The organism is Rhodoferax sp. GW822-FHT04A08, from assembly GCF_058801025.1.
In genome coordinates, this window is sequence record NZ_JBXAMW010000002.1 from 115,343 (window position 1) to 173,013 (window position 57,671).

Consider the following 57,671-nt stretch of genomic DNA (forward strand, 5'->3'; position numbering starts at 1 on the left):
ACTGCTGGACCAGCCCGAGCCGCGGCGCATCGGACTGCCGGTGGTGAACAAAGAAACCCACACCATGACCTTCCATGCCTGGTATCCGGGCTGCCCCATGGAAGAAGACGCCTACGGCATTCCCAAGCCCAAGGACACCGAGGTGATCGTCCCCACGCTGGTCTTTGCCCCGTGCGTGGGCTACGGGCCTGGCGGCTTCCGCCTGGGCTATGGCGGTGGTTTCTACGACCGCATGCTGTCCAGTCTGAACCCCAAGCCGTTTTCGGTGGGACTGGGCTTTGGCATGGGCTTCCTGCCTGATTTCGAGCCCGAACCCCACGACATGCCGCTGGACGCCATATTGAACGATTACGGCGCTATCTGGCCGGTGTGATGCCTCTGTGCGGGCACGGATAATACCGGGGCATCGCGCACCGGAGGCGCGAATAGTCTCGCATCAGGAAGGAAATCCATGAGTTCACAATCCCCGCTTTCCAGCATGGGCACGCCCATTGACGTGGTCATCATGGCGGCTGGCAAAGGTACCCGCATGAAGAGCTCGCTGCCCAAAGTGCTGCACACCCTGGGCGGGCGGTCGCTACTGCAGCACGTGCTGGATACCGCCGCCAGCCTGCAGGCACGCAAGGCCGTGGTGATCACCGGACACGGCGCCCCTGAGGTGGAAGCTGCGTGCAAAGCAAACACGGGCGTGGGTTTCACCCTGGAGTTTGCCCGTCAGGAGCCGCAACTGGGCACAGGCCACGCGGTGCAACAGGCGGTGCCGCATCTGGAAGATGACGGTATGGTGCTGGTGCTATCGGGCGATGTGCCGCTGACGCAGGCAGACACGCTGTTTCACCTGATTGCTGCGGGTGCTGGCCGCAATCTGGCGCTACTGACGCTGGAGATGCCTGATCCTACGGGCTATGGCCGCATTGTGCGCGACACGACGGGCTCGGTGAAAGCGATTGTGGAGCACAAGGACGCCAGCCCAGAGCAGCGTGCCGTCCACGAGGTGTACAGCGGCATCATGGCGGTGCCCGCAACATCGCTCAAGCGCTGGCTGGCCCGCCTGGACAACAAGAACGCGCAGTCCGAGTACTACCTGACCGACATCGTGCGCTTTGCCGTGGAAGACGGTGCGCAAGTGGTGGCCTACAAGATCAACGATGCGGTGCAGGTTGCTGGCGTAAACAGCCCGGTGCAACTGGCCGCACTGGAGCGCGCTTACCAGCATGGCATTGCCCACCGGCTGATGGAGGACGGCGTGCGACTGGCCGACCCCGCCCGCATCGATGTGCGGGGCGACCTGCGCTGTGCACATGACGTGAGCATCGATGTGAATTGCGTCTTTACCGGGCAGGTCAGCCTGGGCCGGGGCGTCAGCATTGGTGCCCATTGCGTGATCTCCAATGCCGTGATTGAAGAAGGCGCCGTGATTCACCCTTTCACCCACATCGACGGCGAGAAGCTGGGCGTTACGGTGGGTGCCGGATCATTGATCGGACCGTTCGCCCGTCTGCGTCCCGGCGCCCGGCTGGGCAAGGAAGTGCACATTGGCAACTTTGTGGAAGTAAAGAACTCCACCCTGGCGGATGGCGCCAAGGCCAATCACCTGGCCTATCTGGGTGATGCCACCGTGGGCGAGCGTGTGAACTATGGCGCCGGCAGCATTACGGCCAATTACGACGGCGCCAACAAGCATCGCACCGTGATCGAGGCCGACGTGCACGTGGGCAGCAACTGTGTGCTGATTGCCCCTGTGACGCTGGGTGCGGGCGGCACCATAGGCGGTGGCTCCACCATCACCAAGGACACACCCGCTGGCGCCTTAAGCGTGGCGCGTGTTCGGCAGGTCTCTATTGCCAACTGGTCGCGCCCCAAGAAAGCCCCCAAGGCATAGGGCACACCATGTCGGACGCGCAACAGCAACGCATTGCGGCACTGGAGGCCGAGTTGGCAGGCCTGCGCGCGGAAATGCAGGACTACACCTACACCGTGTCCCATGACCTGCGCGCACCGCTGCGCCACATCCTGAGCTACGCGCAACTGGCACAGGAGGAGGCCGGGCCGTTGCTGCCGGAAGAATCCAGGGGCTTTCTGCAAACGATTTCAGAGTCGGCGCAGCATATGGGCAGCTTGCTGGACGGGCTCACCGAGTTGTCGCGTCTGGGCACGTCCCCGGTGCAATGCGCGCCGGTACCCCTGCATGCGCTGTTGCAGGACGTGATGGCAGAGGTGGTGCAGCCCTACCCCGGGCGCGCTGTCCAATGGGCAGTGCCACCGCACGCCCCTGAGGTGATGGCAGACGCCTCCCTGTTGCGGCGCGCCTTGCACTGCGTCCTCGACAACGCCCTGAAGTTCACCGCGCAACGCAATGTGGCCCATATCTCCATTTCGGTGGAGCTTCAGGTCGCCGCCGATAGCCACCGCAACGCGCTGGTCACGCTGTCCATTCAGGACAACGGTGCGGGGTTCAACCCGGCGATGCGGGAGCGGCTGTTCAAGCCGTTTCAACGCTTGCACACCACGCGTCAGTTTCCCGGCGTTGGCATGGGTCTGGCACTCACCCACAAGATTGCACAGCGTCTGAATGGGGCGGTCACCATCGAAGGCGCTCCGGATGCAGGCTGCCGCGTGCAGCTGAGTCTGCCAGCGGCCATGGCTGTCACCTCAGACCTCTTGCAGGGATAGTTCGGCGCCAAACTTGCTGCGTTTGACACTGAAAAAAGCCTTGACGTTGCGCACATTGGCATCACTGGTGAACAGGCGCTGCACCAGCGCCTGGTAAGCCGGCATGTGTGCGGTATGCACCACCAGCACAAAGTCCGGCCCGGGCGATACGCGATAACACTGCTGCACGGCTGCGTCTTGCAGCACACGGGTTTCAAAACGCTCCAGTTCTTCGGCGCCCTGACGATCCAGGGTGATTTCTACAATGGCGCTCAGACCATGGCCTATGGTTTGTGCCATTGCTTCCGGATTGAGCACCGCAATCTGCCGCTCAATCAGGCCTGCTTCACGCATGCGCTTGATGCGCCGCAGACAGGTCGGCGCCGAAGTGTGCACCGCCCGGGCCAGGTCCTGATTGCTCAGCGACGCGTCGCGCTGCAACTGCGCCAGGATTTGAATATCCATCGCATCCAAAGATATTTGTTTCATTTTTTAATGATGTTCAATTTTTAATTTCACTTCTTTGACTTAATGCAATATTAGTTCACTTTATAAACTTATTTAGACACTTATTTCTTAATCGACGATCTAATATCGCTCCATCACCAACTGCTGGAGCGCGTTTTATGTGTGGCATCGTCGGCGCGGTTTCGACCCGCAACATTGTTCCCATCCTGGTTCAAGGCCTGGAACGTCTGGAATATCGTGGGTATGACTCCTGTGGTGTGGCGGTCTACGCGCAGGATCAGCACCCGGGCTTGCGCCGCGCCCGCAGCACCTCACGCGTTTCCGAACTGGTCGAGCAGATTTCCAGCACCCACCTACAGGGCCTTCTGGGCATTGCCCACACCCGCTGGGCCACCCACGGTGCGCCAGCCGTGCACAACGCCCACCCTCATTTCAGCCACGGCGTGGGTTCGGATGCGGCCACCAAGCCAGGACACATCGCCCTGGTCCACAACGGCATCATCGAAAACCACGATGAACTGCGTGCCAGCCTGAAGGCGCGTGGCTATGTGTTTGACAGCCAGACCGATACCGAGGTCATCGCCCACCTAATTGACAGCCTGTATGACGGCGACTTGTTTGAAGCCGTCAAAGCCGCTGTGCTGCAGTTGCATGGCGCCTATGCGATTGCCGTGTTCTGCAAGGACGAGCCGCACCGCCTGATCGGTGCGCGTGCGGGCTCCCCCTTGATTCTGGGCGTGGGCAAGGACGGCCAGGAGCACTTTCTGGCCAGCGACGCCATGGCACTGGCCGGCGTGACCGACCAGATCGTGTACTTGGAAGAAGGCGACCTGGTCGACGTACAGCTGGGCAAGTACTGGTTGTTCGACAAGGAGCACAAGGCCGTCGCCCCCGCCCTGCGCCCGGTGAGAACGGTGCATGCACACAGCGGCGCGGCCGAACTCGGCCCCTACCGCCACTACATGCAAAAGGAAATCTTCGAGCAGCCGCGCGCCATCGCCGACACGCTCGAAGGCGTGGAAGGCATCACGCCCGAGCTGTTTGACCAGCAGATGAACCACCAGCCCGGCGCCAATGCCGCCCGCGTGTTCAAACAGATCGACTCGGTACTGATACTGGCCTGCGGCACCAGCTACTACAGCGGCTGCGCGGCCAAGTACTGGATAGAGAGCATTGCCAAGGTACCTTGCAATGTGGAAGTGGCCAGCGAGTACCGCTACCGCGACTCGGTACCCAACCCCAATACCCTGGTGGTCACCATCACCCAAAGTGGCGAGACCGCCGACACCCTGGCAGCCCTGCGCCACGCCCAGTCACTGGGCATGAAGCACACACTCACCATCTGCAATGTGGCCACCAGCGCCATGGTGCGCGAGTGCAGCCTGGCCTACGTGACGCGTGCCGGCGTGGAAATCGGCGTGGCATCCACCAAGGCCTTCACCACCCAACTGGCAGGCCTGTTTCTGTTGACCCTGTGCCTGGCCCAGGCCAAAGGCCGCTTGAGTGATACGGAAGAAGCCCGCCACCTCAAGGCCATGCGCCACCTGCCCGCCGCTTTGCAAGCCGTGCTGGCGCTGGAGCCGCAGCTGATTGCATGGGCCGAGGACTTCGCCAAGTGCGAGAACGCCCTCTTCCTGGGCCGCGGCCTGCATTACCCCATTGCACTGGAAGGCGCGCTCAAGCTCAAGGAGATCAGCTACATCCATGCCGAGGCGTATCCCGCCGGTGAGCTCAAGCACGGTCCACTGGCCCTGGTCACCAGTGCCATGCCGGTCGTTACCGTGGCACCCAACGATGCGCTGCTGGAAAAACTCAAGAGCAATATGCACGAGGTGCGGGCCCGCGGTGGTGTGCTCTACGTTCTGGCCGACAGTGACACGCACATCGAAAGCGGCGAAGGCTTGCACGTGATCCGCATGCCGGAACACTATGGCGAACTGTCACCGCTGCTGCACGTAGTGCCCTTGCAGTTGCTGGCCTATCACACCGCTTGCGCGCGCGGAACCGATGTCGACAAGCCAAGGAATCTGGCCAAGAGTGTGACGGTGGAGTAACGGAATAACGAAGAGCAGGGAACTTATTTCGCGCAATTAAAGTCGAAAACAACCTATTTTTCTGGCTGTTCGATACGCAAGAGTTCTAGGGAGCAACTGGATCACGATCAGTCGTTTTTCTGACCGAGATGGGCCGGATGCAGTCGCTGCACTTAAGAATGGCCGGTTACTGGAAGCCCATCGGGTTATTGGTTTGTAGGTGGCCGTTGATTTCATGTATGCCACCGAACTCGTGGGTGGAAGTGACACCAGCGGTTGAATTGATTTCTCCGAACCAGTCACTCACCCTACTGAGGAGCTGCAGGTTGCGCAACCTGCACGGGTTGCGGCAAACCCTGAATCACCACTTCCGCAAAAGGTTGCAAGCTTTTTGCGATAGCGTCAGGAAAATTCTCCACGGGTGTCAGGTTGTAGGAGCTTGAACTGCCCCCGGCACCCATGAGCGCACCAATGACCAAGGCGGCTGTATCGGTGGCACTCGTAGCCTTCTTCTCGGCGCCTGCAAAAACTTCGCCGGGCAGCATGGCCTTTTCCAAAAAAGAAAATTGTGCTGTCTTACCGTCGAAGTGAAACCGCACATAACCACTTTTTACATGCAAGGCGGGCTTATGTTCAATCTGCTTCCATTGAAACCAGTTTCCACTGTCACTGGCCTTTTTGATGGCCACCATGTCCATATCAAAATCCAGCTCCATAACAATCGAGTCCTTCTTCGCTTTGGACAAGGCGTAGTAGTCCATACCCCCATTGCCCATGCCTGAAAATTGTGCGGTCTGTTTAGCGAATGCGGCAACGGACTTCTCTTTTTTCACCAAAGCTTCTGACTCCAGCGGACTCTTGGTTTGCGCAACGGCGTCGGCAAACTTTGGGTCAGATAGCAAGTAGTCTTGTGGCTGAACCTCATAACCCTTGCTGGTAAGCAGTTTGACCAAGTCGGCGTAAAAATTGTCTGCTATTTTTTGCACATCTTCTTTGGGCACATTGAGCAAGTTGTAGTCCACGTACTGGCTGCTTGTTTTGCCACCGGGCCGGCCTTCGGTAGAGGCCGCTGAAGATTGAGTGGCGAAATTAATACGGATTTTTGCAATAGCGACTTTGGCGGGGTTGGGCACACCCGCTTTAGCGACTTTTTCCAGAGCGAAATCGTCACGCACAAGCTGTTTGAACTCGTCTGCCCGGTTACCCTGCACGTCCAGAATAACCGGCTTGGGGGTCTTGTCAAACAGACCGGCTTGAGCAGTCCCAGCAAGCGCGGACATGAGTACGGCAGCAATCCATGCCGCGCAATTAAGATGTTTCATAGGCTTCCCTGTAAGTTGCGATTTATGTTGACTAGCAATCCAACTATGCAGAATTCCGCAACAACCTTACACCCCATGACGGAGGGGTTGACGAATAAGAGGAGTTGTGGCTGGTCCCTGCACGGCCAACAATGACGCCGCTACTGAATCACCCCGGTTTTTGAAGCTCTGGTAGGGTTTGCACTGGAATGGGGGGGCTGTGTTGGACTGGAATACACAGCCGATACGCCACGGAGAACACCCCCACAGGTCAGTACTTATGGACGATCGGAATTGGAGGCTCTATGGCAACGCGCTTTAGGGCACTTTTGCATCACCGTTGAAACTGAGTTTGACGATCAAGTCCATCCGGCTTGACACCCCATGAAACGCCAGTACCGAAGAAACGTATTCCTTGACGGTGTGAGCCGACAAGCCCAGCTCGCGTGCAATCACCTTGTTAGCGGCCCCGCGTGACAGCATGTCCTGAACCTGGCGTAATCTGGGTGAAAGCGCCCGCTGGTTTTGCTCTTCTCGGGCTGACATGCGCAGTTGATGGGCTACGTTGTCTGGCACATAAAACGCACCCGCCAGCACCGCGTTAAACCCCTGTAAGACCTTGTCGGGTTGGGCCGTTTTGGGGATAAAGCCGCGCGCGCCAGCGGCCAGTGCTGTGCGTACCAGATTGTGATCCAGCTCCGCCGATATCAGCACCGTACGATCAATCCACGGTGTGCTGCACAGCCAATGGAAAAGCCGGTGCTGCGGGTCATCCGGCAGGTTAATGTCCAGAAAGATCCAGTCAGGTGCAGGCAGGCGCGCTAGTTCGCTGTGGGCCTGCGCCACTGTGTAGGCGCTGGATACGCTGGTCTGCGCTTGCGTGGCACCCAGCAATGCTGCCAGACCCTGGCAGGTAAGCGGGTGATCATCAACAATCAGGATTTTCACGCGGTTCTCGTTTCGGATGTACGGTCCAGCACGGCACACAAGGTGTGGGCCAGCACGTCCGGCGAAACCGGTTTGAAAGCGACAAGGTAGCCTGACTCCTCGGCCTGGGCCTGAACATTTTGTGCAAGCTCGCCCGTTTGCAACAGCCCCACGACATTGGGAAAATGTTCCAGCAACGCATCCAACAACGCAACGCCGTTTAATTCTCCCGGCAACCGGTAGTCGCTGATAATGCATTCGGGCACCCAGTGCGGCCCACACTGGTCCAACACCAATCGGAGCGTTCCCACGCTTGCACAGCGCAGGTCGATTTTCCAGCTCCCTAGCAATGCCTGCATCGCCTGCAGAACCATGACGTCGTCATCGATCAGCAAAATGCGCCGTCCAGCCAGTACACCTTTGGACAACTGCTCGCCCTGCGCCACATCAGTGCTCACCTGGGGCAGTTCCATTTGCATAAACAGTTCGCCTGGAATATGCAAGCGAAAGCAACTGCCGCGTCCCGGACGTGAGTGCAGGGTCACGCGCAGGCCCAGCAGGGCCGTTGACTGGCGCACGATGGCCAGTCCCAAACCCAAACCCTTGCTGCGGTCGCGTTCCCGATTGCCGATTTGGACATAGTGATCAAAGATACGCTCATGGTCCTGCGGGGCAATGCCAACGCCCGTGTCCCACACCTCCAGCCACAAACCGTGCCCCCCATGGGCCGGACGCAGAGCCAACAGAACACCGCCTTTGGCGCTGTAACGCACAGCATTGCTCAGTAGGTTTCCCAATATGCGTTCAAGCAATAGTTTGTCAGTACGCATCACAACGTGTTCAAGGGTGGAGGCAATGCGCAATCGCATGGCTAGTCCCTTGTAGATGGCCTTGGGACGCGCCGGCTCTAATGTGTCGCGCAAAAGGGCGGGCAGATCCAAGCCTTCCAGGGTGACGCGCTCTGTGCCAGAGTCCAGCCGTGAAAGCTCCATCAAGGCGTTAAACAACGAACTCACCGACGTACCTGCCGCGGCAATCTTCTGTATCAGAGGGTGGTTGGCCGCCTGCGGTTCACTTTGTCGATAGGCCTCTATCAGCAGCAGCAAGGCATGCACCGGCTGACGCAGGTCATGGCTGGCTGCGGCTAAAAATTCAGATTTGTCGCGATTGGCCTTTTCGGCACGTGCGGCGTGGGCGGCATTGGTCAAAGCCAATTGTTCATTGTCCAGGCGCAACTGGATCGAATCAATCAGGGTCCTGTGTGTACTGCGGGCAATCAAGACCAACACCATGAGATACAGCACGCACATGCCAACGACAAATGGCGCCTGCTCACCGAATATTTCAGGTAGCTGCGAAGTCAGTGCCACGGTTCCCAGCAGCACGCTGGCGTAAAAGGCCCGCATGTCGTAAACATTGCTTACCGCGGAATAAGCCAAAGCACCTGCGAACGAAGTCATCACCACCAGGTTGCTGACCTGCGCATTGACCACAAACAGCAAACCCAAGCTGCCCCACGCCAATCCAGCAATCGAGATCAGGAAGAAGTTTGTGATTTGCCATTGGCGCAGTACCTGTGGGTCCGGCACGGGCCTTGCAACCTTGTGGCGAAAAAACCAGACAGCTGCATACAGTACGCCTGCCACCAGTTGCATGGATAGTGCCCAAAGCATCACGCGCTGGTGGGGTGCTGCAGCCCATACACCCGCCGCCACCAGGAGGGACAGACAGATCTGACCAAACACGTGGGAACGCAGATTGCGGTAACCCAGGCGGAACAGTTCCCGCTGTACTTCGAGTAGCTGGATTGGTGCTAACTGAGAACGGGTCATAAAGTGCAAAGCGGTATCCAAGCAAGTATGAATAGCGGGTGATTGTGATGCTACCCCCCAAACGGGGGGTTATACATGGGGTGCTGACCTGCCCCACCATCAAGCCCCTAGACGAAGCCGCCATTCTGGAAGCGGTCCGCTACAAGCGTCGCCTAGTGGTTGTGGCAGAAAACCATTCCATCGTGGGTGACCTAGGTGAAGCGGTGTCGAGCACACTGCTGCGTAACCGGGTTCAGCCAGCCGGCTTTGAGCTGGTTGGTTTACCCGACCAGTATCCGGATGCTGGTGCACTGCCCACGCTGCACGATCGCTATGACATCAGTCGCGAGGTCCTCGGCCAACGCATCCTGAAGTGGTTACTCTGAGCTATTAGCAGAAAGTCGCGGCACTTGCTGTCGCGGCTTTTGGGCAACTGTGTTTGCCATATACCGCGTCTGATCCTCCAAATCGCTTAATTCAACAACGCGTGCACGAAAATGGGTGTATCGGACGAATGTCAGCCTAGTGAGGGCACGACACTCTCACATTCTTGACCGCCTTGGGCGCACCGGAGGTGCTTAGCGATAACCTAAAAGTTCGTGGGTCACGATTGCTTGGATTGAGAGGACCATTCAAGTAGCTAATTGGCTGCAAGCGTCTTCACTTCGCCGGGTTGCCATCCACCTCCAAGTGCTCTAAAGGTAGCGACGGCCGCACGCGCAGATTCCATTTGTGCTTGCGCTTTTGCATCCGATGCGCGAAGCAGGCTCTCGTCAGCCTGAAGGACCTCGATCAAGCTGACCACTCCCTTTTGATAGGCTGCGTACGAAGCTTCACGCGCACGGCCTAGCGAATCCACTCCTTCTGCCAATATGGCACCCTGCGCTTCCCGCTTGACCAGGGCCGAAAACGCGTTCTCCACATCCTCGGTTGCGTGCAAAGCAGCGAGTCGATACGCAGCCAACAACTCGGCCTCTTGTCCCTTGGCCAAGGCAATCTGCGCATCAATGCGGCCGAAGTCGAACAGACGCCAACGCAGACCGAGCATGCCAGATGCTTGGCTGGCGCCTCCAGTGAACAAATTGCCGGAAACGGTAGTAGCGCTACCGATCAATCCGCTAAGAGAGAGCTTTGGATAGTATTCAGCGAGGGCTACGCCTATACGCGCGTTCGATGCGGCCAAGCGGCGTTCGGCAGCAATGAGGTCCGGTCTACGCCTGAGCAACTCCGCGGGTGAACCTATGCCGGTGATACGTGGCGGTGTCGGAATGGCGGCGGATGCAATCAACTGCGGCCGGTGCGTTCCGGCTGGAGCGCCGAGCATCACATCCAGCGCGTTCATGGCCACATCCAGACCAGACTCCAAAACCGGTATGGATGCCCGCACCTGCGCAAGCGCGCCTTCTGCCTGCCTCACTTGAAGTTCTGCAGCCAGGCCTTTGCCGTACAAAAGCCTGATGGTTGCGAGCAGATCCTGTTGGGTCTGGACTTGGTGGCGTGCAACATCCAAGCGGGTTTGCAGGCCCCGAATGGTGATGTATGTGTCGGCCGTCTGCGCCGCCACTGCCAAGCGGGTAGCCGCAAGTCCTGCCTCTGTAGACTGGTATTCGGCGCGTGCTGCATCCTGCTCTCGGCGCAGCCCTCCAAACACGTCCAACTCCCAGCTTGCACCGATGTCGACCTCGTAAGCATTTCCATAACGGTCATAGCCTGGTGTCAAATTCAAGACCCTGCCCAAAGGGGTCTCTATCGATTGATAGGCTCTGGCGGCTTGACCATTCATATTGCCGGACGGCTGCACTGCTGCGTTGGCAAAGCCTAGACCGGCGCGGGCCTGAGCCAAGCGAGCAGATGCCTGTGCCAGATCCAGGTTCTGTTCCAATGCCTGGGTCACCAGCTCAGTCAACTGAGGATCTCCAAAACCCGTCCACCACGTAGTGAGGTCGGCAGTGGCTTTCGCCTGTCGCAAATCTACCGCAGCCTGACCTTGGAATTGCTCCAGCATGGGCACATTCGGACGAACATATTCTGGACCTACGGCACAGCCTGCTGACAGGCCGGCAACCACGAGCGCGGCAAGCGTATGTTTGGGCAACATCGGATATCTTCCTTAAAAGTTGATAGTGACTAATATACCAAATAGTCACATATTGTCCAAGTCCCACAAATGACGTAAGCTGACCTGCTATGACCAAAACCAGTTCTTATTCCGCTTCAGGCCGCGGCCCGGCCGATCACGATGTGCGAAATCAGATTGTTGTTGCCGCGACACAACACTTCAGCCGCTACGGCTATGAAAAAACAGCAGTCTCCGATCTCGCCAAGGTCATCGGGTTTTCCAAGGCCTACATCTACAAGTTCTTTGAGTCCAAGCAAGCCATTGGCGAGGTGATCTGCACCAACTGCCTTCTCCAGATCGAATCCGAGGTCAGCGCAGCGATCGCCGGGACTGATACGCCGCCAGAGAAGTTACGCCGAATGTTCAAGGTCATGACCGAGTCGAGCCTTCGCCTTTTCTTCCAGGATCGCAAGCTGTACGAAATTGCCGCATCCGCTGCGACCGAGCGCTGGCAGTCGGTTATTGCCTATGAAGGGCGCATCCAGAAGATGCTTCGGGACATATTGCAAGAAGGTCGCCAAACCGGAGACTTCGAGCGCAAGACGCCCCTGGATGAAACGGCGATGGCGATTTATCTGGTCATGCGCCCCTACCTCAATCCGTTGCTCTTGCAACACAGCCTGGAGAACACCGAGGAGGCACCCCTGCTTTTGTCGAGCCTCATCCTCCGCAGCCTGTCGCCTTGACGGAAAATATTTGTGACTATTGACACATTTAGTCACTAGTACCATAATGAAAGTCCTGATCATTTCCTCAAAGGGACTTTCATGCTCCGGCTCCGCCTCGCTATACCTCTATTCATTTGTGCACTGCCGTTGGCGTTGGTCGCTTGCGGCGAAAAGGCTTCTGTCGATCCGCGCACCGAACAGCCCTTGGTTCGTGCGGCGGTTGTCCAGACGGCAGCCGCTGCCTCACGTTCGTTCACCGGTACCGTAGCGGCCCGGGTGCAGAGCGACCTGGGATTTCGAGTCTCCGGCAAGGTGTTGGAGCGACTGGTGGACGCCGGGCAGAGCGTCAAGCGCGGCCAATTGCTCATGCGTATCGATCCCGCCGACCTGAAGCTTGCAGCCAATGCTTCACTGGAGGCCGTTGCCGCCGCACGCGCACGCGCAAAGCAGACTGCGGATGACGAAGCCCGCTACAACGACTTGCGTGGTACCGGTGCCATTTCGGCATCGGCCTACGATCAGGTCAAAGCTGCAGCCGACGCAGCCAAAGCCCAACTCAGTAGTGCTGAGGCCCAGGCAGATCTTGCCCGCAATGCGAACCGCTATGCGGAGCTGGTGGCCGATGCCGACGGCGTCGTCATGGAGACGCTGGCCGAACCCGGCCAGGTTGTTGGCGCAGGCCAGACCGTGGTCCGTCTGGCCCAAGCTGGCAGCCGCGAGGCTGTGATTCAACTGCCTGAAACGCTGCGCCCCACCATCGGATCATCGGCACAAGCCACGTTGTTCGGCAAGGAGGGCATTGTCGTTGCGGCCAAGCTGCGGCAGTTATCCAACTCAGCGGATCGACTCACACGCACCTTTGAGGCGCGGTATGTACTGGATGGGGCGCAGTCAGACGCGCCATTGGGCACCACAGTCGTCGTGCAGATTCCCGATGGACGCTCGTCCGGGCAAGACGGGTTGCACGTGCCGATTGCCGCTTTGTTCGACGCGGGCAAGGGGCCTGGGGTATGGGTCATCCAGGGAGAGCCTGCAAAGGTGTCCTGGCGGCCAGTCACAGTCCAGCGAATGGATGACGCCGGTGCATATGTTGCCGGGCAGATCAAACAAGGCGAACGCATAGTCGCGCTTGGCGTGCACTTGCTGCGCGAAGGCGAACAGGTCCGGGTGGCGGGTCTTGCCGTCGCCAAGGCGACCGAAGGAGTGCGTCCGTGAATGAAGGCCGCTTCAACCTGTCGGCGCTCGCGGTACGCGAACGCGCCATCACCCTGTTCCTGATCTTCCTGATCTCGGCCGCTGGCATTCTGTCGTTCTTCAAGCTCGGGCGTGCAGAAGACCCGCCATTCACGATCAAGCAGATGACGATCGTCACCGCCTGGCCAGGCGCGACGGCCCAAGAGATGCAGGACCAGGTCGCCGAGCCGTTGGAAAAGCGCATGCAGGAACTGCGCTGGTACGACCGCACGGAAACCTTCACCCGCCCCGGCCTGGCCTTTACCATGGTTTCGCTGCGTGACAGCGCGCCGCCCGCCGAAGTCCAGGAAGAGTTCTACCAGGCCCGCAAGAAAATTGGCGACGAGGCCAAGAAGTTGCCTGCTGGCGTCATTGGCCCGATGGTCAACGACGAATATGCGGATGTGACCTTTGCACTCTTTGCACTCAAGGCCAAGGGCGAACCACAGAGACTGCTGGTGCGCGACGCGGAAGCGCTGCGCCAGAAACTGCTGCATGTCGCCGGCGTCAAGAAGGTCAACATCATCGGCGAGCAGCCCGAACGCATCTATGTTTCCTTCTCCCACGACCGTCTGGCCACGCTGGGCGTTGCGCCGCAAGACATCTTTGCCGCGCTCAACAGCCAGAACGTACTGACGCCCGCCGGCTCCATAGAGACCAAGGGGCCACAGGTCTTTGTACGTGTCGATGGCGCCTTCGACACGCTGGAGAAGATTCGCCAGACACCCATCGTCGCGCAGGGGCGCACATTGAAGTTGTCGGATGTGGCGAGCGTCGAGCGCGGTTATGAAGACCCAACCACCTTCATGGTTCGCAATGGCGGTGAGCCGGCATTGTTGCTCGGCGTCGTCATGCGCGACGACTGGAACGGGCTCGACCTGGGCAAGGCCCTTGGTGCGGAAGTCAGCAAGATCAATGAGGAACTCCCGCTGGGCATGACACTGACCAAGGTGACCGATCAATCCGTCAACATCAGCTCGGCTGTGGACGAGTTCATGGTCAAGTTCTTCGTCGCCCTGCTGGTGGTCATGGTGGTGTGCTTCGTCAGCATGGGCTGGCGCGTCGGCATCGTGGTTGCTGCAGCCGTACCACTGACTCTGGCGGCCGTGTTTGTGATCATGGCTGCCTCCGGAAAGAATTTCGACCGCATCACGCTGGGCTCGCTGATTCTGGCGCTGGGTCTGCTGGTGGATGACGCCATCATTGCTGTCGAAATGATGGTGGTGAAGATGGAAGAGGGTTATAGCCGTATCGCCGCATCGGCCTATGCATGGAGTCTGACCGCCGCGCCCATGCTTTCAGGCACGCTGGTCACGGCCGTGGGCTTCATGCCCAATGGATTCGCCCGTTCCACGGCGGGTGAATACACCAGCAACATGTTCTGGATCGTCGGAATCGCGCTGATCGCTTCATGGGTGGTCGCAGTCGTCTTTACACCCTACCTGGGCATCAAGCTGCTGCCTGACGTCAAGAAGAGCCACAGCAGCCACACAGCGCTCACCGTTGCCCTGTATGACACGCCGCATTACAACCGTTTTCGTCAATTGCTGGGACGCGTCATCGCCCGCAAGTGGATCGTTGCTGGCGCGGTGATCGGGCTTTTCGTGGTGTCAGTGCTCGGCATGGCAATGGTCAAGAAGCAGTTCTTCCCCACTTCCGACCGGCCGGAAGTGCTGGTCGAGGTCCAGATGCCTTACGGCACTTCGATCCAGCAGACCAGCGATGCGACAGCGAAGGTGGAAGCCTGGCTGGCCAAGCAAAAGGAAGCCAGGATCGTCACGTCCTATATCGGTCAGGGCGCTCCACGCTTTTTCCTGGCAATGGCACCTGAACTGCCCGATCCGTCCTTCGCCAAGATCGTGGTGCTGACGGGCGATGACAAGGAACGGGAAGCCCTCAAGGTCAGACTGCGTCAGGCCATTGCCGACGACCTTGCGCCCGAGGCACGTGTGCGCGTTACCCAAATCGTGTTCGGCCCGCCCTCGCCCTTCCCGGTGGCCTACCGCGTCACGGGGCCGGACCCGGACAAGCTGCGCGAGATTTCCGCCGAGGTCGAGGCCGTCTTGCATGCCAGCCCGATGATGCGCACCGTCAACACGGACTGGGGCCCGCGCGTCCCCACCCTGCACTTCACTCTCGACCAGGACCGGCTCCATGCCCTGGGGCTGAGCTCCAATTCGGTCGCTCTGCAGTTGCAGTTCCTCCTGAGTGGAGCGCCGCTGACGGAAGTGCGCGAGGATATCCGCTCGGTACAAGTAGTGGGCCGTGCGGCCGGAGCCATTCGTCTGGACCCCGCGAAGATCGCCGGCTTCACACTGGTCGGGTCGGCTGGGCAGCGCATCCCGTTGTCACAGGTGGGCAAGGTCGAAGTGCGCATGGAAGACCCCATCCTGCGGCGACGTGACCGCACACCGACGATCACCGTACGTGGCGACATTGCCGATGGCCTGCAGCCACCGGACGTGTCTACCGCCATGACCAAGGAGCTCCAGCCCATCATCGCCAAGCTGCCCAGCGGCTACCGCATCGCGGAGGCCGGCTCCATCGAGGAAGCCGGCAAGGCGACAGTCGCCATGCTGCCGATCTTCCCCATCATGCTGGCGGCCACCCTGCTGATCATCATCCTGCAGGTCCGCTCCATCTCCGGCATGGTCATGGTCTTCCTGACCAGTCCGCTGGGCCTCATCGGCGTGGTGCCGACGCTGCTCCTGTTCCGCCAGCCCTTTGGCATCAATGCGCTGGTCGGCCTGATCGCTTTGTCGGGGATTCTGATGCGCAATACGCTGATTTTGCTCGGGCAGATCCGTGAAAACGAGAAAGCAGGGTTGGACTCGTTCCGTGCGGTCGTGGAAGCAACGGTGCAGCGCGCCCGACCGGTGATCCTGACGGCCTTGGCTGCCATGCTGGCCTTCATTCCGCTTACCCATTCCGTGTTCTGGGGAACGCTTGCGTACACGCTCATAGGTGGCACTTTTGCCGGGACCATCCTGACGCTGGTTTTCCTGCCCGCCATGTATTCCATCTGGTTCAAGATCAAACCGACCCCTTCACAGATTCAATCCACCCATTGAAATCATCAACAAGAAAGTAACAACCATGTCGAACTCCAAAGTTGTCGTCGTTACCGGTGTTTCATCGGGCATCGGACGCGCTGCCGCGTTGCAATTTTCCGAGCAAGGTTGCCGCGTCTTCGGTACCGTGCGAAACACTGCCACAGCGCAAGCCATACCTGGTGTCGTACTCATCCAGATGGACATCCGTGACGAAGCGTCCATAGAGCGAGGAATCCAAACCATCATGGCGCAAGCCAAGCGCATTGACGTGCTGGTCAACAGTGCAGGAGTGACCTTGCTGGGCGCAACGGAAGAAACATCGATTGCCGAAGCGCAGACCCTGTTCGACACCAATCTATTCGGTCTTTTGCGCACGATCAAGGCGGTGCTGCCGCATATGCGCGCGCAGCAGTCAGGACGTATTGTCAACATCAGCTCGGTGCTGGGTTTTCTGCCTGCACCGTACATGGCTCTGTATTCAGCGTCCAAGCACGCTGTTGAAGGGCTGTCGGAAACCTTGGATCACGAGGTGCGTCAATTCGGCATCCGTGTGGCACTTGTCGAGCCATCGTTTACCAAGACCAACCTGGATCTCAACGCACCTCAGACCGTTGCCAGAATCTCTGACTACGCCAAGGAGCTTGGAATGGTCTCCAAGGCGATCCAGAACAATATTCAAAAGGCGCCGCCGCCTGAGGGAGTTGCCGCAACGATTGTCAGCGCCGCCTTGGGCGCCTGGAAGATGCGTCATACGCCCAAAGGCGAAGCATCTCTTCTGGCCAAGTTACGTCGCTTCATGCCTGCGACCCCTGTCGAAAAGGGTCTACGAAAAAGTTTCGGGATCGCCTAAAAAGGCTGTGCTTACGCGTCCATACCGCGCCAATGAAACCAGCTCGGGTGGGCAAGCGATCGCAACGGCGGCACTTGAGATCGCGGTGGGTTATGCCCCGGCTGCGATTGCCGACGGCATGGGAAAATGAGGCCAAGGAAATTATCATGGACCACCTTCAATCGATGCGCGTCTTTCAGTGCGTGGTGGACGAAGGCGGCTTTTCTGCAGCCGCGCGCAAGATGGATCTCACGCCGACGATTGTCACCCGGTTGATTCAGGACCTTGAACAATCTCTCGGCGTTCGTCTTTTGCATCGTACGACGAGAAGGATGTCGCTCACCCAAGCGGGCGAGGCCTACCTATCACGTCTGCGTTTGATCCTCTCCGAAATTGAGGAGGCGGCCGAAGAGGCACGGGCTCATTCCAGTGAAATATCGGGCAACCTGCGTGTGGCCACTACGTCGCTGGTGGCAGTGAATCTGTTGGCGCCATGCGTTGCCGAATTTCAGAAGGTGCATCCCGACGTGCAAGTCGAGATACACACCACCGATCACCCGGCGCCGCAGTTGTACCAGTTCGACCTGTCCATCGTGAGACAAGACGATCACCTTGATGCCGACGTCATCGTGCGCCCAGTGCTCAATATGAACTACGTTCTCTGCGCCTCCATACACTACCTTCAGGTTCATGGTGTTCCGACAGTGCCGGAAGACCTCTCCGAGCATCACATGGTGCGCTTGCACATCCCTGGCACACGGATGCATGCGGTCAACCTTGTGAACCCTGAGGAAAGTGATCGCAGAGTCGAGGTCAAGCCAGTTTGGTCTGTCATTTCGAATGACGACGAAACAGCGTATCAAGCCACTTTGGCAGGCGCAGGCCTTACCTTGATGCCCGAACTTGCTTTAACCGCCCGCCCTCATGGAGGACAACTGCGCCGTGTACTTGCGCCATGGGTCAGCGTAGAAGATTTGAGACTTGTTGCCACCCTGCCCAGCAGGCGATTTCTACCGTTGCGCACACGTGCCTTCGTCGAATTTTTCATTCAGTACGTCCGGAATGTGGCCACGATGAATGAGGCTGCGCATTCTCCTCCAATGACTGGTCTCTGACACAGATTTCATCTTTGGTCGTGACCGTTTTGGGCACACTGCCAACTTCCGTCAGTGTCGGCTAACGGGTTGATCCATTTGAAGGCTCGCAGGAACGGTCTTTGATCAAGCTCGTGCAAAGCTTCGGATGCGCAAAAAAATTGTTTTCGACTTCAATTGCTCGGAATAGTTTTTATTCCGTACAAATAAAGCCATAAACACGTCTCTAGGATTTATGTGGGTTTGCGGGGTGTTGGATTTTGGGGATGGATTAATTAAAGTCGTGAAAACAACGACATCTGCAAATGTTTACCGCAGATCGGCAACGCCTGTTGTGGGCCAGGTCCAGTCATTCCCCAATGGCCGGTTTGGGGCAGCGGATATGTCTGACGCCAATTGTCTCCACAGCAGAAATTATCGTCGACTCCTTCGTGCTCATGGCGGTCAGAGGTCCACACAAAGCTGGATCCCGAAAGCTGCCATTCGAATTCCAACTTAGATGCAATCAACGTCTGTCATGTGGCAATTCTGTTGGGGCGGTCACATCCACTTTGGTCGGAATTCACTGGTGGAATTTCGTGGCTACTCTTGGCGCGCGGGGCTTGCATAGCGTGGCACCACGGCAGCAGATGTCATCGTCATACGTACAACCGGATGCCTGAAGACCAAGTAGCCCTCAATCCTGGGCACAAAGTGCTCTTCAACTCGGTTGGCATTCGAGTGCATAAAGGCGAGAATATTGCGTGAATATGTCGGCGACGATCTTGACGTGCGCAGATTTCAAGGGAGTATTTACTAAATGGCAAATCACGGACGATGGCTCATGCACGGTCCCATGACCGACCCAAAAGAGATGGAGGCATTGATCGCTCAACTGCCGGACGGCATCCAACCCTTGTGCGCAGTCGTCCAAGGACTGCTGATTCATGGAGAGCTACTTGCCGTCTACGGTGTAGTCGAGGCTCCGGCCGTGTTTTCACGAGATACCATGCCGCTGGCGGCAAGGTTGCAGCAAATACAAGAGATGGACCCACGCCGACTAGACATTCCCCGCGGTCCGAGAGAACGTTCCATTGGTACTTGCCGCGATTTCGCGCTAATGATGTGTGGATTTCTTCGGGTCAAAGGTATTGCGGCGCGCGTTAGATGCGGGTTCGTTGATTACTTTTTTGGGGTCCCTTGGTCGGACCACTGGATATGTGAGTATTGGTCGGTGTCCGAAGGCCGGTGGGTCCGGATCGATCCGCAAATCGACGAGAGGCAACGCTCTTTCTACGCCAAGATTGACTTCGACGCATGTGATATTCCACTGAACCGGTTCATGACAGCCGGCGAGGCGTGGGGATCCTGCAGAAGCGGTCACATTGATCCTTCCGTGTGCGGGCATGGTGATGCGACAGGACTGTGGTTTGTGCGTGTGAATGTCTATCGCGATCACCTATCCGTCAATCACCGCGAGACCTCACCATGGGATTCTTGGCGGCAATCCAGGACAAGGGATCAAGTGATGACTGAAGCAGATTTTGCATTGACTGATCACATCGCAATGAACCCCGAGGCAGAACCGGCTTCGAGCGCCATCCCACCATGGCAAGTCAGCGTTAGCCGATGATAGATTTCGGTCGAAAATCAGCTTAAATTGACGGAGGTTATGTGAACTCTAAACTTGCTCACCTTGCATCAACTCTGCAGCTTTCGGCACCCGATTCCAGGGAGCTAGCATTGAAATTTTCATTAGCTTGTGCCAAACGCATTGAGCATCTCCTCGAAGAACCGGAAGTTATTGAATGCTTAAGAATGCTTGAGCGATATGTAGCTGGTAATGCCAGTTCAGGGAGCCTGGCCAAGGCGGCTGAAGATGCGGCGCTGTTAGCAAACCGCCATCGAGGATCAAAGTCCATTGACGGTTGCGGCCACGCTGCTGTCTCTGCCAGTTATGGCGTATCGAGGGCAGTCGCGGGAAGGGCATTGGAAGCGGCGCAGTATTGTGCGTATGCGTCTGTCTATGCTTCTGGTGGCTATGCTGCAGTTGCCGATCGGGAAGCTTTTGAAACCGAATTTTCTTGGCAGCTTGCATGCTTAACATCGTTGGCCAAAGATGCCCATATCGAAGCTGCTGGTGCATCAAGAACAGTTGACGCCTGAGCCGCGAAAGCAGCCACTCGTTACAACCGCCAACCTTTAAAGGGACATGACACTCCTGAAAACTCTCACGTGTTCGAGCTGCAGCACCCCTATGGATAGCTTTGCTTTCATGAGCAAGCTGGGCCAGGAGATGGCGCTGGATGTGTGCTTTACCTGCCAGAGCATGTGGTTTGACAAGCATGAGAGCCAGCAGCTCGGTGCCAAGGAGACTTTAGAACTCTTTCGGCTGATTCACTCAAAGGGCCAAGGACCAGGACAGCCCTGGAAAGCCAAACTGAGTTGCCCGCGTTGTGAAAGCAGCCTCTTACCCACTTCAGACCTGTGCAGGGCTGGGCGGTTTACGTACTTTCATTGTCCGAACCAGCATGGCCGATTCACGGCGTTTTCTGCGTTCCTCGTTGAAAAGGGCTTTGTGAGGCAGCTCACGGGGCAGGAGAGAGTAGACCTCGCAGCCATGATTGGCAGTGTCACGTGCTCGGGATGTGGAGCCACTGTGGACATCCGTAAGGACTCGGTATGCAGCTACTGCCATGCCCCCATCGTCGTACTGGATCCCCAAGCGCTGGAGAAGGCGCTCGCCACACTGGATCAGTCTGCCAGCGCTCAACATGACGTGGATCAGTCCGTCGTGGTAGATGCTTTGCTGCTGTCGGAGCGTCAGAAGTGGCTTGATGAATTGCAACAAAGAACCCGCTCAGCCCAGGGGGGCTGGCGCAACATCGACGATGGGTCACTGGCCCAGGGTGTGGATTTGCTTTGGCACCTCTTTCAGAAGTAAATGCGTCGCGAAAGCATTTGCCACATCGATCTGTCCAAGTCATTGCCAGCCATGGAGCTGAACTTAATCACCAAAGTGGATAAGCATCGGCTCCGCCTGGGTTCTGAGGCAGCCGCGCAGCGCGGCATACGTTGAAGGTGTGCCGCTGGTTCACCGCGATCGCAGTCAATGCTTATCGCCAGGTCCATGCGGTGCGAAGTGACCGCCAGCAAGAGCGGGTGCTATTTCATACGGTGCTGGTTGCAGTCAGGTTGTTTTGAGCAAAGGCCTCCAGGGCGGGCAGCGGCAGTGGCCGGCAGAACAAATAGCCTTGGTAGGCGTGGCAGCCCATTTGCGCAAGAAGCACGCGCTGTGCTTCTTGCTCCACACCCTCAGCAATGACATTCAGCCCCATGCTTTGCGCCAAGGCAACCACCATGCGGGCAATGGCGGCGTCATTCGGGTCGGTCAAAATGTCGTGCACAAAGCTTTGATCGATTTTCATCTGATCCAGTGGCAGTCGCTTGAGGTAGGAGAGCGAGGAATAGCCAGTACCAAAGTCGTCCAGCGAAAAGCCTATGCCATGGGCTTTGAGCTGGGTCATCTTGCCAATGGTGGATTCCACATTGGCGACCAGCAGGCTTTCGGTCAGCTCTAGTTTTAGCCGCTGCGGGTTGGCCCCGGTGCGAGCCACCACACCTAGCACACGATCTACAAAATCCAGCAGGTGCATCTGCTTGGCGCTGACATTCACGGCAATGGTCAGATGGGCCATGTCAGGCCGCTTGGCCCATTGCGCCAACTGGGCACAGGCGATTTCCAGCACCCAAAAGCCCAGCGGTAGGATCAATCCAATTTCTTCGGCTAGGGGGATGAACTCTCCTGGTGACACCAGGCCGCGCTCTGGATGTTGCCAACGCACCAAGGCCTCCACACCGGTCAGTCGGCCGTAACCGGCCACTAACGGTTGGTAGTACAGCATAAACTGAGATTGCTTCAGGGCCTCGCGCAGGTCATCCTCTAATAGCGCGCGGCCAGTCACAATTGCCTGCATTTCAGGGTCGAAAAAGCGCATGGTGTTGCGCCCAGCGGCCTTGGCTTGGTACATGGCTAAGTCGGCTTGTTTGAGCAATTCGTCGTTGGACAAATGCGGGCCGTTAAACAGCGCCACGCCAATGCTGGGCGTGCTGCTGAAGGCACGGTCGACCAATTGGTAGGGTTGGTTCAGCGCGGTGAGGATTTTCTCACCCACGGTTTCTGCTTGCGCTGCTGCGCTTTCAGGTTGCTCGCTCAGGCCGTCGAGCATGACCACAAATTCGTCACCGCCCAAGCGCGCCACCAAGTCTCGAGCGCGCACACAGGCGGTCAGTCGCTGCGCGACCTGCTGCAGCAGCAAGTCGCCCTTGTCATGGCCCAGGGTGTCGTTCAGGGTCTTGAAGTGGTCCAAGTCAATCAGAAGCAGTGCGCCGTAAATATGGTGGCGCTCTTCGATCGCTCGGATCTTGATTAACCGTTCGGTCAGCAGACGCCGGTTGGGCAGCTGGGTGAGGGCGTCATGAAAGGCCAGACGCTGGATCTCTGCGTGCGTGCTTTCCCTTTCGGTGACATCGCGAAAGCTCCAGACCCGGCCACGGCTTTGCCCATCCATGCGCTGAGGGGTGGAACGCAGTTCCAACAGTCGGCCGTTGCTGCAGCGCAGGGTGTCAAAGCTGCTGTTCTCGGGCTGCGCGTACAGGGCTTCTAGCCTATGCCAAAAGGCCGGTGGATCGACCAGCTGCTCAGCTATGTGGGCCAGAACCTCTTCACAGCTGCAGCTGTCCAGGTCGGCCGAGTGCAGGCTCCACAGGTCCACAAAGTGCTGGTTATAGGTCTCGACATCTCCGCTGGGGCCAATCGCCAGAATGCCATCGGTGGCGGCCTCGATCACGGCCTGCTGCAAAAAGGTGGCACGTCGCAGCTTCTTGACCAGGTCGGGCACAGGCAGCAGCACCAAGCCCAGCGACACGGCACCAATAAACCAGGCCGTTATGGGTGTGCCCGGGAAATATGGCGCGGGCAAAATCTCCGCCGCGCGCAGGCCCAGATAGAGCAGCCAGGCCAGCATATAACCCACGCTGAACAGGATGGCCGCGCGTAAGTGCACCACGATGGCCAACATCATCACCATCACCACGGCCCCGGCCGAGGGTGGCGGCAGGCCGCCAAACATCAGGCCGATCATGACGACCCATATGCCGGTGGCAAAGATACACAACGACTTTTGTGTCTGACCACGCAGGTTCATCCGCCACCCTTGGTACACCAGCACCAGCAAGATGGAGAGCGCTATCGCAGTAACCAGCTTCCTGTGAAAGACAAAGGGAACACCCACCACCAGCAAAAACGAGACGATCGAAAAATAGATCTTGTAGAACCGATCTAGCAGGTTTTGGTTGGAAGTTTGTAGGGCTTGGCTCACTGGGTTCAGGTTTGCATTGCAAAGAATGGGTAAGTGGCCAATCCGTTGCCAGATGGCGGTAGGGCGCGTGCTTATTATGGTGCAAATTACACTCTTAAACTCTGTTGCAATAGCTTCAGTGACGTCTCACGTTAAGGTGGCTGTTGAAGATTTCAACGGTCACAGTTCAACCGAACACTACATTGGAAATCCCGGTAAGGAATCGCCTCGCGGGCACTAGCTGATACAACATTTTGAGGTTTGCTCGGGAGCGTCGGGAAAGTCGGCTTCCAGTCCGTTGCTGGTGGCAGAATGTCAATGAAGGTGTACCGCCGGTTCGCCGCGGAAGCCGACATTTGAATGTTTTATCCGTGCTTCACTTGCCGAACTAAAACTGGTATGGAATACCGGAACTAAGTTCTCTTAACTCGACTTTGTAATGTGGCGAACGGAACTACCAAGCGGGTGTCCCAAAAACGAAATGTGGGATAGAGTTGGTGACAACATCCGGCGGACCAGAAAGGGGCCATCACATGCGGTACGCAACACAAATTTTCGTGGTGATAGTCTCAGGCCAGTTGTTCGCCAGCACCGTGGTTCATTCTGCCGATGTTTCTGAAAAATGCGAGACGATTGTTTACTCTGCCAATCCGCGGTATCCACCGTATCACTGGGCAGTAGATGGCGGCCGTTTGGCAGGCGCGAGCATCGAATTACTTGACAGACTTCGGCCAGACCGTGTGACACTAAAACCCGTTGTTTATCCATGGAACAGGGTACTACTTATGGCCGAACGCGGGGAAATCGACCTGGTGCTAAGCCTTCGAAAGACACCAGAGCGTTCTGCCTATCTTACCTTCACAGAAGGCCGTTCTTTCCCAAATCCAGTCGTGGTTTTTGTCCGAGATGACAGAGGCTTCAACTACAAGCAATGGTCTGATTTAAAAGGTAGACGAGGCGCCATAAGCCTGGGGGACAAGTTCGGAGAAGGGTTTGACGAGTATTGGCCGAAAGAGCTGAAGATCATAGAGAGGGGAAACATGGAGGAGAATTTCCGGCGGCTAAGGGAGGGTCAGGTTGACTACTTCATAACGAGCCAGTTCGCGGGGGTCGCACAACTCGAAAGTCCACAGGGGCGGAAAGGGTTACCGATAAAGTATCTATTGCCACCAATTTCAGATGAAGGAGTCTACTTTGGCTTCAGTAAGAAGTCTCCTTGCGCTTCTCTTATTCCCGAATTTGATCGCAAATTGTCTACCCTTGAATCGCAGCATAAACTGAGTGCGATGCTTAAGAAGTACGTCTATGAACCCGGCTCAACCAAATGACGCAAGGCACGTCGCCCAGTCTCAGCTTCGCCGGGCGGATTCAACCGGTCGATGCAACACACTAAATACTGCGTAAGCAGAAGGAGTGTTGTAAATGAAGTATCGGACAAGAACCTTCTATACAGATAGCCAGAAGACGCTGATGTGGGAGCGCTGGAAGAAGGGAGAATCCCTAGAGCAGATTGCTAGCCTGTTCAACCGACGTCACGGAGCCGTGCGCGGCATTCTGGCGATAACTAGTGACATGGCTAGAAAATTAAACGAACGTCCCAGGAAAACTCTAAACTACGAAACACCTGCTGGTCGATTCAGCCAACTTGTTGCTTCGACCGGTTGAATCCGTCGACTTGACCAGCAACTTGAAGCTCGCAGCCAATGATCGTCTTCAATGTGAGTCCGAAAGAACCTTCAGGCACAATGCATGCGCCGCATTGAAATCAAGTTCTTGAAGCGCTTCATCCAGCTGATCAAACAATTGGCCCGGAAGGCTTTGTAGAGCCTCCCGATTCTCAGCGAAATACATTAACACCTCCATATCAGAGGCCGCAGTCAACGCCGCGATTTGACGCAAGACGTCGAAGACCTCGGCATCACTCATTGATTTGCTCTTGGCTGAAGCCGACAATGCATTCGGTGACAACAGACTATGAATGGCATCCAACAACTTGGCCTTAGTGGTCTTGATAACAGGCGCCAATTCATCCATGCGTCCGTCGAAGTCCGGTATCCAATTATTCGACTTGTATTGAATTTCAAGCTCAGCAGCTTGTGCCGCAAGCTGGCTCGCCCCAAGCGTTCCTGCATTACCTTTAAGGGTATGGAGTCGCATAATTACTTGCTGGCTATCTCCGGAAGAATGCTTTTGCTTCAACTCGGGGATCAGACTATCCAAGATCCTTATGAAGTCCTGTGCAGTTCGTGTGTAAAGGGCCCGATTGCCAGACATTCTTCCTAGAGCCAATCGCATATCCAGACCTGGTATATCTTCAAGCACCAGCTTCTGATCAGCGGTTGGGCGTGGATCAATCCATTCATTTTCAGCGGAGCGATGTTTATCGTTGCGAATGAGTATCGAAACCAAATTGCTGATGTCAAAGGGTTTACCAACGTGGTCATTCATGCCAGCTGCAAGGCATGCTTCACGATCAGATGCCATTACGTTGGCGGACATCGCAATGATGGGCAACTCCTTAAGTTCCAATTCTTCACGAATTATCTTTGTCGCAGAATAGCCATCAAGTACGGGCATCTGGATGTCCATCAGAATCGCATCAAACTGAGGTGCTGCAGAGGCAACAGCCTCAACAGCAAGTTGTCCATTCGCCGCCAGCGATACGATCGCACCTTCGGCCGTTAACAACTCATCGGCAACCTGCTGATTGATCAAGTTGTCCTCTACCACCAGAATGCGCATTCCCGCCAATTGTCTCAAGCTGCTTCGTCCGTTAGTCGACCTAAGCAAGGTAGATTTTTCTGAAGATGCCTCTACCACCTCTTCAACCAACATTGACGTGGTGAAGGGTTTGACAAGAACCCCGTTCAAGGTCTCCTGCTCTTGCATTGAGCGGTGCGCTATGTCATCGCGTCCATTCGCCGTAACCATAATCACAACGGGAGCGGGTCCAGAGCATTTCCTTGCAGCTTCGCGCAAGTGATGCGTAGTTTCCCACCCATCCATTCCATGCATCTGCCAGTCCACGAATACAAGTTCGTAAGGAAAAGGCGAATCCTCAGCAATTTTCTGGTGAATCAACTCAAGAGCAAGCGGACCACTTGCCGCCATTTCGACCGTCCACCCAACAGATCGCACCATCTTGGCAATCAAATCGCGTGCAAAGTAATTGTCATCTATCACCAACACATTGTGGATCGGCACAGAGTGTTTCAGGGTGTTACCAAGGCCAGGCACATCTTGCACAAATGGCATGCTCAAAGAGAAGCAAAAGGTACTGCCAATCCTGACTTCACTGGATAGTTGAATGTCACCACCCATCAAGGCAATGAGGCGCTTACAGATCGCCAAGCCAAGACCCGTTCCACCAAATCGCCTGGTGGTGGATGCTTCTGCCTGTGAGAAACCACTAAAAATATGTTGTTGACTCTCTGCGGCTATGCCAATGCCGGAATCTTGAACTTCAAATTCAATTCTTACGTGTGAATCGATCGTTTGGATGTTTTTTAGTCGTATCACTACCTGACCCTGTGCAGTGAACTTGATCGCATTTCCACCCAAGTTGACAAGGACCTGCTTCAACCGTGTAACGTCACCAACTAGGACTTCGGGCAAAGTTGGATCTACATCAAAGAGAACCTCGACCTCCTTGCTTCCCAAGTTCGCTGACAACACTACGGATAATTCACGAAGAAGTGAATCCACTTGAAAAGGAGCATTCTCCAGAGCCATCTTGCCAGCCTCTACCTTGGAAAAGTCCAAGATGTCGTTCAGCAAGTTCAACAAACCTTTAGCCGCACCTTCAGCCTTGTTGGTGTAATCCAGTTGCCTCTTTGTAAGCTCTGTGTTTTGTAACAGACTCAGCATCCCCAATACTGCATTCATCGGCGTACGAATTTCATGGCTCATGTTTGCCAAGAAAGCGCTCTTGCTTTCGTTCGCAGCCTCCGCCTGCAAAGTGCGCTCTTCCAGTTTTATATTCAACTCCTTGAGTTGAAGTTGAGCACTCTTTATTTCCGTGACATCCACTACAAACACGTAGATCCCTTGCACTTTGCCTTCTACAAAATCTGGCATGTAGCGTGCAATCGTGTGTTTGATTTCGTTGCTTCCCTTAATCGGAATTTCGCGCTCAAATGACTGATCCTTACCTTGAAGCGCTGCCTCCAATCGGGGTAAGTTCAACGCATACAGTTCAGGCCCCAGAACTTGAGAAATGTGCATTCCCTGAATCTGGCTAGGGTCTACACCAAACCAATCCGCATATGCGTTGTTTGCGAATCGATTTTTCAATTCTTTATCCCAATAACCAACCATAGAAGGAATGGCATTTAACGTATTCTGCAAATCATGCAAGGCACGATTTGCAACGTCAATCGCATTACGACGAGCAGAAATGTCTAGATGAATGCCAGAAATATTGAGCGCCTTACCGCCTTCATCACGCTCGCCGACTCGTCCACGACTCAGTATCCAGATCCAGTGACCACTACGATGCTGTACACGAAACTCCGCCTCGTAAGCGTCCGTCAAACCATTGATGTGGGACTCCCAATGTGCTTCCACTTGCTCTCGGTCTTCGGGATGAACAATGTTCTGGAAACGTCCTGCGATCTTTGCAACTATCGTTGGGACATCGTAGCCAAGCATCTGTGCGTAAAGCTCATTGACCTTGTCTTCTCCAGTTACAAGGTCTAACTCCCAGGTTCCTGCATTGGTTCCCTTGATGATGTTCTCTAAGTGTCGACGCTCCAGGTGCAGCTCGCGCTCGACCTTTAATCGCTGGGTAACATCTTCTACCGTGGAAAGGCTGTAAATTGGCACACCTGTGGCATCACGCTGGAGAACAGCAGACACCAGGGTGTCAACCACCTCTCCCTGACGGGTAACAAATTGATATGGAACTTCCTTAACAAGGCCCTGTGATAGCAACCGAGGTAGTCCAACCTCAAGCCCGAATTTCGCTGATTCAGGCGTCATGAATTCAGAAAGCTTCGCTCCCAACATTTCTTCACAGCGAAATCCCAATCTACTCGCAAATGCGCTGTTGATTGAAGCGATTGTTCCGTTCGGCTCGATGGAGTACAACATGGCCGGTGTGGACTCATACATGTTGTGACGTTCATCTTGTTGGCGCTTTAGCTCAAGATGGGATCGCCTCCCTTCAAGTGCTCGACTTGCAGCTACTGCCAGTTGGCTTAATACCTCGCGCTGCGTTGAAGTCAGCTTATTTGGCTTTTGATCAATTACACACAATGTTCCCACATTGAATCCACTGCTCAGCCGTATAGGACACCCGGCGTAAAAGCGGATATGAGGGCTTGCCTCCACCAAAGGATTGTGGGCAAATCTACCGTCTTGGGCCGCATCCTCTACCTCGAAAATATCGTCTCCAAGGATGGCATGAGCACAGAATGCAATGTCGCGCGACGTTTGAGACACGCCTGGCAACCCTACCCCTGCTTTAAACCATTGGCGTTGCGAATCCACCAAACTAATAAGCGACACAGGAACTTCGCAAATCAAGGATGCCACCCTTACCAAGGCGTCAAATTCCGCCTCGGGTTCGGAGTCAAGTACATCAAGGCTGCGCAGAGCCTTCAGTCGCTCGTCCTCATTTTCGTCACGAGCTGCAGGGGTGTATGCGTATTCCAACGTGTCTCCAAATTCTCGCGTCGTCATGAGTCTTCTGAACCACTACTCAGTAAGCAAAAACGTCAAAATTTTGTTTTAGATACCATTTGAACCTAACTTTGCTCAGGAACTAAGGGAGTTGGCGCGACTCAAAGCAAAAGTTGACCAAGTTCCATTTAACATTGGAACCGCATTGCATATTGTGAAAAAATTCTCAATTTGGCAAATCGGAATGACTGTTTTCTGGCCCAGTCCTTGCCGGTATGAAAGGCAACTGCGGAGCAAACCTACTAGGGGTCTCCAATCCAGGAGTAGGCCAAGACCCAACATACGTGACAAATCGCAAAATGGCAGCTTTGCCCACCCTACTGACATCGGTCAACGACTATTGCAAGTCGGCAAATTCACCCACTTTCTTGCACGCTCACAGATCAAGCTTGCGCGTAATGGCTGTTGCGCAGAATGGTTTTTGTGCGTCACCGGATACATTCAGGGCTCTTTGAAAATCGCATTTGAAATTCCAACACATAGGGAACCGTCCAGGATCCTCGTCGGCCAATATGACAGCCCCGTCACCCGCCGCGTCGCTATTGCGCTGCATCACTACCGCATACCCTTCACTCGCGACACCCGCTCAATTTTTGGCGATGCGGCGGCAGTGGGAAAGATCAGTCCCTTAACCCGCATTCCAGCCCTCGTCCTTGACGATGGCGAGGTACTGATCGACAGCGCCGCCATCCTTGATCATCTCGACGAACAGGTGGGCGACGCGGCGCTGATTCCCGCCTCCGGCCCCACGCGCCGACGCGTCCTCCAAATGACGGCACTGGCGCAGGGCACCCTCGAAAAGATCGCGGCTGTGGTCTATGAGAGGCATTTCCATTCCACCGAACATCGAAGCGTCGACTGGCTTGACCGTTGCCTTGGACAGGCCCGCGCTGGCCTCGATGAACTGACACGGCGCCTCGGCACACCCTATGCCTGCGGGGCAACGCTCACCCATGCCGATGTCATGATCACCACGCTGATCTGGTACATGCGAGATCGGATGGACCAAGTGTTGTCACCCACCGCACACGCTGCACTGATCACCCTGGCCGAACACTGTGAAACCCTGCCCGCCTTCCAAGCTGCCGCATTGAGCGACTTCGAGAAGATGCCGCGATAGCGGTCTCAGTTTTTTTCTCAGCAATAGAGGCAATGAGCGTGCTCTACGCTGTCCCAATAAGCTGCAAGCCAACTATGCCTGCCACTACCGCGCCGATACAGATAAAGCGCATAAGTGTTGCAGGCTCGCCCAGCCAAAGCACACCTATAAGCGCCGTTCCAGCAGCTCCAATACCCGCCCAAACTGCATAGGCAGTTCCAATTGGAAGAATCTCAAGCGTAGTGCTCACAAGCCAAACGCTTAAAACTGCTGAACAGACGGATACAGCGCTGTAAAACGGGCGACTGTAGCCATCCGAGAACTTCATCGAAATAGAAAACACTATTTCAAGTGAACCAGAAAAAAATATAACGACCCACGCAAGCGCTGGCGAAGAAACCGTAAACATTACATCTCCACATAGGAACCAAATGGCACTGCCGACGCTGGACTTTACACAGTTACTTAGATGCGTAGAGGTCCGCTTTGGAGCGCACAAAAGGACCGCTTCCGGTCCAAATTTACCAGTCGCGACCGGTCGGAATTGGCCAACGTTAGGTACCGCAATTACCGTCTGAGGAATGTTGTGTGCGTCCGAACGCACGCCGATTTCAGGACTGCTGTTTTGCAGCGACAGGATAAAGCTGATCCAATAATGCAGCAACCTTTGGAAGGAGCTGTCTTTTGTCCGGGAACAGCAATTCGGCCTCAGCAACAAGCGGCTTTGCGTAAAGGGCCTCGTACACCCGCTTAACAACGCCCGGTGCGACAAGTTCCCTGTCAAACCCGGGCACGATGCCGGCTAACTGGTAGCCAAATTGCTCACAAAGCATTTGGACGGGCGGATAGTGCAATGTAACCATTGCGTAGGAATACTCACAACCCATTGCCCTGCCGACTGGTTCTAGAAGTTGGAAGAGCCAGTGAAACACACCGCCTTTCCGGTGCGCAGGACAGATGACGGTCAAACGGTTCTGAATCGTCAGGGCATCCTGGTCTCTCGCATTGGCTGACATCCCGATCACCTCCTCGCCCTTTCTGATAACGCATACCGCGACGTCAGTTTCTGATTCTCCACGTAGGGACACTTCCTTAAGATAGAAGGCCTCTCGTGAATACGGAGCGGAAGCTCCAACAGACACTGAGGGATGCCATGACTTGATTAATTCGATGATGGTGAGAATGTCCTTACGGTGAAGAAACTCAAGGCTGTAGCCCTGCGGCGCAGGCACCATCGCTTCCATATCTGCAACGGTAGGCCATCTCATGTGTGTCATCGCCATCTCCTTTTGTGTTGAATTCAGGGTGCAATTAGATGCAACGATCGGGCAAGCAAAGGTTCTCAGTTACCGCAATCGCCAAAAAATTTTCAGTGGCATCGTACTGGAGTCCGAAAACATTGCGAAGCGACTCTTGAACTCGCACAACTCCCAATTCATATGCGTAACGACTAATTCCAATTTGTCGTAATGTGAGACCAGCGTCCAAACGAATACCAGAATGCGAAGAGTGCAACGGTGGCCAGCGTGCAAAAACAATAGATTACTTGGTTAAGTCCTATTAACGCCGACATTGGCCCCACACCAATCAGCGCCAAGGATGCAGCTTGCGAAAACAGGAATGCGTTGCCCATAACCCTGCTTCGGAATCGGTCGTCCAGATTGCTTTGAAGAAGGATGAGCGTAGACGTCAATGTGGATTCAGCTGCTATCCCAAACACCAGTCTACTGATGGTTGCTTGCCAAATGCTATTGGTTGCCACAAAGCTTATGGTTGTAGCAACGGCAAATGCAAAGCCCCACTGGATGACGTACCAGCTCTTTTGGTGCGAACGACTTCTCGACAGCGCAATAGAGGCCAGAGCCGCACCAACGCCAGTCACTCCTGCCAGCAACGCCAAGCCGCTGGATGCGGCGGTGGGGAATATCCTGTCGGCGAAGACTGGCATCAGTTTGCCGGTGAGTCCACGCAGACCATCATTGAAAAATGTAAGCAACAGCAGGAGGCCGATCATTGGATGTTTCATCGCATATCTCAAGCCGTCCAGGTAGTCACTCAGTATGCTGCTTCCAGAGCTTGCGACAGGAGCCACCGGGCTCGTGAGTCGCATCTTCGCAAGGACAACCAAGAACAGCAGATATGCAAGCGCGTTGACCAGAAAAGAGATGGAGACTGGGAACTTCGCAAGCAGAACACCCGCCAGTGCAGGTCCCAAGAACATGGCTAGTGTCCGATATGAAGAGCTGAACGCAATCGCCGCGGACAGGTTCTCGCGGCTCACCGCACGAGGAAGCAGTCCGTAACTGGCGGGCACACTGAAGGCGAGAATTGCCCCTTCTGCAAATGTGAGCGCAGCCAGCATGGGAACGTTGAGCACTTCAAAGTACGACGTCACTGCAAGCGCCATTCCCTGAACGAACGCCAGAAAATATGCAACAAGCAGTATCTTGAGCCGACTGTGCCGGTCGGCCAAAACACTGGCCCATGGCCCAAAGATGAAATAGGGAACAACACTCAAGAAACTGACCAGACCGAGCGTACCTGCAGAATGGGAGAGCTTCCATGTCAACCAGGATACCGCGAGGCCCTGCACAAAGAAGCAAAGCCAAGACGTTATGGAGGCGATCGAGTACAGCCTGAAATTGCGCTCTTGATAGAGACTCATCAGGGCACCACTCGGAAGCCAGCTGACTCAGAGTTGAGACGCTAAATTGGTGGGCGGGACATTGACATGCAAAATCCTGCCCATGCTCACACGCGGCTCGATAACATAGCCAAGCGACTTGTAGAAAGCCGCGGTTGCTTCGTTCGAAGCAAGCAGCTGAAGGTTCACTTTCATGCAGCCGGCTGCAATAAGGGCAGCTTCGGCAGTTTGCACTAGTCTGCGCCCCAACCCAGACCGTTGCCGCTCAGGATGTACAGCAACGGCGTAGAGCCATCCCCTATGCCCGTCGTAGCCTGCCATGACGGTACCAATGACCCCCGTGCCCTCCGTCGCAACAAAAAACAATCCATCCCTGTTTGCGATCTTTTTGGCGATCGTCAGGGTGGGTTCGTTGTGCGCAGTTTCGTAACCAAAGACAGTGCGCCAGAGTTCAATGACTTGCATGCGGTCAGTTGAGTCCTTGTACTCACGAATCTCCGTCATCGTCGCTCCTTAAGATGTTGGGCAAGTGGCGTGAAAACGCATTGAAAGAATGATGGCAAACCAAGTTGTCCAAATGGTTTTCTTTGCAAGTCGCATATAAGTATCTCAGAATCGGCAAGTCGCATCTTGTCGTCACGTACTGCAAACAATCCTATTGCGAATAGAAATGAAACACATCACAGCTGGTGTTTTGAATATCGCTTACTTCGAGCAGGGTCCGCTCAATGGAACACCTGTGATCTTGTTGCATGGATTTCCATACGATGTGCATTCTTATGACGCCGTGTCAGCGAGGCTCTCCAGCGCTGGGTATCGCTGCATAGTCCCATACCTTCGTGGTTACGGATCCACCACATTTCTGAGCACCGATGCGCCACGTTCAGGCCAACAAGCTGGATTGGGAGCTGACCTGCTTGCCTTGATGGATGCACTGGACATCTCCAGCGCCATGCTCGGAGGCTTTGACTGGGGTGGTCGGGCCGCTTGCATTGTGTCGGCGCTTTGGCCAGAACGCGTGCTGGGACTTGTGAGTTGCGGAACCGGCTACAACATCCAAAACATCGCTGAAGCAGGCAATCCTGTCTCCCCTGAGGAAGAGCAACGCTACTGGTATCAATACTATTTCCATTCAAAAAGAGGTAGACGAGGACTTGCTCAGAATCGAGGCGCGTTATGTAACCTCCTCTGGCGACTGTGGTCTCCATCCTGGAAATTCGATGAATTCACCTTCGCTCAAAGTGCCAAGGCTTTTGAAAACCCAGACTTTGTGGATATCGTCATCCACTCCTATCGTCATCGATTTGGCAGTGTTCCAGGTGACCCCGCATTGGATGAAATAGAAAGGCGATTGGCAGCACAACCCAACATTTCCATTCCGTGCATCGTCTTGCAGGGCGATGACGATGGAGTTGAGGGGCCGCCACAAATCCTGGACAGCGCCGCCTCCCATTTCAATGGGCCTTATGAACGTCGCATTGTTTCGGGCGTTGGACACAATGTTCCGCAAGAAGCTCCCGACGCATTCAGCGATGCCATAGTCTCGCTCAGGGAGCTGTCTCTATAGCCAGCATGCAAAAGCTACTTAGGACCTTGAATGTGTCGCCTCTCCGTCGACTCTGGGAAATACACGCCTGCAGATCATCAATATGGTGTCCCGAAGTCATCGGTGCCCGGGATCGGCATGAAGCCGTGGATGCCAAATGGCGGAAATTCTGATCTGCGGAGTGTGTATAGGAAGTTCAAAGTGTTGAAGACCAGCGCTCTTGGCACCATCCTTCATCAAGGGATTACCAAGATACGAAAACGGGATGAGACCGAGAATATTTGAGTGCCGCAAGATGTGCATCGCATTGGCGTACGTGGGCACCACCATGACAATACTCCTGCGTAGACCCAATCGCCTCAAAGCATCGTCCACTGGACTGGCAAATTGCGGTTTGCGCGCCCCCTTATTCATCCTGCTCCAATTGCCTTTTCCAGATTGCAGCCGTCGAACTTCTGCATCCTCTTTGTCGCGGCAAATTTCCGCACCTTGCACGGCTCAGAACAACGTATCCAGTTTCAAACTTATCAATTTATTTTTAATAAAACTCTTTGTGCCTTTGATGGACTAAGTTGCATTGCCTCGGCTCGCACTAGGCCTTTCGAGATAAATTTCTTAAAGCAGGAAATGGCACCTTTTCCCCCATCTTCTATTGCTTTAGGAAATTTATATAGCCAAGTATTGCGTAGAGAATCATCCGGATTAGAAGATGAAGTTAGCGAAATATTGGCTATATATGCTGCAAATCCTGATTGTTGACGATGATGAAGAAATTAGACAGTTGCTGTCCGATTACTTGACCCGATATGGTTATGGTGTGCACTGTGCCAAGGACGACACGGAGATGTATCGGCAGCTGGCAAGAAACACCATTCATCTCGTCGTGCTGGATTTGACCTTGCCGAACGGCGTTGATGGCTTGTTCCTGGCACGCGAGCTATACCGCCAATCCAATTTGGCCATCATCATGCTAACCGCCCGTAGCAGCCCATATGACCGCATCGTAGGATTGGAGAGCGGTGCTGACGATTACATGATCAAACCCTTTGAACCGCGTGAGCTGGTGTCACGCATAAAGTCTGTCATGCGTCGACATGCCATGCCGGAGGAACTGCATGCAAGCGCGACGAGCGATGGCGTCGTCTGTTTCGACGGATGGGAATTGCACTGCAGCAACCGTTGCCTTTACACCCCCGAAGGAATGGTCTTGGCGTTGTCCAAGGCGGAATTCCGCCTGATGTGCACCTTCTTGCATGCACCCCACAAGGCGTTCCATCGTGAACGGTTGATACGATGCGTACGCAACGATGACGGTGGCGCCGACGAACGCAACATCGATCTGCTGGTCTCCCGCCTGCGTCAAAAGCTGGCCTGCGCCCCCGAAAGCGGGAAATTGATCAAGACCATACGCGGTGTGGGCTATATGTTTGACGCCAAATCAGTGTACGGGCAGTGTTAGCAACAGCGGGTAGTCCGACAACGCCCGAAAGCCAAGTGCATCACCATCACAGGGTGGGTGGCATTGCTTACCCTGTGGACTAAGGACATGACAAGCCAGTTTGGCCACCGAGCGCCAAACGCAATCTCCTCAGCGGTGATGAACTCCGCCAGCCAGCATGTGTCCGTCCAATGTGGGCCGCACGGCGGTGAGAAAGTTGCTCAGGGCTTCGGGCTGAACCGCACCCTTGCGCCATGCGAGGCCCACCTCCAGATGCGGCAGCGGGCGGGCCAGCGGGCGGGCTTCTATGCGGTCTCCTTCCAAAGACCAGGGCCGGTACAGCATATCTGGCAACACGGAGCATCCCGCCCCCGTTGCCACCAGACTGCGTACCGCTTCCACGGATGACGTGCGGATCAGCACGTTCAGATCATCACCCGCAGCGTTCCACAGCGCAGTCGCGGCATCACCCAGCTCATCCACTTGCAGCAATACCAGCGGTTGCCGCGCCAGCTCCACTGCCTCCACCTTTTCTTCTCCTGCAAGCCGGTGATTGACCGGGCACCACACACGCCATCCCGAACGCAGAATGGTTTCCGTCTCCAACGCTCGGTAGTTCTGCAGTTGCGACACCACGATCAACGCCACATCCAGCTCCCCACTGACCAGCAGGTGCTCCAGATAGTCCCTCCGGTCTTCGGTGATCTGCACATGGATACGGGGAAACACGCGTTTGAATCGGTCCAGCAGAAACGGCAGGTAATAGCCCACCATCAGGCTGGTGACACCGATATTGAGACTGCCAGTCACCGTGTGTGGCCGCGACGCTAGCGCGTCCCTGGCGTTGCGCATGGCCACTTCAATTTGGTGGGCGTGGCGCAGAAACTGGTGACCCGCATGGGTCAGTGACATACCTCGAGCACGCCGATCGAACAGCAAGGTGCCCAGGTCGGCCTCAATTTGGGCTATGGCCTGGGACACCACGGACTGGGATACGCCCAATTCATGGATTGCCGCCGATATGGAGCCGGATTCGGCCACCGCTATGAAATACCGAATGCTCTTGAAAGAAGTGCTCATATCGCCAAACTGGGCACCGTTTTGGCCCATTTAGGGGGTAAACCCTGCAAGGCACCATCAAGAATCCTAGGGTTAACCATTAATTTTGCTGAAATTGGTGCGAGGTTTCTGTTTTACCGATGGATTGTATTGCCCAGGCGGTGTGGCAGTGGCGTAAGGCGCTACCTAAGATGCAGGCTCCGTTTACCACCTGGAGATCCCAAATGCCCCATACCCGCGCACTAGCTACCGGCATGCTGGCCGTCGCTGTAGCCGCATCCAGCATCGCTGCCCCGCCAACAGCCATCGGCAAAGGCGAAGGCCAACTCAACATCATTGCGTGGGCCGGCTACGTAGAGCGCGGCGAGACGGACAAGGCATATGACTGGGTAACCGGTTTCGAAAAGCAGACCGGATGCAAAGTCAACGTGAAGACCGCCGCAACCTCCGACGAAATGGTGTCGCTGATGAAACAGGGCGGCTACGACCTAGTGACTGCTTCGGGCGATGCCAGCCTGCGCCTCATCGCATCCAAGCTGGTGCAGGAGATCAACCCGGCCCTGGTTCCCAGCTACAAGAATATCGATGCCCGCCTGCAGAATGCGAGCTGGCACACGGTAGATGGCAAACACTACGGCGTACCCTACCAATGGGGCCCCAACGTGCTGATGTACAACACCAAGGTCTTCCCCAAGGCACCTGACTCCTGGTCGGTGGTGTTTGAAGAACAAAAGCTGCCCGATGGCAAGTCCAACAAAGGGCGCGTGCAGGCCTATGACGGCGCCATCTACATCGCAGATGCTGCGCTGTACCTGATGACCAAAAAGCCGGAGCTGGGCATCAAGGACCCCTATGAGCTCAACGACAAGCAATATGCCGCCGTGCTGGAACTGCTGCGCGTCCAGAAGAAGCTGACCCACCGCTACTGGCATGACTCCACGGTGCAGATGAACGACTTCAAGAACGAAGGTGTGGTTGCCTCCGGATCCTGGGGCTACCAGGTCAACACCTTGGCTGGCGAAAAGCCGCCACAGCCCATCGCATCCACCATCCCCAAGGAGGGTGTAACCGGCTGGGCGGACACCACCATGCTCCATGCATCCGCCAAGAACGTGAACTGCGCCTACCAGTGGATGGAACATTCGCTCAGCGACGGCCTGCAGGCGCCTTTGGCAGAGTGGTTCGGCGCCAACCCCGTGCGGGCCGCCGCCTGCAAGGCCAAGGCCCCGGGTGGAAGCGACTTCTGCAAGGACAACGGCTATGACCGCTTCACCCAGGTCAAGTTCTGGAAGACACCCCAGGCCCAGTGCACCACCCAGGGTAAGTGCGTGCCGTATCCCAAATGGACCATGGACTACATCGCCATCATGGGCGGACGCTGAGCAAAGGGAAACATGCCGGTCGCTATCGAGTTCAAGGACGTATCGCGCCACTACGGTGACGTCAGGGCCCTGGATCGCGTGAGTTTCGCGGTCCAGGAAGGGGAGTTTTTTTCCATGCTGGGACCATCGGGTTCCGGCAAGACCACTTCCCTGCGCCTGATGGCGGGCTTCGAGCAGCCCAGCAGTGGCAGCTTGCAGCTGATGGGGCAGGAAGCGTCCGGCACCCCACCCTATGCCCGTGATGTGAACACCGTGTTCCAGGACTACGCTTTGTTCCCGCACATGAATGTGCTGGACAACGTGGCCTATGGGCTCATGGTGCGCAAGATGGGCAAAACCGAACGCTACGCACTGGCGCGCGAGGCGCTGGCCTTGGTGGCCCTGCCCGATCATGGGCAGCGCACGCCGGGGCAACTCTCCGGCGGTCAACGCCAGCGTGTGGCACTGGCGCGTGCTTTGGTCAATCGCCCGCGCATTCTGTTGCTGGATGAGCCACTGGGGGCGCTGGACCTCAAACTGCGCGAGCAAATGCAGGTTGAGCTCAAGGTACTGCATCGCAAACTGGGCATCACCTTTATCTACGTCACACATGACCAGGGTGAGGCACTGTCCATGTCGGATCGCATTGCCGTCTTCAACCATGGTCACATCGAACAGATTGCCACACCGCGCGAGCTCTACCATCGCCCGCGCACGCGATTCGTGGCGGACTTTGTGGGTAGCTCCAACGTCATTGACAGCCCGTTGGCAAAGACCATTACGGGCCAGAGCCAGGCCTTCGCGGTTCGGCAGGAGAACATCTCCATCGCCAGCAGCGCAATGACCGTGCCTGCGGGACACCTGCAAGTCGAAGGCGAGGTGCTGGCTATTCAGTTTCTGGGTGCGCAACAGCGCATCGAAGTGCAGGTTGGCAATCAGATTCTGACAACTTTGCAGGCCGAAGGTGAGGCTGCCAGCGCGCTGGCGGCGCACACCCAGGCCGGGCAACGCGTGCATATGAGCTGGGCGCCGGAACACATGGTGAAGCTCGATGCCTGAACTGGCCCTCTCCGCCATGGCCGCTCAGACAGGCCTTCGTCGCAGCATCTCCAACCTGCTCTACCAGCGGCGTTCACTGACTCTGCTGCTGCTGATCACTCCACCGTTGCTGTGGTTCGGCGTGGTCTACGTGGGCTCACTGCTGACGCTGCTGAGCCAGAGCATTTTTACGTTCGACGACATGGCCATGGCCGTGGTGCCGGAACTGACAACCGCCAACTTCGTCAACCTGCTTGACGCGGCAAACCTGGACATCGTCTTGCGCACACTGGGGATGTCCATCGCCGTCACGCTGGGCACTGCAGCCCTGGGATTTCCCATGGCCTACTACATGGCGCATTACGCCAGCCCGGCAGAAAAGGGCTTTTTCTACGTTGGCGTGATGTTGCCCATGTGGGCCAGCTACATCGTCAAAGCCTATGCATGGACAGTGCTGCTGGCCAAGGGCGGTGTGATTTACTGGGTCCTGAACCAACTAGGACTGCTGGGTTTGCTCGAAGCCGTGCTGCGTATTCCCGTTATTGGCGGCGATACGCTGGCCACCTCGCAGTTGGGACGCTTTCTGGTCTTCACCTACATTTGGCTGCCGTTCATGGTGCTGCCCGTTCAGGCGGCAATTGAGCGGGTGCCGGCCAACCTTTTGCTGGCATCCAGCGACCTGGGTGCCCGACCCTGGCAGACCTTCCGCACCGTACTGTGGCCACTGGCATTCCCCGGTGTTGCTGCGGGCTCCATCTTCACGTTCTCTCTGACACTGGGTGACTACATCATTCCCCAACTCATTGGCCCGTCGGGACTGTTCATCGGCAACATGGTCTATACGTTGCAGGGAACCATCGGCAATCTGCCCATGGCCGCGGCGTTCACCTGTGTGCCCATAGTGTTGATCACACTCTATCTGTCACTGGCGCGCCGCTTGGGAGCCTTCGATGCCCTCTAAAACCCTGCTGCGCTTTGCTGCCTACGGTGGACTGGCCTTCCTGCACCTGCCGTTGCTGTTCATTGCCCTGTATGCATTCAATAGTGCCGACAGCGGCTACAGCTTTCCCCTCACAGGCTTGACCCTGCGCTGGTTCATCCGGGCTTGGGAACGCACGGATATCCGCGAAGCCATCACGCTGTCGCTGTCAGTGGCTGCAGTCGCCACTGCCATTGCCATGGTCCTGGGCACGCTGACTGCCGCGGCCCTCAACCGCGACCGTTTTGTGGGCAAGGATGCTTTCACCACGCTCCTGATCATGCCGATTGCACTGCCCGGCATCGTGACGGGCATTGCGTTGCTGGCTGCATTCAAGCTCATGGACTTCAACCCGGGGTTCTGGACCATCGCCATAGGCCATGCCACTTTCTGCGTCGTCATCGTGCACAACAACGTGGTGGCCCGGCTGCGCCGCATGCCCGCGCGTCTGATGGAGGCCTCCATGGATCTTGGTGCCGACACGCTGACCACCTTGCGATACATCGTGCTGCCCCAGTTAGGTACAGCCCTGCTGGCTGGCGGCATCCTGGCCTTTGCACTGTCGGTAGACGAGCTGATCGTCACTACCTTCACCGCAGGCAGTGAAAAGACCCTGCCGTTGTGGCTGCTCAACCAGCTCAGCCGTCCACGTGAAGTGGCCATCACCAATGTGGTCGCCCTCATCGTGATGTTGATCACCATGCCCCTCATTCTGCTGGCATGGCGCCTGACGCGCGATTCTGAAACACCGCCGCATTCCCGCTAATCCCTTGTTCCACTGCTCCACCTCATTACCATGGCCGCACAACGTTTTCCTACCCAACTCATGATCAATGGCACCACCTTGACCGGCGAAGGCCGCGTCGAGCAGGTGCTCAATCCATCCACTGGCGAACTGCTGTGCGAAGTGCGGGAGGCTAGCGCCGATCAGCTGCGCCAGGCGGTGGATGCGGCCAGTCAGGCCTTTCCCGCATGGGCCGCACTTACTCCAAAGGACCGCAGTGCCTATTTGTTGAAAATTGCCGACGCCATCGAAACCCATGGTGATGAATTCGCCATGCTGGAGTCACTGAATTGCGGCAAACCACTGGCGGCAGCGCGCAACGACGAAATTCCAGCCATCGCCGACGTCTACCGCTTCTTTGCTGGCGCCATCCGCAACCTCATGGGCAGTCTCAGCGGCGAATATCTGGCAGGCCATACCAGCATGATCCGGCGTGACCCGCTGGGCGTGGTGGCCTCGATTGCCCCCTGGAACTACCCGCTGATGATGGCCGCCTGGAAGCTGGGTCCGGCCATCGCGATGGGCAACACGGTAGTGCTCAAACCTTCCGAAAACACGCCGCTTTCCACCCTGCGCCTGGGCGAACTGCTGGCCAATATCCTGCCACCTGGCGTGGTCAACGTGGTGGCCGGACGTGGCGACACCGTGGGTGCACCGCTGATCCGCGACCCGCGCGTGCGCATGGCATCGCTGACGGGTGACGTATCCACAGGCAGCAAGATCATGGAGGCTGCGGCCCGGGGCATCAAGCGCACGCATCTGGAGCTGGGCGGCAAGGCGCCCGTGATCGTGCTGGACGACGCCGATCTGGGCAGTGTGGTCGAAGGCATACGTACCTTTGGCTACTACAACGCCGGCCAGGACTGCACGGCAGCATGCCGCATCTATGCCGGCGAAAAGATCTATGAGCGCCTGGTGGCAGACCTCAGTTCGGCTGTGTCCGGCATCAAGCTGGGGCTGCAGCAGGAGCCGGGCGTGGAGATGGGACCGCTGATTTCGGCGCGTCAACGGGACCGCGTTGCCAGCTTTGTGGATCGCGCCAGCCAGTTGGCGCATGTGGAAATCACCACCGGCGGCAGCACCTGGGGCAGCAAGGGCTTCTTCTACAAACCCACCGTCGTGGCCGGTGCGCAGCAGGACGACGAAATCGTACGCAGCGAAGTGTTTGGCCCGGTGGTGTCCGTCACCCGGGTCAAGGATGCCGACCAGGCCATCACCTGGGCCAATGACTCCGAATACGGACTGGCTAGCTCGGTCTGGACTCGCGACGTGGGCCAGGCGATGCAGATTGCATCGCGTCTGCAATATGGCTGCACCTGGGTCAACACCCATTTCATGTTGGCGTCGGAAATGCCGCACGGTGGCATGAAGCACTCCGGCTACGGCAAGGACATGTCGGTCTACGCACTCGAGGACTACAGCTGCGCACGCCACATCATGGTCAAGCACTGAATCGCCAATCCCCACTTTTTCAACCAGGAGACAACATGACTTTGAATCGCATATTTCACATGGCCCGCATCGCATTGCTACCTGCCCTGCTGGCCGCCTTCAGCGTTGCACACGCCGATCCACTCAAGATCGTGCAGAAATACATGGCGGCATGGAACGCGCACAACTACAACGAGGCGGCACTCAGCTTTGACTACGATGTGGAGTATTTCGACGCCACCGTGGGCACACCGCAGTTCGGCATCGTGACTGCACGTGACAACGTGATCAAGTTCTTCATCATGGCGCTGCCGGACCTGCAGTGGAAGATGGAGGGCAAGCCGATCGTGCAAGGAGACTCCATTGCCTTCCGCTGGGTCTTTACGGGTACCAATACGGGCATTCCATTTGAGTGCGAGAAGCCCACTGGCAAGCCACTGGAACTGCATGGCGTCTCCATGATTCACACCAAAGCTGGCAAGATTGCGTACCAAGGCGACTTCTACGACGCCAAGACGTTGCGCGACCAATTGGGTCTGCAACCCACCTGCCCGGCACCTGCCGCGGCAGAAGCTGCACCTGCTCAGTAACTACGCAAAGGAATATTTCCGCCCCCGATGTAACCAATGCAGAAACAAGTAGTTGTTCCTGCATTGGTTGTGGCTTGTCAAACACTCAGGGAATCAACAACAACCCACCTGCCGATTGCCCGGACTCCAACAGGACGTGCGCAGATGCCGCATCGGCCAGAGCAAAAGAGCGCTCGGCATGTGCGGTCGCCACTCCGGACGCAATCATGTGCAATGCAGCTTCGGCGCCAACGCGATAGCTCGTCTTATCGCTGGCATAGGCCATTACGCTGGGACGCGCCAGCGACAGTGACCTGGTCGGCCCCAAGGCCTCTACTGGCAGGGCAGGGATGGCACCTCCCGCCTGGCCAATGCTGGCAACAACGCCAAACTTACGGACGCATGCCAATGTCCGCGCCAGAGTCTGGCCGCCGATGCCATCGATGGCGTAGTCCACGCCCCGTCCTGCAGTTATGGTGGCAACCGCGCTGGCCACGTCGGCATCGCGCCCCACGATTACATGGTCGGCACCAGCGCTGCGCGCGATTTCGGCTTTTGCATCGCTTCCAGTCGTTCCAATCACCTGGGCGCCAAGATGTTTCGCCCAACGCACGAGCACCTGCCCCAATCCACCCGCCGCGGCATGAACAAGCAGCACCCTACCTGGCCCGACCGGGAACACGCGGGTCAACAGCATGTGCGCCGTCAGCGCCTTGAAGAATGAAGTTGCGGCAGTAGTCATCGGCATGCCTTCGGGCACGGGAATGGCCATGTGTGCTGGCAACAGACGCGTGCTCGCATAGGCACCAACCGGAGGCCCGCCGTAAACAACGTATTCTCCAACCCGTAGCCCGTCGACCCCGGATCCGACAGCCTCAATCACCCCAGCGGCAGCAACCCCGGGCACATGCGGCGCCGACAACGGATACAAGCCGCTACGCTGGTAGATGTCGATGAAATTCACGTCTATGGCCAGATGGCGAATGCGCACAGCGTCTGGGCCCGGGCTCTCCGGTACATGGGGAACAGCCTGCAACGCGGTTGCGTCGCCGGGTTGGGGAACGGTAATCCGGATGTCCATGAAAGAAACTCCTAGAAAGAAAGAAAGAAAGACGGCGAAGCTTAGCCCTCCTCTTCCGTGATAAAAAGATCAAATAGCAAGCATTCAATGGGAGAAAATTAACATGTTGGACTGGGAGAACCTGCGCCATCTATCGGCATTGGCCAAGGGTGGGTCCCTGTCTGCCGCGGCACGACTGCTCAGCGTGGAACATGCCACTGTTGCCCGCCGCATCGCCGCGCTGGAGGCCGAACTGGGTGTTCGTGTTGTGGATCGTCGGGGGCGCAAACTGTTGCTCACCGCCGAAGGCGACCGCCTTGCGGCCATCGCCGATCGCATGGAGCGTGAGGCCATGGCGGCAGAGCGTTTGGCTGCATCCAGCCGCCAGGGCGTTGCCGGAACGGTCACCTTGAGCGCTCCCCCCGCCTATGCCGCAGCGGCGCTTATCGAGCCGCTCGCGCGCCTGCAGCGGGAACAACCAGACCTCACGATAGAGATGATTGGCGAAGTGCGCAAGGCATCGCTGGAACGACGCGAAGCGGATCTCGCAGTGCGGCTTGACCGTCCACGCGACGGCAATCTGTCCATCGTTCGGCTGGGAAAGATCGCCTTTCGTCTCTACGCAAGTCCGCAGTACTTGGCCACGACCAGTCCCGCCAACTGGAGTTTCATCGGTTATGGGGACGAGTTGATGAGGGATGCCCCGCAGTCCCGACACCTCAACCTTCTGCGGGAAGGACGGCCCATGCGCTTCTTGACGAACACCGTCGAGATTCAATTGTCGGCCGCACGTGCGGGCGCAGGCGTGGCACTGCTCCCGGACTTTGTGGTGAACAACGAAGCGGGCATGGTCCTGGCTGATGACCATACCCCAGCGTTGAAGCGTGAGATCTGGCTGGTCGTCCACACGGATGTTCGGACGGCACCAGCGGTGCGTGCCGTGGTCGATGCATTGAAGGCAGCACATCAGTTGGACTGATCACGATGCGGAGGGAACATGCATTCCGTCCTGAACGGCCTGCACAAGTCGACAAAATCAAGACGCGACAGTAGCAGCTGCGCTACTTGTCACACTCACCAAACAGCCCATGCCCACCAGCGCAGCCTCCACGGCTTCGTCCAAGGGCGTATGGGGTTCACGTCCCAGCGCAGCCACCAGCCTCGCGTTGTCCATGCGCACAGGCGTCTTCCACAAGTAGCGCATTTCACGCAATTCGCGCAATGTGGTTACGAACGGTGCCGCCAGCGCGATCAGCCACCAGGGAAACGCGCCCATGGAGGGTTTGGCGCCGCCTCGGCGCACGACGACCCGGGTAATCGCTTCGGCCATCAGGCGCCCATCGGCATCCCAATGACCGGCCATGTGGAAGGTCGCGAAGGGCTCCAGTGTGTCTCGCCTTTGCACCAGTTCCAGCATGGTGCGGGCCACGTCGGGCAGGTAGGACCATTGGTGCCCCACGCCGGGAGCGCCTGGCAGGCTGATGGATTTGACCGGCTGACCCGGCTTGACAAGCCCCTGCGAAAACCAGTTGTTGCCTGGCCTGGGCCCAAAGAAATCCCCAGCGCGCACCACAATGACTTTGCAGCCCCGGCTGCTGGCCTGGCGCAGGCGCTGTTCCAGCTGAACACGAATGGCTCCTTTGCGGGTGAGAGGCTCCTGCACCGAGTCTTCCCGCAATGTGGGGAAAGCGCTGGGGCCGTAGTTGTACACCGTTCCAGGCAATACGATGGTGGCGCCCTGGGCACACGCAGCGGCGATGGTGTTGTCCACCATGGGCAGGACCAGCTCGGTCCAACGGCGATAGCCGGGCGGATTGACGGCGTGCACGATGACCGAGCAGCCTTGTGCTGCAGCCATGACGTCAGCACGGACCATGGCGTCGCCGCGCACCCACTCCATGCCGTCGCGTAACGCCAAAGCCTGGGTTCCGCCGCGGTGCAGCGCGCGGACTTTCCAACCCGCATCGCGCAGCTGCCGCGCCACTTCGCCCCCGATGCCACCTGTTGCTCCCAAGACCAATGCTGTGTTGTCGCTCATATCGTTACTCCATCAAAGTGATTTGCAATGGACGGAGTCTGAATCCAACGGCGTTCACAATCAATTGACTAACATGTGACAGCCGCTATACATTTATGCATGACCAACGACATCGGCTGGGAACTCTACCGTTCGTTTCTGAGTGTGCTGACAGAAGGCTCCCTCTCGGGCGCCGCCCGTGCCATGGGAATTGCGCAGCCTACTGTCGGACGCCACATTGCCGCCCTGGAGAGGTTGCTGGGCGTCACGCTATTCACCCGCTCCCAGCTGGGACTGCTGCCCACTGAAGCGGCACAGTCGCTGGCCCCATTTGCGCAGACCATGCAAAGTTCGGCAGCCGCACTCAAACGGGCGGCGGAGGGTCAAGGCGAAGGCATACAGGGCACGGTGCGCGTAACAGCCAGCGAAGTGATGGGCGTGGAAGTGCTGCCGCCCATCCTGGCCCAACTGCAGAGCGAACACCCGGGCCTGAAGGTGGAGCTGATGCTGAGCAACCGCGTGCAGGATCTGCTCAAGCGCGAGGCAGACATTGCCATCCGCATGACCCAGCCCAAACAACAACAGCTCATTGCCAGGCGCGTGGGGCAAGTCAATCTGGGTCTGCACGCCCACAAGAAATACCTGCGCAAACGTGGCACCCCAAAATCGTTGGCCGACCTGACCCGACACGCACTGATCGGCTTCGATGAGGAGACGCCGTTCGTACGCGCTGCCCGCAAAGGCTTTGCAGTGTGGCATCGAGATGCCTTTGCCTTTCGTACGGACAGCGACGTGGCGCAACTGGCGCTCATCCGCTCCGGCTGCGGCATCGGCATCTGCCAGGTAGCACTGGCAGCGCGCGATCCCCAGCTGGTACATCTGCTTCCCGAAAGCATGTCCCTGGGACTGGAGACTTGGCTCACCATGCACGAGGACCTGCGACACACCCCACGCTGCAAGACTACGTTTGACGCGCTGCTGCAGGGGATCGAACGTTACGTGTCCGGTTGAATTGTTCTAAGGCGCGTATTGCCAGCTGGAGCCACATTGCGACCGTCAACTGACTTGGCGTTGAAGCCAAGTCAGTCATTGGCGTCTTACTTGCGAACCTTGGCCAACTCGGCCTGCAGTTCCTTGACCAGTTCGGCGTGTCCATTGGCCGAGAACTTGGCGATGGCCGGGCGCGCTGCGTCTTGCAGGCGATCTGCCTCTTTGGTGCTCAGCAAGGTGACCTGCATGCCCTTTTGCTTGAGCGTATCGAGTGCTTTGGCACCGGCTTCACGGCTGTCCTTGCGTTCAAAGTCGCGCGAGGTGATGGCCGCATCCTGGATGGCCTTCTTCTCGTCAGCGTTCAGGCCATCCCACCACTTCTTGCTGGCCAGCACGATCCAGGGGCTGTAGACGTGCTTGGTAATGGTGAGGTATTTCTGCACCTCATAGAACTTGCTCGACTGGATGGTGTTGACCGGATTTTCCTGGCCATCCACCGTGTGCGATTCCAGCGCGGTAAACAGTTCGGAGAATGCCAGCGGAATGGCGTTGGCACCAAAGCCATTGAACATGTCGATGTACACCGGGTTCTGCATCACGCGCAGCTTGATGCCCTGCATGTCTTCCATCTTGGTGATGGGGTGCTTGGAATTGGTCAGGTTGCGAAAGCCGTTTTCCCAGTACACCAGACCGATCAGGCCCTTGGCTTCCAGCTTCGTTGCCAACTTTTTGCCAAAGGCTCCATCCAGAATGGCATCGGCCTCCTGCTCGCTGCGAAATACGAAGGGCAAGTCGTAGATACCAAACGAGTCATCGATACCGACCAGGGTGGCGGTGGACACCACGGTCATTTCCTGAGCGCCGCCGATGAGAGCGTTCTGCATCTGGTTGTCATTGCCCAAACTGGCGCTGGCAAAGCCCTTGGCCCTGAATTTGCCACCGGTGCGCTTGGACAGGTCTTCCGCGAAAGCCTTGACTGCACGTCCCTGGTTGCTGTCTTCCGCCAGGCCGTAGCCGAAGCGAATGATGCGGGTCTGGAAGTCTGCGGCGAAAGCGCTTGCACACGAAGCGGCAATGGCCGTGGCAAGTACGAGTTTTGCGATTTTTTTCATGGTCAGTCTCGGTTGTGAAGGGTTAATGGAACCAGGTCATCGGAACGGTGATGAAGCCGGGGAAGGCAACAAACAGGAATACCAGCACGGCTTCGGCCAGCAGGAAGGGCCAGACGCCGCGCGTGGCGCTCTCCAGCGAAATCTTGGCCACACCGCACACGACGTTGAGCACGGTACACACCGGCGGATGGATCAGACCCAGCGTGCCAACCAAAATGAACATCACGCCAAAGTAAGTCGGATCGATACCCGCCACGATGACGATGGGCATCAGCACCGGGCCCATCACCAGAATGGTGGGGGTCAGGTCCATCACATTGCCAATGAGCAACAGCAACAACATGATGGCCGCCATCAGCACACGCGGGTGACCCATCATTGGGCCCAGGAAGTCCGTGACCTGGGCTGGCAGATCCGCCAGCGTCACCATGTACGACGACACGAATGCCGCGGCACACAGAAACATCACCGTGCTGGTGGTGCGGCCTGCATTGACCATCAGGCCTTTCAGATGCTTGAGCTTCACTTCGCCGTACACGAACAGGCTGACGAACAAGGCATACACGGCAGCTACGGCCGACGCTTCGGTCGGCGTGAAGATGCCGCCCCGCAGACCACCGATGATGACGACCGGCAGAACCAGCGCCCACAGTGCATCGGTAAAGGCATGCAGACGCTCGCCCCAGGTCTGCTTGCGCTGCAGATTGACCTTCATGGTGCGCGACAGCATGGCCCAGACCAGCACCAGTCCGCCCGCACGTAGCAGAGCGGGCACGATACCGGCGACAAACAGCGCACTCACCGACGTATTGGTGGTCACACCAAAGATGATGAACGGCATGGACGGCGGAACGATGGGGGCGATCACGCCACCGGCAGCGATGAGTCCGGCCGAGCGCGCCACGGGGTAGCCGTTGTCACGCATCATCGGGATCAGCAGGGTGGCCACTGCAGCGGTATCCGCCAGTGCCGAACCGGAAAAGCAGCCCAGCAACAGCGTGGCGGCGATGGCCACATAGCCCAGTCCACCCTGGATGTGGCCGACCATGCTGACCGCCAGGTTGATGATGCGTTTGGAAATGCCGCCCGCATTCATCAGTTCGCCCGCCAGAATGAAGCAAGGCACGGCCATCAGCGGATAGATGTCCGCACCGGCAATCATGTTCTGTGCCACCAGCTGGGCATCGAAGAAGTTCAGCTGGTACATCAGGGCCACGCCCGTGAGCATCAGGGCAAACGCAATCGGCATGCCCAGCACAATCAGCACGATCAGCGTGCTCAGGAAGATCAGGATGCTCATTGCACATCTCCTTGTGCGTTCGCATGGGCGACGTGCCCATCCGACGACTCGGTTTGCGCTGGCGGGTCTCCGGCCATGACAGCACCCGGATGGTTGATGACAATCTTCAGCAGGTTGGACGCCACGATCAGGATCATGGAAGCGGCGCAGACCAGGCCTGCGGACGCGATGAATGCATTGGGAAAACGCAGCACGGTGGAGTAGTTATGCAGGCCGATCTCGGTCTGTGTCCAGCTGCCCACCAGGAACAACCAGAGCGCATACAGCGTCAGCAGATGCGTGATCACGGCGCAGATTTTGCGGGCCCAGCGCGGCAAGCGCGCCTGCACCAGCTCAACCCCCAGATGGGCGCGGCGGCGCAGCGTGAGGATGGCGCCCAGAAACACCAGCCAGACGAACAGCAGGCGCGAGAGTTCTTCCGCCCCTGCAAAGCTGGTACCCAAGGCGTAGCGGCCCAGCACATTGGAAAACACCAGCAGCACAATCAGCCCCAGGGCCAGTGCCATCAGCTTCTCCACCAGGTGCTCGACTACGAGCATATTCAATGTCATCACGTTCTCCAGTTTCTCAAGTGTGGGGTGGGTCGGGTTCAGTCGATGGATAGCCGCATTCAGACCGGCGCCTGGCGATGCAGCCACTGCGACACCTGCGTTTGCAGGGACTCCAGTGGCGCGGTGGCATCCAGCCGGATCACGCCAGCCTCGCCCACGGGCGACTCCAGCGTGGCGAATTGGTTGTCCACCAGGCCGGCGTTGAAGAAATGCGAAGCTGCGCGCGCCACGACGCGACGCTGTGCCTCTTCCCTGCCAATTTCCAGAAAGGCAAATTGCAGCGTCGGCACGCTCTGGCGCAGACGATCGCGGTAGGACTTCTTCAATGCGGAACAGGTCAACACCACGCCCTCCGTATGTTTCTGGATTTCCGCGGCAAGCACAGACAACCATCCGGCACGGTCCTCGTCGGTCAAGGCAATGCCCTTGGACATCTTCTCGCGGCTGGCCGGACTATGGAAGTCGTCACCCTCGATCAAGGCGCAGGATTCCGCTCGAGCCAGGGCTTGCGCCAGACTCGACTTGCCGCATCCGGCAACCCCCATAATGACAATCATCGGTCTCATTTTTTGGTTAGCGCTATCCTGACAAATTCAAAAAAAGAACACTCGACCTGCAGCAAAATATGGCTAATATTGGCAATCGAGCATTTTCGGATAGCGCTATCCTAAACGAGATGGCGACAATCCCTATCAGTAAAAACCCTGTGACTTGACCCACATCATCATGAAGAAAGAAAACCCGCGGCAAAGGGCTACCGGACGCATCACGCTGGCAGATGTTGCGGCGGCGGCAGGTGTGAGTGCCATGACTGCATCACGCGCCCTGAGCGGCAAGCGCGCTGTCGACCCGGTACTGGTGGAGCGGGTGCTGGCGGTTGCGGAAAAGCTGGGGTACGTACCCGACCCCGCCGCCCGCGCGCTGGCTTCGCATCGCAGCAACCATGTGGCTGTCCTGATTCCCCTGCTCTCCAATGAGCTTTTCGTGACGCTGCTGGAGGCGGTGCAACTCGGTTTGCGCCGCGAGGGTTTCCAGACCTTCATCAGCGTGACCCACTACAACCCGGCAGAAGAAGAACAACTGCTGCGCGAGCAGCTGATGCACCGTCCGGCAGGCCTGCTTGTCACCGGCTTTGACCGGACTCCCGCAGCGCAAAAGCTGATTGAAAGCAGCGGCGTGCCCTGCGTCTACCTGATGGAGACCTCCACCCGCACGGATGTGTACAGCGTGGGCTTCTCGCAGGAGGATGCCGCGTATGACATGACGCGGCACCTGCTGGCCAAGGGCAGAAAGCGCATTGCCTTTGCCGCCGCTCAGCTGGATCCGCGCACCCTGCAGCGGCTCAATGGTTGGCGCAAGGCCCTGACCGAGGCCGGTCTGTATGCGCCCACACTGGAGTGGATGAATCCTGCGCCCTCCAGCATGGAGCTGGGTGGCGTCATGTTCGAACAGATCATGGGCCAACAGCCCCCACTGGATGCCATCTTTTTCTGCAACGACGACTTGGCGCAAGGCGCCCTGCTCACGGCCAACCGGCTCGGGGTAGAGGTGCCCGCCCGAGTGGCAATCGCAGGTTTTAATGACCTGCGCGGCAGCGACCTGATGAACCCGCCGCTGACAACGGTGCACACGCCGCTGGACAAGGTGGGCGAGGCCTCCGCGACCATGCTGTTGAAACTGATGCGCGAGGAGCCCGTCGAAACGCACAGTCTGGATCTGGGCTATAGCCTGGTACCGCGCCAAAGCACTTGAATGTTCGGGGGCGGTCTACCCGCAGCACCAGCAACTGCCGTTTCCACGTACGCCCGACAGCACCGCAACAGTCACAGTCACTTACAACTGGTTGCAGTTTCTGGCAAACAGCCGACGTAGCATGGCGCGATGATCAACAAATCGTGCCCTGAATGAACAGCGCTCGAGGTGGAGAGAACCATGCATTGGCTGCAGGCCGCATGTGCGACACCAGCACGGATGCCATGCCATGAACCAGCTGGCCCCCCTGCTCATGGATGCCGCCTGGCCCATCACCATTCTGGTCGCATGGCTCGCGGGCGAATACGGCTACCAGCTGGCCAAGCTGCCACGGCTCAGTGCATACGCCCTGATCGGCTTCCTGCTGGCCCCGGGACAACTGGGCCTGCTGCCACAGACCCAATCGGGCATGGTGCTGCTGATCGCCACCATGGCCTTCAGCCTGATCCTCTTTGAATGCGGCTACCGCATCAATTTGCGCTGGCTGCTGGTGAACCCCTGGATTGCGGTGAGCAGCCTTGCCGAGTCGGGCCTGTGTTTTGCGGCCGTCTATTTCGTGCTGACTGCCTATGAGCAACCGATGACCAACGCCCTGTTGCTCTCGGCGCTGGCCATGGCCAGTTCACCGGCAACCATGGTGCGCGTGATTACCGAGTCGCGCAGCTCAGGGCAGGCCACCGAGCGGCTGCTGCACCTCTCGACCATGAACACGGTGCTGGCGGTATTCGTCTTCAAGATCATTCTGGGTTGGGCAGTGCTGCAGACCTCCGGCAACATCTGGAAGGCAGCCTACAACAGCCTTGTGGTGCTGGCGGCCTCCGTGCTGCTGGGTTTGCTGGCCGGCATGCTGGCACCGGTGCTGCTGCGTATCACCAAGCGTGCCAGCCAGGACAGCACCCTGGCCTTCACCATCGTGCTGCTCTGCCTGGTAGCGCTGACTTACGGCATGCGGCTCTCGCCCGTGCTGGCGGCGCTCACCTACGGGGTGTATGCACGGCACCGGCGCATGGTGCTGAACTCCTCCCAGCGCGGGTTTGGCGCATTGGGTGAGCTGTTCTCCATCTTGCTGTTTGTATTCATTTCCTCGCGGTTGACATGGCCGCAGGTAGTCGCGGGCGCCAGCCTGGGCCTGGCTTTCATTCTCGCCCGCCAGTGCGCCAAGATCCTGGGCATCGGCCTGTTCTCCCACGCCAGCGGCATCCACTGGCGCAAGGGACTGCTCATAGGCCTGGCGTGTGCGCCCACGCCCGCCTTTGTGATTCTGGTGTTGGAGCAAACCAACTCCCTGAGCAGCAAGATGGTGGATCAGCTGATCCCGCTGGCCACCGCCACGCTGGCGCTGGAAATCCTCGGGCCTATCCTGGTGCAATGGTCACTGGCCTGGGCCCATGAAACGCCGAAGCCCTGAAGCGAGCAGCCCATGCCTCTGGAATCCTTCAAATCGTCACAGTCCTTGAGCCTGGGGGTGGAGTTGGAACTGCAGCTGGTCAGCCTCAGCGATTTTGACCTGACTGAGGCTAGTCCGGACATGCTGGAGTTGCTGCGGCGCAAGCCCTTTCCGGGCACCGTGACGCCCGAGGTCACCGAAAGCATGATCGAGATTGCCACCGACGTGCACACCGGTCATGCCACCCTGCTCGCCCAGCTGCGGCAGATACGGGACACCCTGCTGCAGGCCGGTGACCGCCTCAATATCGGCATCTGCGGTGGCGGCACGCACCCGTTTCAGCATTGGTCTGAGCGGCGCATATTCCAGAAGCCCCGCTTTCTCGAAGTCTCCATGCTGTATGGCTATCTGACCAAGCAGTTCACCATCTTTGGCCAGCACGTGCATGTAGGTTGCGCCAGCGCGGACGAGGCGCTGTATCTGCTGCATGCACTCAATCGCTATGTGCCGCACTTCATCGCGCTATCAGCCTCCTCGCCTTTTGTGCAGGGCAATGACACCTTGTTCGAGTCGGCGCGGCTGAACTCGGTATTCGCCTTTCCGCTGAGCGGGCGCGCGCCCTTCATGCTGCGCTGGGAAGACTTCGTGTCGCAGTACTTCGCCAAGATGGAATTCACCGGCGTGGTCAAGAGCATGAAGGACTTCTACTGGGACATACGCCCCAAGCCCGAGTACGGCACGATCGAGCTGCGGGTGTGCGACACACCGCTTTCAGTCGAGCACGCCGCAGCCCTGGCGTGCTACCTGCAGGCACTGTGCAGCTACTTGCTGCAGCGGCGCGAGCCCCCGCCGGCGGAGGATGACTATCTGGTCTACAACTACAACCGCTTTCAGGCTTGCCGCTTCGGTCTGAGCGGCACCGTCGTGCATCCAAAGACCTATGAGCAACTGCCTCTGGTGGATGACATTGCCTCGGTATTGGAGCGCATCCAGCCTCAGGCCGAGGCGCTGGGCAGCACGGCCGCTCTGCAGCATATCTCCCAGACCCTGAAGGAAGGCAGCGACGCGCGGCAACTGCGCCTCGAACATGCCAGTCGCGGCAGCCTGGAAGGTGTGGTGGATTCCGCTCTTCAGAGGTTTCGCCAGTAGGCCAGGGCCTGCGCAAGCATTGCTGTTGCCCGTACCGCGCAGGTGCTCGCTAACGCGTCAGTTGCGCGTACAGCAGTGCCAGGCGTCGTGGGAGCTCGGCTGGCCTTTTGACAATGGTGAAACTGTGCTTGCCAAAGATGTGCGGCAAGTAGTCCTCTGCCGTCTGGTCCACCGTGACACAGAAGGGCCGCAGACCCTGCTTGCGTGCCTCGCTCAGCGCGTAGCGCGTGTCCTCGATGCCGTAGCGGCCTTCGTAGTAGTCGTTGTCATTGGGCTTGCCGTCGGTCAGGATCAACAGCAAGCGTTCGCGCGACTTTTCCTTTGCCAGCAAGGCGCTGGACTGGCGCACCGCCGCGCCCATGCGGGTGTAGAAGGCCGGCTTGATCTGTTCGATGCGACCGCGGATGCGTGCGTTGAATGGCTCGTCAAAATGCTTCAACTCCACCATGTTCACGGCATGCCGCTGGCGTGAGCTGAATCCATACAGGGCAAAGCGGTCGCGGGTGTCGGACAGGGACTCGGCAAAGAGTGAAAGACTGTCGCGAATGACATCTATCACGCGCAGCTTCTCGCTGATGGCTGCGTCGGTGGACAAAGACAGGTCGGCCAACAACAGGCAAGACAAGTCACGCTGGTTGCGCCGCACCTGCTGGTAGCAGTCCTGCTGGTCGGATCCGCTGTCGGTGCGGGCACGGATCAAGGCGTCCAGATCGATCTCGTCACCGTGCGACTGGCGACGGCGGACCTGGCGCTCGGGTGCGAGCATCGCCAGTTGGTGATGCAGACGGCGTTGCTCCTGGCGCAGACGCTCAGGCAACGCACGTGCCGGTGCGTCGGGCATGCTGCTGATGCGCACGCTGCAGTGCGCGGGCAACAATACCTGCCGCTTGTAATCCCATTCGGGCAACAGAATGGCGGGCTCCGCGCTGGTGGGGCCAGTCTCCTCGCGTGCGGCATGGTCCAGGTTCATGCGCAGGGCGCGAGCGACCGGACGCTGATCCGCCGAAACGCTCAAGGTGTCGAGATCGTCGGCCGCACGGGCCAGGTCCTCCTCCTCGTTCTCCTGCACGTCGTGCTGCACTTTGGCATATTCGGACCAGCTGAAGATGGACTCCGGCCGGAACATCATCAGGCCGCCAGGGCGCTCGGGCATGTCGGCGTCTTCTGCCACGCGGCGCTTTTCATCCTGCTGCTTGCTGCTGCCCGCACGGGTTACTTCGTCCGGCTCCATTGCCTGCGAGCGGGCGACACCCATGGCACCTCGCGCATCCGGCGCCAGCCAGAGCAACACCGGCTCCGGCGCACGGGCACCCGGAATCAGCGTCACGGCACTGTCCGGATGCCGCAGCGCCTGGCGGATGCTGCGCTCAGCCTGCGCCTCGGCAGGTGGCAGGGTTGCGGGGTCGGGGCGGCGCTGCAGTTCGGCCTGCACCAGCTGCCAGTAGCTGGCCGCCAGACCACGGTAGTTTTCCAGCAGATGCATGGTGCCTTGCTGGTTGCGCGTGACCCAGCTGCCGTGCTCGGGGACTACGGCGCACAACGCAGTCTGCCAGCGGTACAACGCCTGATTCAGTTCAACGGTGGCATAGGCATCCGCCAAGCCTGGCAGGCGCAAGGCCTGTGCATCCACGCCGGCCAGTTCCACCTTGGCACGAACACCGGCCATGCGCTCAATCACCGAGCGGCGCGCACCGTGCCGGGTGCCGGCCGTGGCATCCACTTTCAGGCCATGCGCCCCCCCCAGCGCGCGAAACAGCAGACCCAGCTCGCTCCGTATGGGGTCCAGCGCAACGGACGCACCGTGGCCTTTCTGCCCCGCCATGCGCGTGAGCAGCTGGTGCCACCACAGGCCAACATGTTCTTCCATGCCTAGTCACCCAAGATGGCTTGCACCACCTGCATCAGTGCACGCACCATCTCGGGGTCGTCGGTAACGCATTCGATCATGCCGACGCGGCAGGCCAGTTGCGGGTTACAGCCTTGCACGATCAGGCGGGCAACATCCACCAGAAGGCGCGTGCCGGGTGCCTCTTCCAGATCGTGGTCGGCGGTCTGCCGCAGCGCGCGGGCCAATGTCACCAACTGCTTGGCCAGGGCCGATGCAATGCCGGTTTCGCCCACCACAATCTGCTGCTCCAGGGCCGCATCCGGGAAGTCAAAGGCCAGCGACACAAAGCGCTGGCGCGTGCTGGGTTTCAGGGCCTTCATCAGGTGCTGGTAGCCCGGGTTGTAGGACACCACCAGCATGAATTCGGGTGGTGCCTCCAGCACCAGCCCCAGGCGATCTATCGGAAGGATGCGCCTGTCGTCCGAAAGCGAATGCAGCACCACCGTGGTGTCCTTGCGTGCTTCGACAATCTCGTCCAGATAGCAAATCCCGCCTTGGCGCACGGCCTGGGTGAGCGGGCCGTCCACCCAGTAGGTGCCATCAGCTCCTATCAGATGGCGCCCCACCAGATCGGCAGCGCTCAGATCGTCATGGCAGGACACCGTGAACAGGGGGCGCTTCAGGCGCGCGGCCATGTGCTCCACAAAACGGGTCTTGCCGCAGCCGGTCGGCCCTTTGAGCAGTACCGGCAGATGGCTGCGCCAGGCCATTTGAAAGACCTCGACTTCCTGATCGACGGCCACGTAGGCCGGGATGTCGGAGGCATGGGGTTTGTGCAAGGATAGAAGCGTCATGGTGTGCACCTGTGCAGTGTTCAGAGTTAGTCAAGCAGGAATGCCAGGCCGATGGCCACGGTCACTCCCAACAGATACAGCGCCATCAAGGCGCGCCAGAACCTGCGCACTTGGCGCAAGCCCATGAACTGGTCCACCAGCAACTGGCCCTTGAGCCACATGGCAGCCAGCACCAGGGGCACAAAGGTCCCCTCGGAAAACCGGCTCAGGCCGTAGTAGCTGAGCAGCGTCAGTAGCAGCAGCGCACTCCAGACGGCTGGCAGATGCTGCGCGGGCGCGCGTTGCAACGCCGCGGTAGTGGTGTTGTCAGGGTGTGCCATCAGTGCAATACATAGACCAGCACGAACAGGATGATCCAGACCAGATCCACCATGTGCCAGTAGGAACTGGCGGTCTCCACGCCGACATGGGAGGCAGCGCTGTAGCGCCCCAGCCAAGTGTTGTGGATGACCACCGACACAATCACCATGGCCATCAGCACATGCATGAAGTGAAAGAAAGTGAGCGACAGATA

49 protein-coding genes and 2 pseudogenes (2 of these 51 running past the window's edge) are annotated in these 57,671 nt (G+C 57.7%); 29 read left to right on the forward strand and 22 right to left on the reverse strand.

From position 1 onward, the window contains the following. The 3 genes from AC1RMF_RS05080 to AC1RMF_RS05090 all read left to right on the forward strand — a co-directional run. A protein-coding gene (locus tag AC1RMF_RS05080) for a 5-formyltetrahydrofolate cyclo-ligase (protein WP_342621091.1) crosses the window boundary here: on the forward strand, positions 1-373 show its 3' portion. It extends 200 nt beyond the left edge of the window; only the last 373 of its 573 coding nucleotides appear in the window; its start codon lies beyond the left edge, outside the window; it ends in the stop codon at positions 371-373. Positions 374-451: 78 nt separating this feature from the next. After that, positions 452-1,882 carry a bifunctional UDP-N-acetylglucosamine diphosphorylase/glucosamine-1-phosphate N-acetyltransferase GlmU gene (gene glmU, locus AC1RMF_RS05085; protein WP_342616300.1) on the forward strand — a complete coding sequence of 477 codons (1,431 nt, stop codon included), beginning with the start codon at positions 452-454 and terminating at the stop codon, positions 1,880-1,882. An 8-nt stretch (positions 1,883-1,890) separates the two neighbouring features. Next, positions 1,891-2,673, forward strand: a complete 783-nt coding sequence (locus AC1RMF_RS05090) for a sensor histidine kinase (protein WP_342616299.1) — start codon at positions 1,891-1,893, stop codon at positions 2,671-2,673. Here AC1RMF_RS05090 and AC1RMF_RS05095 read toward each other — a convergent pair. Continuing rightward, on the reverse strand, positions 2,653-3,141 hold the full coding sequence (locus AC1RMF_RS05095) for an Lrp/AsnC family transcriptional regulator (RefSeq protein ID WP_493140116.1): 489 nt from the start codon (positions 3,139-3,141) through the stop codon (positions 2,653-2,655). The genes AC1RMF_RS05090 and AC1RMF_RS05095 overlap by 21 nt on opposite strands. Before the next feature lie 137 nt (positions 3,142-3,278). Between AC1RMF_RS05095 and glmS the strand changes: the two genes are divergently transcribed. Further along, the gene (gene glmS, locus AC1RMF_RS05100; RefSeq protein ID WP_493140118.1) at positions 3,279-5,174 is read left to right on the forward strand and encodes a glutamine--fructose-6-phosphate transaminase (isomerizing); all 1,896 of its coding nucleotides are present in this window, start codon (positions 3,279-3,281) and stop codon (positions 5,172-5,174) included. A gap of 287 nt (positions 5,175-5,461) precedes the next feature. Here glmS and AC1RMF_RS05105 read toward each other — a convergent pair whose 3' ends face one another. From AC1RMF_RS05105 to AC1RMF_RS05115, 3 genes are all read right to left on the reverse strand, one after another. After that, the gene (locus AC1RMF_RS05105) at positions 5,462-6,475 is read right to left on the reverse strand and encodes a hypothetical protein (RefSeq protein WP_493140120.1); all 1,014 of its coding nucleotides are present in this window, start codon (positions 6,473-6,475) and stop codon (positions 5,462-5,464) included. A gap of 297 nt (positions 6,476-6,772) precedes the next feature. Further along, a complete protein-coding gene (locus AC1RMF_RS05110) occupies positions 6,773-7,402 on the reverse strand; it encodes a response regulator (protein WP_493140122.1) in 630 nt (209 codons plus the stop codon). Then, complete coding sequence (locus AC1RMF_RS05115) at positions 7,399-9,213, reverse strand: ATP-binding response regulator (RefSeq protein WP_493140124.1); 1,815 nt, start codon at positions 9,211-9,213, stop codon at positions 7,399-7,401. Before AC1RMF_RS05115 ends, AC1RMF_RS05110 begins: the two co-directional genes overlap by 4 nt. Positions 9,214-9,272: 59 nt before the next feature. Here AC1RMF_RS05115 and AC1RMF_RS05120 point away from each other — a divergent pair. After that, a pseudogene (locus AC1RMF_RS05120) lies at positions 9,273-9,578 on the forward strand (transketolase C-terminal domain-containing protein); the annotation flags it as partial. 254 nt (positions 9,579-9,832) lie between these two features. Here the strand turns inward: AC1RMF_RS05120 and AC1RMF_RS05125 are convergent. Beyond that, the gene (locus AC1RMF_RS05125; RefSeq protein WP_493140126.1) at positions 9,833-11,290 is read right to left on the reverse strand and encodes an efflux transporter outer membrane subunit; all 1,458 of its coding nucleotides are present in this window, start codon (positions 11,288-11,290) and stop codon (positions 9,833-9,835) included. Between the two features lie 89 nt (positions 11,291-11,379). Here AC1RMF_RS05125 and AC1RMF_RS05130 point away from each other — a divergent pair, with 89 nt between their 5' ends. The 8 genes from AC1RMF_RS05130 to AC1RMF_RS05165 all read left to right on the forward strand — a co-directional run bounded on the left by AC1RMF_RS05130 (position 11,380) and on the right by AC1RMF_RS05165 (position 21,111). Further along, positions 11,380-11,997, forward strand: a complete 618-nt coding sequence (locus tag AC1RMF_RS05130; protein ID WP_493140128.1) for a TetR/AcrR family transcriptional regulator — start codon at positions 11,380-11,382, stop codon at positions 11,995-11,997. A gap of 81 nt (positions 11,998-12,078) precedes the next feature. Then, a complete protein-coding gene (locus AC1RMF_RS05135; RefSeq protein ID WP_493140130.1) occupies positions 12,079-13,194 on the forward strand; it encodes an efflux RND transporter periplasmic adaptor subunit in 1,116 nt (371 codons plus the stop codon). Next, positions 13,191-16,283 (forward strand): efflux RND transporter permease subunit, encoded by a 3,093-nt coding sequence (locus AC1RMF_RS05140; protein WP_493140132.1) that lies wholly within the window; start codon positions 13,191-13,193, stop codon positions 16,281-16,283. The genes AC1RMF_RS05135 and AC1RMF_RS05140 overlap by 4 nt, the downstream gene beginning before the upstream one ends. A 25-nt stretch (positions 16,284-16,308) precedes the next feature. Next, positions 16,309-17,115: an oxidoreductase gene (locus tag AC1RMF_RS05145; RefSeq protein ID WP_493140134.1), complete on the forward strand. Its 807-nt coding sequence runs from the start codon at positions 16,309-16,311 to the stop codon at positions 17,113-17,115. Positions 17,116-17,261: 146 nt separating this feature from the next. Further along, on the forward strand, positions 17,262-18,209 hold the full coding sequence (locus AC1RMF_RS05150) for a LysR family transcriptional regulator (RefSeq protein WP_493140136.1): 948 nt from the start codon (positions 17,262-17,264) through the stop codon (positions 18,207-18,209). A gap of 814 nt (positions 18,210-19,023) precedes the next feature. After that, the gene (locus tag AC1RMF_RS05155) at positions 19,024-19,800 is read left to right on the forward strand and encodes a transglutaminase-like domain-containing protein (RefSeq protein WP_493140138.1); all 777 of its coding nucleotides are present in this window, start codon (positions 19,024-19,026) and stop codon (positions 19,798-19,800) included. 110 nt (positions 19,801-19,910) lie between these two features. Further along, positions 19,911-20,333 (forward strand): hypothetical protein, encoded by a 423-nt coding sequence (locus AC1RMF_RS05160; protein ID WP_493140140.1) that lies wholly within the window; start codon positions 19,911-19,913, stop codon positions 20,331-20,333. Positions 20,334-20,826: 493 nt separating this feature from the next. After that, positions 20,827-21,111: a hypothetical protein gene (locus tag AC1RMF_RS05165; RefSeq protein WP_493140142.1), complete on the forward strand. Its 285-nt coding sequence runs from the start codon at positions 20,827-20,829 to the stop codon at positions 21,109-21,111. A 226-nt stretch (positions 21,112-21,337) separates the two neighbouring features. Here the strand turns inward: AC1RMF_RS05165 and AC1RMF_RS05170 are convergent, their stop codons facing one another. Further along, entirely contained in the window at positions 21,338-23,548 is a 2,211-nt protein-coding gene (locus AC1RMF_RS05170; RefSeq protein ID WP_493140144.1) for a putative bifunctional diguanylate cyclase/phosphodiesterase, read from the reverse strand. Between the two features lie 512 nt (positions 23,549-24,060). Here AC1RMF_RS05170 and AC1RMF_RS05175 point away from each other — a divergent pair. Continuing rightward, a complete protein-coding gene (locus AC1RMF_RS05175) occupies positions 24,061-24,855 on the forward strand; it encodes a substrate-binding periplasmic protein (RefSeq protein ID WP_493140146.1) in 795 nt (264 codons plus the stop codon). Positions 24,856-24,949: 94 nt separating this feature from the next. After that, positions 24,950-25,087 (forward strand): annotated as a pseudogene (locus AC1RMF_RS05180) (IS30 family transposase); the annotation flags it as partial. Positions 25,088-25,240: 153 nt separating this feature from the next. Here AC1RMF_RS05180 and AC1RMF_RS05185 read toward each other — a convergent pair. Then, positions 25,241-29,209 carry a response regulator gene (locus AC1RMF_RS05185; protein WP_493140148.1) on the reverse strand — a complete coding sequence of 1,323 codons (3,969 nt, stop codon included), beginning with the start codon at positions 29,207-29,209 and terminating at the stop codon, positions 25,241-25,243. Positions 29,210-29,549: 340 nt separating this feature from the next. Here AC1RMF_RS05185 and AC1RMF_RS05190 point away from each other — a divergent pair, with 340 nt between their 5' ends. Next, a complete protein-coding gene (locus tag AC1RMF_RS05190) occupies positions 29,550-30,329 on the forward strand; it encodes a glutathione S-transferase family protein (protein WP_493140150.1) in 780 nt (259 codons plus the stop codon). Between the two features lie 43 nt (positions 30,330-30,372). Here AC1RMF_RS05190 and AC1RMF_RS05195 read toward each other — a convergent pair whose 3' ends face one another. From AC1RMF_RS05195 to AC1RMF_RS05210, 4 genes are all read right to left on the reverse strand, one after another. Then, entirely contained in the window at positions 30,373-30,717 is a 345-nt protein-coding gene (locus AC1RMF_RS05195) for a DMT family transporter (protein WP_342616280.1), read from the reverse strand. 202 nt (positions 30,718-30,919) lie between these two features. Continuing rightward, the gene (locus AC1RMF_RS05200; RefSeq protein ID WP_493140151.1) at positions 30,920-31,585 is read right to left on the reverse strand and encodes a hypothetical protein; all 666 of its coding nucleotides are present in this window, start codon (positions 31,583-31,585) and stop codon (positions 30,920-30,922) included. Between the two features lie 173 nt (positions 31,586-31,758). Further along, positions 31,759-32,973: an MFS transporter gene (locus AC1RMF_RS05205; protein ID WP_493140153.1), complete on the reverse strand. Its 1,215-nt coding sequence runs from the start codon at positions 32,971-32,973 to the stop codon at positions 31,759-31,761. A gap of 27 nt (positions 32,974-33,000) precedes the next feature. Beyond that, positions 33,001-33,456 (reverse strand): GNAT family acetyltransferase, encoded by a 456-nt coding sequence (locus tag AC1RMF_RS05210; protein ID WP_493140155.1) that lies wholly within the window; start codon positions 33,454-33,456, stop codon positions 33,001-33,003. A 166-nt stretch (positions 33,457-33,622) separates the two neighbouring features. Between AC1RMF_RS05210 and AC1RMF_RS05215 the strand changes: the two genes are divergently transcribed. Both AC1RMF_RS05215 and AC1RMF_RS05220 read left to right on the forward strand, forming a co-directional pair. Then, positions 33,623-34,519, forward strand: coding sequence for an alpha/beta fold hydrolase (locus AC1RMF_RS05215; protein WP_493140157.1), 897 nt, complete (start codon positions 33,623-33,625; stop codon positions 34,517-34,519). Between the two features lie 688 nt (positions 34,520-35,207). After that, complete coding sequence (locus AC1RMF_RS05220) at positions 35,208-35,957, forward strand: response regulator (protein WP_493140160.1); 750 nt, start codon at positions 35,208-35,210, stop codon at positions 35,955-35,957. A 129-nt stretch (positions 35,958-36,086) separates the two neighbouring features. Here the strand turns inward: AC1RMF_RS05220 and AC1RMF_RS05225 are convergent, their stop codons facing one another. Further along, a complete protein-coding gene (locus AC1RMF_RS05225; RefSeq protein ID WP_342616275.1) occupies positions 36,087-37,016 on the reverse strand; it encodes a LysR substrate-binding domain-containing protein in 930 nt (309 codons plus the stop codon). Positions 37,017-37,219: 203 nt separating this feature from the next. Here AC1RMF_RS05225 and AC1RMF_RS05230 point away from each other — a divergent pair, with 203 nt between their 5' ends. From AC1RMF_RS05230 to AC1RMF_RS05255, 6 genes are read left to right on the forward strand one after another with little or no spacing between them, the layout of a single operon-like run. Next, the gene (locus AC1RMF_RS05230) at positions 37,220-38,377 is read left to right on the forward strand and encodes an ABC transporter substrate-binding protein (protein WP_493140162.1); all 1,158 of its coding nucleotides are present in this window, start codon (positions 37,220-37,222) and stop codon (positions 38,375-38,377) included. Between the two features lie 12 nt (positions 38,378-38,389). Further along, positions 38,390-39,415, forward strand: coding sequence for an ABC transporter ATP-binding protein (locus tag AC1RMF_RS05235; protein WP_342616273.1), 1,026 nt, complete (start codon positions 38,390-38,392; stop codon positions 39,413-39,415). A 16-nt stretch (positions 39,416-39,431) separates the two neighbouring features. After that, complete coding sequence (locus tag AC1RMF_RS05240; RefSeq protein ID WP_493140165.1) at positions 39,432-40,355, forward strand: ABC transporter permease; 924 nt, start codon at positions 39,432-39,434, stop codon at positions 40,353-40,355. Next, positions 40,345-41,139, forward strand: coding sequence for an ABC transporter permease (locus AC1RMF_RS05245; protein ID WP_493140167.1), 795 nt, complete (start codon positions 40,345-40,347; stop codon positions 41,137-41,139). The genes AC1RMF_RS05240 and AC1RMF_RS05245 overlap by 11 nt, the downstream gene beginning before the upstream one ends. 30 nt (positions 41,140-41,169) lie before the next feature. Further along, positions 41,170-42,609: a gamma-aminobutyraldehyde dehydrogenase gene (locus tag AC1RMF_RS05250; RefSeq protein ID WP_493140169.1), complete on the forward strand. Its 1,440-nt coding sequence runs from the start codon at positions 41,170-41,172 to the stop codon at positions 42,607-42,609. A gap of 35 nt (positions 42,610-42,644) precedes the next feature. Further along, positions 42,645-43,178 carry an ester cyclase gene (locus AC1RMF_RS05255; RefSeq protein ID WP_493140171.1) on the forward strand — a complete coding sequence of 178 codons (534 nt, stop codon included), beginning with the start codon at positions 42,645-42,647 and terminating at the stop codon, positions 43,176-43,178. Positions 43,179-43,263: 85 nt separating this feature from the next. Here AC1RMF_RS05255 and AC1RMF_RS05260 read toward each other — a convergent pair whose 3' ends face one another. Further along, positions 43,264-44,238 (reverse strand): quinone oxidoreductase family protein, encoded by a 975-nt coding sequence (locus AC1RMF_RS05260; protein ID WP_493140173.1) that lies wholly within the window; start codon positions 44,236-44,238, stop codon positions 43,264-43,266. Between the two features lie 103 nt (positions 44,239-44,341). On the opposite strand from AC1RMF_RS05260, the gene AC1RMF_RS05265 reads away from it, so the two are divergent. Next, positions 44,342-45,196 carry a LysR family transcriptional regulator gene (locus tag AC1RMF_RS05265; RefSeq protein WP_493140175.1) on the forward strand — a complete coding sequence of 285 codons (855 nt, stop codon included), beginning with the start codon at positions 44,342-44,344 and terminating at the stop codon, positions 45,194-45,196. A gap of 57 nt (positions 45,197-45,253) precedes the next feature. Here the strand turns inward: AC1RMF_RS05265 and AC1RMF_RS05270 are convergent, their stop codons facing one another. Beyond that, positions 45,254-46,255, reverse strand: coding sequence for an NAD-dependent epimerase/dehydratase family protein (locus AC1RMF_RS05270; RefSeq protein ID WP_493140177.1), 1,002 nt, complete (start codon positions 46,253-46,255; stop codon positions 45,254-45,256). A 99-nt stretch (positions 46,256-46,354) separates the two neighbouring features. Here AC1RMF_RS05270 and AC1RMF_RS05275 point away from each other — a divergent pair, with 99 nt between their 5' ends. Further along, entirely contained in the window at positions 46,355-47,245 is an 891-nt protein-coding gene (locus tag AC1RMF_RS05275; protein WP_493140179.1) for a LysR family transcriptional regulator, read from the forward strand. Positions 47,246-47,331: 86 nt separating this feature from the next. On the opposite strand, the gene AC1RMF_RS05280 is transcribed toward AC1RMF_RS05275, so the two are convergent. From AC1RMF_RS05280 to AC1RMF_RS05295, 4 genes are read right to left on the reverse strand one after another with little or no spacing between them, the layout of a single operon-like run. Next, positions 47,332-48,336, reverse strand: a complete 1,005-nt coding sequence (locus AC1RMF_RS05280; RefSeq protein WP_342616264.1) for a TRAP transporter substrate-binding protein — start codon at positions 48,334-48,336, stop codon at positions 47,332-47,334. A 22-nt stretch (positions 48,337-48,358) separates the two neighbouring features. Continuing rightward, on the reverse strand, positions 48,359-49,636 hold the full coding sequence (locus AC1RMF_RS05285) for a TRAP transporter large permease (protein WP_342616263.1): 1,278 nt from the start codon (positions 49,634-49,636) through the stop codon (positions 48,359-48,361). Next, positions 49,633-50,187 (reverse strand): TRAP transporter small permease, encoded by a 555-nt coding sequence (locus tag AC1RMF_RS05290; protein ID WP_493140183.1) that lies wholly within the window; start codon positions 50,185-50,187, stop codon positions 49,633-49,635. Before AC1RMF_RS05290 ends, AC1RMF_RS05285 begins: the two co-directional genes overlap by 4 nt. A gap of 59 nt (positions 50,188-50,246) precedes the next feature. Then, positions 50,247-50,744 carry a gluconokinase gene (locus tag AC1RMF_RS05295; RefSeq protein ID WP_493140185.1) on the reverse strand — a complete coding sequence of 166 codons (498 nt, stop codon included), beginning with the start codon at positions 50,742-50,744 and terminating at the stop codon, positions 50,247-50,249. Positions 50,745-50,913: 169 nt separating this feature from the next. Here AC1RMF_RS05295 and gntR point away from each other — a divergent pair, with 169 nt between their 5' ends. The 3 genes from gntR (at position 50,914) to AC1RMF_RS05310 (ending at position 54,475) form a co-directional block, all read left to right on the forward strand. Beyond that, positions 50,914-51,939, forward strand: a complete 1,026-nt coding sequence (gene gntR, locus AC1RMF_RS05300; protein WP_493140187.1) for an HTH-type transcriptional regulator GntR — start codon at positions 50,914-50,916, stop codon at positions 51,937-51,939. A 229-nt stretch (positions 51,940-52,168) separates the two neighbouring features. Beyond that, the gene (locus AC1RMF_RS05305) at positions 52,169-53,347 is read left to right on the forward strand and encodes a cation:proton antiporter (protein WP_493140189.1); all 1,179 of its coding nucleotides are present in this window, start codon (positions 52,169-52,171) and stop codon (positions 53,345-53,347) included. Positions 53,348-53,359: 12 nt separating this feature from the next. Beyond that, a complete protein-coding gene (locus tag AC1RMF_RS05310; protein WP_493140191.1) occupies positions 53,360-54,475 on the forward strand; it encodes a YbdK family carboxylate-amine ligase in 1,116 nt (371 codons plus the stop codon). 49 nt (positions 54,476-54,524) lie between these two features. Here AC1RMF_RS05310 and AC1RMF_RS05315 read toward each other — a convergent pair whose 3' ends face one another. The 4 genes in view from AC1RMF_RS05315 to AC1RMF_RS05330 are tightly spaced (at most 26 nt apart) and all read right to left on the reverse strand, a layout consistent with a single transcriptional unit that may run on beyond the window. Further along, positions 54,525-56,342, reverse strand: a complete 1,818-nt coding sequence (locus AC1RMF_RS05315) for a nitric oxide reductase activation protein NorD (protein WP_493140193.1) — start codon at positions 56,340-56,342, stop codon at positions 54,525-54,527. Between the two features lie 2 nt (positions 56,343-56,344). After that, positions 56,345-57,157, reverse strand: a complete 813-nt coding sequence (locus AC1RMF_RS05320; RefSeq protein ID WP_342616256.1) for a CbbQ/NirQ/NorQ/GpvN family protein — start codon at positions 57,155-57,157, stop codon at positions 56,345-56,347. Positions 57,158-57,183: 26 nt separating this feature from the next. Further along, on the reverse strand, positions 57,184-57,477 hold the full coding sequence (locus tag AC1RMF_RS05325; protein ID WP_342616255.1) for a cytochrome C oxidase subunit IV family protein: 294 nt from the start codon (positions 57,475-57,477) through the stop codon (positions 57,184-57,186). Further along, positions 57,477-57,671: the 3' portion of a cytochrome c oxidase subunit 3 gene (locus tag AC1RMF_RS05330; RefSeq protein WP_493140196.1), read on the reverse strand. Its footprint extends 414 nt past the window's final position; the window shows 195 of its 609 coding nt (coding positions 415-609); its start codon lies beyond the right edge, outside the window; the stop codon is at positions 57,477-57,479. Before AC1RMF_RS05330 ends, AC1RMF_RS05325 begins: the two co-directional genes overlap by 1 nt.

Excerpts from the sequence above, each read along its gene's own strand:
- glmU (WP_342616300.1), top strand. The coding sequence starts at position 452 with ATGAGTTCACAATCCCCGCTTTCCAGCATGGGCACGCCCATTGACGTG.
- AC1RMF_RS05090 (WP_342616299.1), top strand. The coding sequence starts at position 1,891 with ATGTCGGACGCGCAACAGCAACGCATTGCGGCACTGGAGGCCGAGTTG.
- AC1RMF_RS05095 (WP_493140116.1), bottom strand. The coding sequence starts at position 3,141 with ATGAAACAAATATCTTTGGATGCGATGGATATTCAAATCCTGGCGCAG.
- glmS (WP_493140118.1), top strand. The coding sequence starts at position 3,279 with ATGTGTGGCATCGTCGGCGCGGTTTCGACCCGCAACATTGTTCCCATC.
- AC1RMF_RS05105 (WP_493140120.1), bottom strand. The coding sequence starts at position 6,475 with ATGAAACATCTTAATTGCGCGGCATGGATTGCTGCCGTACTCATGTCC.
- AC1RMF_RS05115 (WP_493140124.1), bottom strand. The coding sequence starts at position 9,213 with ATGACCCGTTCTCAGTTAGCACCAATCCAGCTACTCGAAGTACAGCGG.
- AC1RMF_RS05125 (WP_493140126.1), bottom strand. The coding sequence starts at position 11,290 with ATGTTGCCCAAACATACGCTTGCCGCGCTCGTGGTTGCCGGCCTGTCA.
- AC1RMF_RS05130 (WP_493140128.1), top strand. The coding sequence starts at position 11,380 with ATGACCAAAACCAGTTCTTATTCCGCTTCAGGCCGCGGCCCGGCCGAT.
- AC1RMF_RS05135 (WP_493140130.1), top strand. The coding sequence starts at position 12,079 with ATGCTCCGGCTCCGCCTCGCTATACCTCTATTCATTTGTGCACTGCCG.
- AC1RMF_RS05145 (WP_493140134.1), top strand. The coding sequence starts at position 16,309 with ATGTCGAACTCCAAAGTTGTCGTCGTTACCGGTGTTTCATCGGGCATC.
- AC1RMF_RS05150 (WP_493140136.1), top strand. The coding sequence starts at position 17,262 with ATGGACCACCTTCAATCGATGCGCGTCTTTCAGTGCGTGGTGGACGAA.
- AC1RMF_RS05155 (WP_493140138.1), top strand. The coding sequence starts at position 19,024 with ATGACCGACCCAAAAGAGATGGAGGCATTGATCGCTCAACTGCCGGAC.
- AC1RMF_RS05175 (WP_493140146.1), top strand. The coding sequence starts at position 24,061 with ATGCGGTACGCAACACAAATTTTCGTGGTGATAGTCTCAGGCCAGTTG.
- AC1RMF_RS05185 (WP_493140148.1), bottom strand. The coding sequence starts at position 29,209 with ATGACGACGCGAGAATTTGGAGACACGTTGGAATACGCATACACCCCT.
- AC1RMF_RS05195 (WP_342616280.1), bottom strand. The coding sequence starts at position 30,717 with ATGTTTACGGTTTCTTCGCCAGCGCTTGCGTGGGTCGTTATATTTTTT.
- AC1RMF_RS05200 (WP_493140151.1), bottom strand. The coding sequence starts at position 31,585 with ATGACACACATGAGATGGCCTACCGTTGCAGATATGGAAGCGATGGTG.
- AC1RMF_RS05205 (WP_493140153.1), bottom strand. The coding sequence starts at position 32,973 with ATGAGTCTCTATCAAGAGCGCAATTTCAGGCTGTACTCGATCGCCTCC.
- AC1RMF_RS05210 (WP_493140155.1), bottom strand. The coding sequence starts at position 33,456 with ATGACGGAGATTCGTGAGTACAAGGACTCAACTGACCGCATGCAAGTC.
- AC1RMF_RS05215 (WP_493140157.1), top strand. The coding sequence starts at position 33,623 with ATGAAACACATCACAGCTGGTGTTTTGAATATCGCTTACTTCGAGCAG.
- AC1RMF_RS05220 (WP_493140160.1), top strand. The coding sequence starts at position 35,208 with ATGAAGTTAGCGAAATATTGGCTATATATGCTGCAAATCCTGATTGTT.
- AC1RMF_RS05225 (WP_342616275.1), bottom strand. The coding sequence starts at position 37,016 with ATGAGCACTTCTTTCAAGAGCATTCGGTATTTCATAGCGGTGGCCGAA.
- AC1RMF_RS05230 (WP_493140162.1), top strand. The coding sequence starts at position 37,220 with ATGCCCCATACCCGCGCACTAGCTACCGGCATGCTGGCCGTCGCTGTA.
- AC1RMF_RS05235 (WP_342616273.1), top strand. The coding sequence starts at position 38,390 with ATGCCGGTCGCTATCGAGTTCAAGGACGTATCGCGCCACTACGGTGAC.
- AC1RMF_RS05240 (WP_493140165.1), top strand. The coding sequence starts at position 39,432 with ATGGCCGCTCAGACAGGCCTTCGTCGCAGCATCTCCAACCTGCTCTAC.
- AC1RMF_RS05245 (WP_493140167.1), top strand. The coding sequence starts at position 40,345 with ATGCCCTCTAAAACCCTGCTGCGCTTTGCTGCCTACGGTGGACTGGCC.
- AC1RMF_RS05250 (WP_493140169.1), top strand. The coding sequence starts at position 41,170 with ATGGCCGCACAACGTTTTCCTACCCAACTCATGATCAATGGCACCACC.
- AC1RMF_RS05255 (WP_493140171.1), top strand. The coding sequence starts at position 42,645 with ATGACTTTGAATCGCATATTTCACATGGCCCGCATCGCATTGCTACCT.
- AC1RMF_RS05260 (WP_493140173.1), bottom strand. The coding sequence starts at position 44,238 with ATGGACATCCGGATTACCGTTCCCCAACCCGGCGACGCAACCGCGTTG.
- AC1RMF_RS05265 (WP_493140175.1), top strand. The coding sequence starts at position 44,342 with ATGTTGGACTGGGAGAACCTGCGCCATCTATCGGCATTGGCCAAGGGT.
- AC1RMF_RS05270 (WP_493140177.1), bottom strand. The coding sequence starts at position 46,255 with ATGAGCGACAACACAGCATTGGTCTTGGGAGCAACAGGTGGCATCGGG.
- AC1RMF_RS05275 (WP_493140179.1), top strand. The coding sequence starts at position 46,355 with ATGACCAACGACATCGGCTGGGAACTCTACCGTTCGTTTCTGAGTGTG.
- AC1RMF_RS05280 (WP_342616264.1), bottom strand. The coding sequence starts at position 48,336 with ATGAAAAAAATCGCAAAACTCGTACTTGCCACGGCCATTGCCGCTTCG.
- AC1RMF_RS05285 (WP_342616263.1), bottom strand. The coding sequence starts at position 49,636 with ATGAGCATCCTGATCTTCCTGAGCACGCTGATCGTGCTGATTGTGCTG.
- AC1RMF_RS05290 (WP_493140183.1), bottom strand. The coding sequence starts at position 50,187 with ATGACATTGAATATGCTCGTAGTCGAGCACCTGGTGGAGAAGCTGATG.
- AC1RMF_RS05295 (WP_493140185.1), bottom strand. The coding sequence starts at position 50,744 with ATGATTGTCATTATGGGGGTTGCCGGATGCGGCAAGTCGAGTCTGGCG.
- gntR (WP_493140187.1), top strand. The coding sequence starts at position 50,914 with ATGAAGAAAGAAAACCCGCGGCAAAGGGCTACCGGACGCATCACGCTG.
- AC1RMF_RS05305 (WP_493140189.1), top strand. The coding sequence starts at position 52,169 with ATGAACCAGCTGGCCCCCCTGCTCATGGATGCCGCCTGGCCCATCACC.
- AC1RMF_RS05310 (WP_493140191.1), top strand. The coding sequence starts at position 53,360 with ATGCCTCTGGAATCCTTCAAATCGTCACAGTCCTTGAGCCTGGGGGTG.
- AC1RMF_RS05315 (WP_493140193.1), bottom strand. The coding sequence starts at position 56,342 with ATGGAAGAACATGTTGGCCTGTGGTGGCACCAGCTGCTCACGCGCATG.
- AC1RMF_RS05320 (WP_342616256.1), bottom strand. The coding sequence starts at position 57,157 with ATGACGCTTCTATCCTTGCACAAACCCCATGCCTCCGACATCCCGGCC.
- AC1RMF_RS05325 (WP_342616255.1), bottom strand. The coding sequence starts at position 57,477 with ATGGCACACCCTGACAACACCACTACCGCGGCGTTGCAACGCGCGCCC.